The organism is Roseivivax jejudonensis, assembly GCF_900172265.1.
GTDB lineage: Bacteria > Pseudomonadota > Alphaproteobacteria > Rhodobacterales > Rhodobacteraceae > Roseivivax > Roseivivax jejudonensis.
In genome coordinates, this window is the sequence record NZ_FWFK01000003.1 from 450,703 (window position 1) to 505,992 (window position 55,290).

The 55,290-nt window shown below is 68.1% G+C and carries 57 protein-coding genes (1 of these 57 only partly in view); 21 read left to right on the forward strand and 36 right to left on the reverse strand.

The window, feature by feature from the left end; translation table 11 throughout:
• Positions 1-41: 41 nt before the first annotated feature.
• The 3 genes from pgi to zwf form a co-directional block, all read right to left on the reverse strand.
• Positions 42-1,625 carry a glucose-6-phosphate isomerase gene (gene pgi, locus ROJ8625_RS10010; protein ID WP_085791736.1) on the reverse strand — a complete coding sequence of 528 codons (1,584 nt, stop codon included), beginning with the start codon at positions 1,623-1,625 and terminating at the stop codon, positions 42-44.
• A gap of 80 nt (positions 1,626-1,705) precedes the next feature.
• Positions 1,706-2,383, reverse strand: coding sequence for a 6-phosphogluconolactonase (pgl, locus tag ROJ8625_RS10015; RefSeq protein WP_085791737.1), 678 nt, complete (start codon positions 2,381-2,383; stop codon positions 1,706-1,708).
• A gap of 10 nt (positions 2,384-2,393) precedes the next feature.
• On the reverse strand, positions 2,394-3,848 hold the full coding sequence (gene zwf, locus ROJ8625_RS10020; RefSeq protein ID WP_085791738.1) for a glucose-6-phosphate dehydrogenase: 1,455 nt from the start codon (positions 3,846-3,848) through the stop codon (positions 2,394-2,396).
• A gap of 275 nt (positions 3,849-4,123) precedes the next feature.
• Here zwf and ROJ8625_RS10025 point away from each other — a divergent pair, with 275 nt between their 5' ends.
• Together ROJ8625_RS10025 and ROJ8625_RS10030 are read left to right on the forward strand one after the other, a co-directional pair.
• Positions 4,124-5,086, forward strand: a complete 963-nt coding sequence (locus ROJ8625_RS10025) for a nucleoside hydrolase (RefSeq protein WP_085791739.1) — start codon at positions 4,124-4,126, stop codon at positions 5,084-5,086.
• Positions 5,083-5,532, forward strand: coding sequence for a GNAT family N-acetyltransferase (locus ROJ8625_RS10030; RefSeq protein ID WP_085791740.1), 450 nt, complete (start codon positions 5,083-5,085; stop codon positions 5,530-5,532). The genes ROJ8625_RS10025 and ROJ8625_RS10030 overlap by 4 nt, the downstream gene beginning before the upstream one ends.
• Positions 5,533-5,566: 34 nt before the next feature.
• Here ROJ8625_RS10030 and ROJ8625_RS10035 read toward each other — a convergent pair whose 3' ends face one another.
• Entirely contained in the window at positions 5,567-6,106 is a 540-nt protein-coding gene (locus ROJ8625_RS10035) for a CBS domain-containing protein (protein ID WP_085791741.1), read from the reverse strand.
• Between the two features lie 111 nt (positions 6,107-6,217).
• Between ROJ8625_RS10035 and ROJ8625_RS10040 the strand changes: the two genes are divergently transcribed.
• From ROJ8625_RS10040 to ccmE, 7 genes are all read left to right on the forward strand, one after another.
• Positions 6,218-7,636 (forward strand): protein adenylyltransferase SelO, encoded by a 1,419-nt coding sequence (locus ROJ8625_RS10040; protein ID WP_085791914.1) that lies wholly within the window; start codon positions 6,218-6,220, stop codon positions 7,634-7,636.
• 175 nt (positions 7,637-7,811) lie between these two features.
• Complete coding sequence (locus ROJ8625_RS10045; protein ID WP_159456748.1) at positions 7,812-8,762, forward strand: CorA family divalent cation transporter; 951 nt, start codon at positions 7,812-7,814, stop codon at positions 8,760-8,762.
• A 96-nt stretch (positions 8,763-8,858) separates the two neighbouring features.
• Positions 8,859-9,656, forward strand: coding sequence for a DUF533 domain-containing protein (locus ROJ8625_RS10050; RefSeq protein ID WP_085791743.1), 798 nt, complete (start codon positions 8,859-8,861; stop codon positions 9,654-9,656).
• A 105-nt stretch (positions 9,657-9,761) separates the two neighbouring features.
• Positions 9,762-10,178, forward strand: a complete 417-nt coding sequence (locus tag ROJ8625_RS10055; RefSeq protein WP_085791915.1) for a Fur family transcriptional regulator — start codon at positions 9,762-9,764, stop codon at positions 10,176-10,178.
• A 68-nt stretch (positions 10,179-10,246) separates the two neighbouring features.
• Complete coding sequence (locus ROJ8625_RS10060; RefSeq protein ID WP_085791744.1) at positions 10,247-11,134, forward strand: DMT family transporter; 888 nt, start codon at positions 10,247-10,249, stop codon at positions 11,132-11,134.
• A 68-nt stretch (positions 11,135-11,202) separates the two neighbouring features.
• Positions 11,203-12,480 carry a phosphopyruvate hydratase gene (gene eno / locus ROJ8625_RS10065; protein ID WP_085791745.1) on the forward strand — a complete coding sequence of 426 codons (1,278 nt, stop codon included), beginning with the start codon at positions 11,203-11,205 and terminating at the stop codon, positions 12,478-12,480.
• Positions 12,481-12,592: 112 nt separating this feature from the next.
• Positions 12,593-13,048: a cytochrome c maturation protein CcmE gene (ccmE, locus tag ROJ8625_RS10070; RefSeq protein ID WP_085791746.1), complete on the forward strand. Its 456-nt coding sequence runs from the start codon at positions 12,593-12,595 to the stop codon at positions 13,046-13,048.
• Between the two features lie 19 nt (positions 13,049-13,067).
• On the opposite strand, the gene ROJ8625_RS10075 is transcribed toward ccmE, so the two are convergent.
• The 5 genes from ROJ8625_RS10075 to ROJ8625_RS10095 form a co-directional block, all read right to left on the reverse strand.
• Positions 13,068-13,694 (reverse strand): DUF7002 family protein, encoded by a 627-nt coding sequence (locus ROJ8625_RS10075; RefSeq protein WP_085791747.1) that lies wholly within the window; start codon positions 13,692-13,694, stop codon positions 13,068-13,070.
• Positions 13,695-13,698: 4 nt separating this feature from the next.
• On the reverse strand, positions 13,699-14,727 hold the full coding sequence (gene argC, locus ROJ8625_RS10080; protein ID WP_085791748.1) for an N-acetyl-gamma-glutamyl-phosphate reductase: 1,029 nt from the start codon (positions 14,725-14,727) through the stop codon (positions 13,699-13,701).
• 144 nt (positions 14,728-14,871) lie between these two features.
• Positions 14,872-15,681, reverse strand: a complete 810-nt coding sequence (locus ROJ8625_RS10085; RefSeq protein WP_085791749.1) for a glutamate racemase — start codon at positions 15,679-15,681, stop codon at positions 14,872-14,874.
• 36 nt (positions 15,682-15,717) lie between these two features.
• Positions 15,718-16,611, reverse strand: a complete 894-nt coding sequence (locus tag ROJ8625_RS10090) for a lysophospholipid acyltransferase family protein (protein ID WP_085791750.1) — start codon at positions 16,609-16,611, stop codon at positions 15,718-15,720.
• 208 nt (positions 16,612-16,819) lie between these two features.
• Entirely contained in the window at positions 16,820-20,242 is a 3,423-nt protein-coding gene (locus ROJ8625_RS10095; protein ID WP_085791751.1) for an indolepyruvate ferredoxin oxidoreductase family protein, read from the reverse strand.
• 165 nt (positions 20,243-20,407) lie between these two features.
• On the opposite strand from ROJ8625_RS10095, the gene ROJ8625_RS10100 reads away from it, so the two are divergent.
• On the forward strand, positions 20,408-21,313 hold the full coding sequence (locus tag ROJ8625_RS10100; protein ID WP_085791752.1) for a LysR family transcriptional regulator: 906 nt from the start codon (positions 20,408-20,410) through the stop codon (positions 21,311-21,313).
• Positions 21,314-21,523: 210 nt separating this feature from the next.
• Positions 21,524-22,438 carry an endonuclease/exonuclease/phosphatase family protein gene (locus ROJ8625_RS10105; RefSeq protein ID WP_085791753.1) on the forward strand — a complete coding sequence of 305 codons (915 nt, stop codon included), beginning with the start codon at positions 21,524-21,526 and terminating at the stop codon, positions 22,436-22,438.
• A gap of 207 nt (positions 22,439-22,645) precedes the next feature.
• Here ROJ8625_RS10105 and ROJ8625_RS10110 read toward each other — a convergent pair whose 3' ends face one another.
• Positions 22,646-23,068, reverse strand: a complete 423-nt coding sequence (locus ROJ8625_RS10110) for a PaaI family thioesterase (RefSeq protein WP_085791754.1) — start codon at positions 23,066-23,068, stop codon at positions 22,646-22,648.
• Between ROJ8625_RS10110 and ROJ8625_RS10115 the strand changes: the two genes are divergently transcribed.
• The 4 genes from ROJ8625_RS10115 to gluQRS are packed head-to-tail and all read left to right on the forward strand — an operon-like array spanning position 23,067 to position 26,417.
• Entirely contained in the window at positions 23,067-23,912 is an 846-nt protein-coding gene (locus ROJ8625_RS10115; RefSeq protein WP_268794689.1) for an enoyl-CoA hydratase, read from the forward strand. The two genes, ROJ8625_RS10110 and ROJ8625_RS10115, sit on opposite strands and share 2 nt — an antisense overlap.
• Before the next feature lie 51 nt (positions 23,913-23,963).
• Positions 23,964-25,328 carry a methylenetetrahydrofolate--tRNA-(uracil(54)-C(5))-methyltransferase (FADH(2)-oxidizing) TrmFO gene (gene trmFO, locus ROJ8625_RS10120; RefSeq protein WP_085791756.1) on the forward strand — a complete coding sequence of 455 codons (1,365 nt, stop codon included), beginning with the start codon at positions 23,964-23,966 and terminating at the stop codon, positions 25,326-25,328.
• Positions 25,329-25,332: 4 nt separating this feature from the next.
• Complete coding sequence (locus tag ROJ8625_RS10125; protein ID WP_085791757.1) at positions 25,333-25,539, forward strand: hypothetical protein; 207 nt, start codon at positions 25,333-25,335, stop codon at positions 25,537-25,539.
• 8 nt (positions 25,540-25,547) lie between these two features.
• Complete coding sequence (gene gluQRS, locus ROJ8625_RS10130) at positions 25,548-26,417, forward strand: tRNA glutamyl-Q(34) synthetase GluQRS (protein WP_085791758.1); 870 nt, start codon at positions 25,548-25,550, stop codon at positions 26,415-26,417.
• Positions 26,418-26,420: 3 nt separating this feature from the next.
• On the opposite strand, the gene hisI is transcribed toward gluQRS, so the two are convergent.
• Complete coding sequence (hisI, locus tag ROJ8625_RS10135; RefSeq protein WP_085791759.1) at positions 26,421-26,783, reverse strand: phosphoribosyl-AMP cyclohydrolase; 363 nt, start codon at positions 26,781-26,783, stop codon at positions 26,421-26,423.
• Positions 26,784-26,850: 67 nt separating this feature from the next.
• On the opposite strand from hisI, the gene ROJ8625_RS10140 reads away from it, so the two are divergent.
• Positions 26,851-27,303 carry an iron-sulfur cluster assembly scaffold protein gene (locus ROJ8625_RS10140; protein WP_085791760.1) on the forward strand — a complete coding sequence of 151 codons (453 nt, stop codon included), beginning with the start codon at positions 26,851-26,853 and terminating at the stop codon, positions 27,301-27,303.
• Between the two features lie 184 nt (positions 27,304-27,487).
• Here the strand turns inward: ROJ8625_RS10140 and ROJ8625_RS21455 are convergent, their stop codons facing one another.
• The 5 genes from ROJ8625_RS21455 to sciP form a co-directional block, all read right to left on the reverse strand.
• Entirely contained in the window at positions 27,488-27,613 is a 126-nt protein-coding gene (locus tag ROJ8625_RS21455) for a hypothetical protein (protein ID WP_268794690.1), read from the reverse strand.
• 95 nt (positions 27,614-27,708) lie between these two features.
• A complete protein-coding gene (recG, locus tag ROJ8625_RS10145) occupies positions 27,709-29,799 on the reverse strand; it encodes an ATP-dependent DNA helicase RecG (protein ID WP_085791761.1) in 2,091 nt (696 codons plus the stop codon).
• The gene (gene ligA, locus ROJ8625_RS10150; protein ID WP_085791762.1) at positions 29,796-31,922 is read right to left on the reverse strand and encodes an NAD-dependent DNA ligase LigA; all 2,127 of its coding nucleotides are present in this window, start codon (positions 31,920-31,922) and stop codon (positions 29,796-29,798) included. Before ligA ends, recG begins: the two co-directional genes overlap by 4 nt.
• 198 nt (positions 31,923-32,120) lie before the next feature.
• Positions 32,121-32,840 carry a response regulator transcription factor CtrA gene (gene ctrA / locus ROJ8625_RS10155; RefSeq protein ID WP_085791763.1) on the reverse strand — a complete coding sequence of 240 codons (720 nt, stop codon included), beginning with the start codon at positions 32,838-32,840 and terminating at the stop codon, positions 32,121-32,123.
• Between the two features lie 112 nt (positions 32,841-32,952).
• On the reverse strand, positions 32,953-33,231 hold the full coding sequence (gene sciP / locus ROJ8625_RS10160; protein WP_085791764.1) for a CtrA inhibitor SciP: 279 nt from the start codon (positions 33,229-33,231) through the stop codon (positions 32,953-32,955).
• A 119-nt stretch (positions 33,232-33,350) separates the two neighbouring features.
• On the opposite strand from sciP, the gene mnmA reads away from it, so the two are divergent.
• From mnmA to ROJ8625_RS10185, 5 genes are all read left to right on the forward strand, one after another.
• Positions 33,351-34,493: a tRNA 2-thiouridine(34) synthase MnmA gene (mnmA, locus tag ROJ8625_RS10165; RefSeq protein WP_085791765.1), complete on the forward strand. Its 1,143-nt coding sequence runs from the start codon at positions 33,351-33,353 to the stop codon at positions 34,491-34,493.
• A 66-nt stretch (positions 34,494-34,559) separates the two neighbouring features.
• Entirely contained in the window at positions 34,560-36,266 is a 1,707-nt protein-coding gene (locus tag ROJ8625_RS10170; RefSeq protein WP_085791916.1) for a hypothetical protein, read from the forward strand.
• Positions 36,263-37,216 carry a glycosyltransferase family protein gene (locus tag ROJ8625_RS10175; RefSeq protein WP_085791766.1) on the forward strand — a complete coding sequence of 318 codons (954 nt, stop codon included), beginning with the start codon at positions 36,263-36,265 and terminating at the stop codon, positions 37,214-37,216. The genes ROJ8625_RS10170 and ROJ8625_RS10175 overlap by 4 nt, the downstream gene beginning before the upstream one ends.
• 274 nt (positions 37,217-37,490) lie before the next feature.
• Complete coding sequence (locus ROJ8625_RS10180; protein WP_085791767.1) at positions 37,491-38,939, forward strand: DEAD/DEAH box helicase; 1,449 nt, start codon at positions 37,491-37,493, stop codon at positions 38,937-38,939.
• A gap of 118 nt (positions 38,940-39,057) precedes the next feature.
• The gene (locus ROJ8625_RS10185; protein WP_085791768.1) at positions 39,058-39,288 is read left to right on the forward strand and encodes a tautomerase family protein; all 231 of its coding nucleotides are present in this window, start codon (positions 39,058-39,060) and stop codon (positions 39,286-39,288) included.
• Between the two features lie 118 nt (positions 39,289-39,406).
• Here the strand turns inward: ROJ8625_RS10185 and ROJ8625_RS10190 are convergent, their stop codons facing one another.
• From ROJ8625_RS10190 to ROJ8625_RS10275, 20 genes are all read right to left on the reverse strand, one after another.
• Complete coding sequence (locus ROJ8625_RS10190; protein ID WP_085791769.1) at positions 39,407-41,074, reverse strand: ribonuclease J; 1,668 nt, start codon at positions 41,072-41,074, stop codon at positions 39,407-39,409.
• Positions 41,075-41,086: 12 nt separating this feature from the next.
• Entirely contained in the window at positions 41,087-41,854 is a 768-nt protein-coding gene (locus tag ROJ8625_RS10195; RefSeq protein ID WP_085791770.1) for a type III pantothenate kinase, read from the reverse strand.
• A 12-nt stretch (positions 41,855-41,866) separates the two neighbouring features.
• Positions 41,867-42,601: a biotin--[acetyl-CoA-carboxylase] ligase gene (locus tag ROJ8625_RS10200; RefSeq protein WP_085791771.1), complete on the reverse strand. Its 735-nt coding sequence runs from the start codon at positions 42,599-42,601 to the stop codon at positions 41,867-41,869.
• A 97-nt stretch (positions 42,602-42,698) separates the two neighbouring features.
• Entirely contained in the window at positions 42,699-44,141 is a 1,443-nt protein-coding gene (gene nuoN / locus ROJ8625_RS10205) for an NADH-quinone oxidoreductase subunit NuoN (protein ID WP_085791772.1), read from the reverse strand.
• A gap of 13 nt (positions 44,142-44,154) precedes the next feature.
• The gene (locus tag ROJ8625_RS10210) at positions 44,155-45,711 is read right to left on the reverse strand and encodes an NADH-quinone oxidoreductase subunit M (RefSeq protein WP_085791773.1); all 1,557 of its coding nucleotides are present in this window, start codon (positions 45,709-45,711) and stop codon (positions 44,155-44,157) included.
• Positions 45,711-47,786 (reverse strand): NADH-quinone oxidoreductase subunit L, encoded by a 2,076-nt coding sequence (gene nuoL / locus ROJ8625_RS10215; RefSeq protein ID WP_085791774.1) that lies wholly within the window; start codon positions 47,784-47,786, stop codon positions 45,711-45,713. Before nuoL ends, ROJ8625_RS10210 begins: the two co-directional genes overlap by 1 nt.
• Positions 47,787-47,905: 119 nt before the next feature.
• On the reverse strand, positions 47,906-48,211 hold the full coding sequence (gene nuoK / locus ROJ8625_RS10220) for an NADH-quinone oxidoreductase subunit NuoK (protein ID WP_085791775.1): 306 nt from the start codon (positions 48,209-48,211) through the stop codon (positions 47,906-47,908).
• 128 nt (positions 48,212-48,339) lie between these two features.
• Entirely contained in the window at positions 48,340-48,474 is a 135-nt protein-coding gene (locus ROJ8625_RS21460; RefSeq protein WP_268794691.1) for a hypothetical protein, read from the reverse strand.
• A 44-nt stretch (positions 48,475-48,518) separates the two neighbouring features.
• A complete protein-coding gene (locus tag ROJ8625_RS21000; RefSeq protein WP_159456749.1) occupies positions 48,519-48,665 on the reverse strand; it encodes a hypothetical protein in 147 nt (48 codons plus the stop codon).
• Positions 48,665-49,267, reverse strand: a complete 603-nt coding sequence (locus tag ROJ8625_RS10225; protein ID WP_085791776.1) for an NADH-quinone oxidoreductase subunit J — start codon at positions 49,265-49,267, stop codon at positions 48,665-48,667. Before ROJ8625_RS10225 ends, ROJ8625_RS21000 begins: the two co-directional genes overlap by 1 nt.
• Positions 49,264-49,671, reverse strand: a complete 408-nt coding sequence (locus ROJ8625_RS10230; RefSeq protein WP_085791777.1) for a carboxymuconolactone decarboxylase family protein — start codon at positions 49,669-49,671, stop codon at positions 49,264-49,266. The genes ROJ8625_RS10225 and ROJ8625_RS10230 overlap by 4 nt, the downstream gene beginning before the upstream one ends.
• Positions 49,668-49,877, reverse strand: coding sequence for a hypothetical protein (locus tag ROJ8625_RS10235; RefSeq protein ID WP_085791778.1), 210 nt, complete (start codon positions 49,875-49,877; stop codon positions 49,668-49,670). The genes ROJ8625_RS10230 and ROJ8625_RS10235 overlap by 4 nt, the downstream gene beginning before the upstream one ends.
• Positions 49,874-50,368, reverse strand: a complete 495-nt coding sequence (nuoI, locus tag ROJ8625_RS10240; RefSeq protein ID WP_085791779.1) for an NADH-quinone oxidoreductase subunit NuoI — start codon at positions 50,366-50,368, stop codon at positions 49,874-49,876. Before nuoI ends, ROJ8625_RS10235 begins: the two co-directional genes overlap by 4 nt.
• Entirely contained in the window at positions 50,368-50,676 is a 309-nt protein-coding gene (locus ROJ8625_RS10245) for a hypothetical protein (RefSeq protein ID WP_085791780.1), read from the reverse strand. The genes nuoI and ROJ8625_RS10245 overlap by 1 nt, the downstream gene beginning before the upstream one ends.
• Position 50,677: 1 nt before the next feature.
• Positions 50,678-51,715 (reverse strand): NADH-quinone oxidoreductase subunit NuoH, encoded by a 1,038-nt coding sequence (gene nuoH / locus ROJ8625_RS10250; protein WP_085791781.1) that lies wholly within the window; start codon positions 51,713-51,715, stop codon positions 50,678-50,680.
• 9 nt (positions 51,716-51,724) lie between these two features.
• Entirely contained in the window at positions 51,725-52,120 is a 396-nt protein-coding gene (locus ROJ8625_RS10255) for a YNQ4 family lipoprotein (protein WP_085791782.1), read from the reverse strand.
• Positions 52,121-52,129: 9 nt separating this feature from the next.
• Positions 52,130-54,151 carry an NADH-quinone oxidoreductase subunit NuoG gene (gene nuoG, locus ROJ8625_RS10260; protein WP_085791783.1) on the reverse strand — a complete coding sequence of 674 codons (2,022 nt, stop codon included), beginning with the start codon at positions 54,149-54,151 and terminating at the stop codon, positions 52,130-52,132.
• A gap of 8 nt (positions 54,152-54,159) precedes the next feature.
• Positions 54,160-54,567 carry a DUF5333 domain-containing protein gene (locus ROJ8625_RS10265; RefSeq protein ID WP_085791784.1) on the reverse strand — a complete coding sequence of 136 codons (408 nt, stop codon included), beginning with the start codon at positions 54,565-54,567 and terminating at the stop codon, positions 54,160-54,162.
• 118 nt (positions 54,568-54,685) lie between these two features.
• Positions 54,686-55,048 carry a hypothetical protein gene (locus ROJ8625_RS10270; RefSeq protein WP_085791785.1) on the reverse strand — a complete coding sequence of 121 codons (363 nt, stop codon included), beginning with the start codon at positions 55,046-55,048 and terminating at the stop codon, positions 54,686-54,688.
• Between the two features lie 101 nt (positions 55,049-55,149).
• On the reverse strand, positions 55,150-55,290 hold the 3' portion of the coding sequence (locus ROJ8625_RS10275; RefSeq protein ID WP_085791786.1) for a putative antibiotic biosynthesis monooxygenase. 120 nt of this gene lie beyond the right edge of the window; only the last 141 of its 261 coding nucleotides appear in the window; its start codon lies beyond the right edge, outside the window — the gene reads right to left on this strand; it ends in the stop codon at positions 55,150-55,152.

Here is a 55,290-nt window from a genome sequence, read left to right on the forward strand (position 1 = left end):
GAAGCCCTACCCCGGAGAGGTTCACAATCCGTTGCCGTGACTCAGTCGCGGAAGCGGCGCACGAACTCGACCAATTGCCGGGTCGATCCGTCCTTCTCGTCGGTGCCGGCCTCGCCCGTCACCATCGGCTCGAGCGCCTTGGCCAACTCCTTGCCGAGCTCGACGCCCCATTGATCGAAGGAATTGATATCGAGGATCGCGCCCTCCACGAACACGCGGTGTTCGTAGAGCGCGACGATCTTGCCCAGCACTTCGGGCGTGAGCTGCGGGTAGACCAGGGTCGTCGAAGGTCGGTCGCCCGGAAACACCCGGTGCCGCGCCTGCCGTTCGAGTTCGTCTCTTTCGAACCCCTGCCGCGCGCAGATCTCGCGCGCCTCCTCCAATGTCCGCCCCCGCATCAGCGCTTCGGACTGTGCGAGGCAATTGGCGATCAGAAGATCGTGGTGATGCGCCAGATCCGGCTCGTGCCCCTCGGCCGCCACCATGAACTCGCACGGCACGACGCGCGTGCCCTGGTGAATGAGCTGGTAGAACGCGTGCTGACCGTTGGTGCCGGGCTCGCCCCATACGATCGGCCCCGAATCCACCTGGAGCGGGCTGCCGTCCATCGCAACGCTCTTGCCGTTCGATTCCATCTCCAGCTGCTGCAGATAGGCCGGCAGCCGCGCGAGGCGGTTGTCGTAGGGCAGCACCGCACGCGTGGCGTGTCCGAGCACCTGATTGTTCCAGATCCCGACGAGCGCGAGCAGCACCGGCATGTTCTGATGCAACGGCGCGGCGGTGAAGTGGCGGTCCATCTCCTGGCCGCCGCGCAGGAAGGCGCGGAACGCCTCGGGTCCGATGGCGACCATCAGCGACAGCCCGATCGGACCCCACATCGAATAGCGCCCGCCGACCCAGTCGGCAAAGCCGAAGACGCGGTTCTCCGGGATACCCCACTCGGCCGCCTTCTCCTTGTTCGACGACAGCGCGACGAACCGGCCCTCGTGGCTCACGCGGCGATCGTCGAGCCATGCGCGCGCGGTGCGGGCATTGGTCATCGTCTCGATCGTCGTGAAGGTCTTCGAGGCAACGATGAACAGCGTCGTCTTCGGATCGAGCCCGCGCAGCGTGTCGGCGATATCCGCCCCGTCGACGTTCGACACGAAATGACAGCGCGGCCCGTCGGCGTAGGGCTTCAGTGCGAGATAAGCCATCGCCGGGCCGAGGTCCGAGCCGCCGATGCCGATGTTCACGACGTCCGTCACCTCGCCACGGCGAATCTCGCGGGCGAGATCCTCCATCCGCTCGAGGGTCTCGTGGACCTCGGGCATGACGTCCGCGTCGCCGACGACGACCGGCCCGCCATCGAGATTGCGCAGCGCCGTATGCAGCACGGCGCGCTCCTCGGTCGCGTTGATCGGCTTGCCGGTGAACATGGCGTCGCGATGGGTCTCGACGCCCGCGTCCTTGGCCAGCTGGACCAGAGCCGCGCGGCTCTGCTCGTCGAGCGCGGTCTTGGAATAGTCGAAGAGCATGCCCGCAGCGTTCAGGCTGAATTCCGCGGCGCGGTTGTCGTTGTCGAAGCGCTCGGCGATTGTCGTTCCGGCGCCGCTCGCAGCCAGCCGCTTCAACTCATCCCACATGGTCTTTCCTCCGATCCCCGTCTGCGCCGCCCCGGCGGCGATCCGCGCGCGCCCGGTGCTCGTTCCATCCGTTCCGCGGCTCAGGCCGCCCAGTGCACCTGCGCGCCGTCCAGTATCGCGTTGATCGGCGCGTCCTCGGCGGACTTGCCCCGCGCGCCCTCGAGCGCCGCCCGTTTCTCCTCGCCGAAGATAAGGACATGCTTCGACAGCGCGCCGCCAAGGACCGGCGCTGTCAGCGTCACCCGCGGCTCGTCGGCCCCGGGCGCCCGCACCGGCATGAGGATCGGCGCGTTTCGCGACAGCGCATCGCGCAGCGTATCGGCGCCGGGAAAGAGCGAGGCCGTATGCATGTCCGTGCCCATGCCCAGCAGAACGATCGACAGCGGGAGATTGGGCCGGATCGTCTCGGCAAGCTCTTCGAGCCGTTCCTCGGGTTCGCGGCAGGGCAGATACATCGGCAGCAGGCGCGCCGCCGCGGCCTTGCCGACAAGCAGGCGGTCCCGCAGCAGGCGCGTGTTCGATCGGTCGTGATCCTCCGGCACCCAGCGTTCGTCCGTCAGCATCACGTCCACGCGGTGCCAGTCGAGTTCCACGTCGCAGAGATCGTCGAAGACCGGGCCCGGCGACGTGCCCCCAGGCACCGCCATAGTCACCCGCTCGGCGCGCGCAAGCGCGCCGCGCAATTCGCCGGCGATGCGGTCGGCCAGCGCAATCACGAGCATCTCGCGGTCCGGGTAGCTGTTGAACTCGTAGGACATCGCGATCTCCTCAGGCCTTGATGTCGCGCCAGCGGCGCCCGTCGCGATGCATCAGCATCAGCGCGTCCTCCGGCCCGGACGATCCCGGGTCGTAGGGCTTCGGCACATCGCCGCGCGCCTCCCAGCTGTCGATCAACGGATCGGTCCACGCCCATGCGGCCTCGACCTCGTCGCCGCGCATGAACAATGTCTGGTTGCCGCGGATTACGTCCATCACCAAACGTTCGTAGGCGTCCGGCACCTCGCCGCCGTCCGGACCGAGCGCGTCCGCGAAACTCATGTCCAGCGGGACATCGAGAAGCCGCATCCCGCCCGGTCCCGGCTCCTTGATCGTGACGTCGAGCGTCATGCCTTCGTTCGGCTGCAGCCGGATCGCCAGCACGTTGCGATGGCGCCCCGCCTCGGCGCCGAAAATCGAGTGTGGCGCGTCCTTGAACACAACCGCGATCTCCGAGGCGCGCGCCCGCAACATCTTGCCCGTGCGCAGGTAGAACGGCGTCCCGGCCCACCGCCAGTTCGAGATATGCGCCTTGAGCGCGACGAAGCTTTCGGTGCGCGACCGCTCGTTTTCCACGTGCGCCCGGTAGCCCGGCTGCTTCTCGTCCGCACCATACTGGCCCCGCACGATGTGGTGCGGCTCAACCGGATCGAGCGCGCGGATCACCTTGAGCTTCTCGTCGCGCACCGCGTCCGGTTCGAACTGCGCCGGTGGCTCCATCGCGATCAGGCACAGAAGCTGCATCAGGTGGTTCTGCACCATGTCCCGCATCGCGCCGGAATGGTCGTAGTAACCGCCGCGCCCGCCGACGCCAACCGTTTCGGCCACGGTGATCTGGATGTGATCGACGAACTGAGCGTTCCAGAGCGGCTCGAACAGGACGTTGCCGAAGCGCACGGCCATCAGGTTCTGGACCGTCTCCTTCCCGAGATAGTGGTCGATCCGGTAGATCTGCGTCTCGTCGAAGTACTGGGCGAGCTCGCGATTGAGCGCGCGGGCGCTCTCGAGATCGTTGCCGAAGGGTTTTTCCACCACGATCCGGCTCGTCTCCGTGGCGAGCCCGAACGTGCGCAGCCGCTCTGCGAGATCGCCGAAAAGCGACGGCCCGACAGAGAAGTAGAACGCGCGCACGCAATCGTCGCGCAGCTTGTCCTCCAGCTCCGACCAGCCGGCTTCGCCCTTGGCGTCGACGGACTGGTAGGCGACGCGCTCTAGAAACGCATCGAGATCGCCGGGATCGGGCGTGCCGTTGCCCCCGAACTCGACGATCGCCTCGCGCACCATCTCGCGGAACGCGGCGTCGTCCATGTCGGACCGGGCCGCCCCGATGACCTGAGCGTCGGCAGGCATCTGGCCCGCCCGGAACCGGCGGAAAAGGCCCGGCAGGATCTTGCGCCGCGCCAGATCGCCGGTGCCGCCGAAGATCACGAGGTCGAAGCTGTCGACCGGGATGACACGCGATACCATGAGAGCCTCCGGATCCTGTTCCGCACTGTGCTTTCGCGAGGGTCCAAAACCACCGGATCTGACCGGCGCTGTTATCGCTAACGGCACCCTCGCCGCGGCGAATACCGCGGCTCCGCGCGAAAGTCTAACATTCGTCGCCGTGCCGGCAATGGCGCGACCCGATTGCAACGCCGTCCGCGCCTGTCGCCTCGGCAGCGGCCCGCATGCACCGCAAACGGCGCTTGCCGTCGCGCCTGCCCCGTGCGAGGCCACTTGTCGACCCATCGGAGCCTTCCATGCCCCCGCGCAAGATCATCATCGACACCGATCCCGGTCAGGACGACGCGGTCGCTATCCTGCTCGCTCTCGCCTCCCCGGCCGAGATCGAGGTGCTCGGCATCACGGCGGTGGCCGGCAACGTCCCGCTCGAACTGACTGCGCGCAACGCCCGCATCGTCTGCGAACTCGCCGGGCGCCCGGACATCCCGGTCCATGCCGGCTGCGACCGGCCGCTCGCCCGGCCCCTCGTCACGGCCGAGCATGTTCACGGACGATCCGGGCTCGACGGTCCGGACCTGCCCGATCCGACGATGCCGCTGCAGGACACGCACGCCGTCGATTTCATCATCGACACGCTCCGCGCCGAACCCGAGGGCAGCGTCACCCTCTGCCCGCTCGGCCCGCTCACCAACGTGGCCACCGCGCTCGCCCGCGCGCCGGACATCGCCCCCCGCATCGCCGAAATCGTGCTGATGGGCGGCGCGTATTTCGAGGTGGGCAACATCACCCCCACGGCGGAGTTCAACATCTACGTCGATCCCGAGGCGGCAGCGCAGGTCTTCGCCGCCGGCGTGCCGATCACGGTCATGCCGCTCGACGTCACCCACAAGGCATTGGTCACCCGTCCGCGGAACGACGCCTTCCGGACGCTCGGCACGGCGGTCGGTCACGCCGTCGCCGAGATGACCGATTTCTTCGAGCGCTTCGACCGCGAGAAATACGGATCGCTGGGCGCCCCGCTCCACGATCCCTGCGTCACCGCCTACCTGGTCGCGCCCGACATCTTCACCGGGCGCCACATCAACGTCGAGATCGAGACGATGTCCGACCTGACGCTCGGCATGACCGTCGCGGACTGGTGGCGCGTGACCGAGCGCGCGCCGAACGCGACCTTCATGGGCGATCTCGACGCGGACCGGTTCTTCGCGCTTCTGACCGAACGGCTCGGCCGCCTGCCGCTGACGGAGAGCGTCGCATGAAATCCCTTCACCTCGCCGGCCCCGACGACGCGCCGAAGCTCCTGCCTCTTGTGGCCGCCTTCCACGACGAGCAGGGCTACGGCACCGACGCCGCGCACCAGGAGGCGGCGGTCGCCCCGCTGCTCGAGGGATCGCCGCACGGCGCGGTCTGGCTCGTCGGCCCCCGCAAGGCGCCGGTCGGCTACATCGTCATCACCTTCGGCTGGTCGGTCGAATTCGGCGGTCTCGATGCGATCGTCGACGAGATCTACATCCGGGCGGCCGTGCGCGGCCGCGGCATGGGCTCGGACGCGCTCGAGGGGATCGCAAAGGCGCTGCGCGACGCGGGCGTGCGCGCCCTGCACCTGGAGGCGAGCCGGGAGGATTCGCGGCTCGCCGCGTTCTACGAGCGGGCGCGCTTCCGCCCGCGCGCCGGCTACATGTTCATGTCGCGCGTGCTCGGCTGACGGGACCAAGTGCGGCGCTCCCGATCCGCGCGCCTCACGACATCGAGGCGACGACGATCACCATGATCACCGAATAGAGCATGATGCCGCCGCCGATCATCCAGATCGGATAGCTGCGCCCGATGCTCGCCTTGGCGAGTTCCCGCGCCTGGTAGATCAGGTCCGGCCACGTGTAGCTGACGAAGTCGCCCTGCGTGAACACGACCTGGATCCTGCCCTCGGCATCCACCACCGGCAGGCGGCGGAAGCGCTCGTTCGACATGATCCGCAGCCAGTCGACCACGTCGTCGGTCTCGCGCGCGACGCGCGGCTCGCGCGTCATCACCTCGCCGAGCGTCACCTCGCCTGCGCTGCGCCCGGGGCCGACAATCTTGCGCATCACGTCGCGCTCGGTGACCACGCCGATCACCTTCTCGCTCTCGTCGACCACGATGACCGAGCCGTAATTCTTCTCGTTCATCGCGGTGACGGCCTCGTGCACCGTCGCGCTTTCGCGAAAGGTCAGCGGGCGCGGCTTCGACTTGTACTCGGGGCGGTCCTTCAGCGCCATGCCGATGCGGTCCGTGGCTGTCATGCGGGGATCTCCTGCGTCGTGGGGCCTTCCCGTCATGTTAGCGCGATCCCGGCGGAGGCAATGGCGCCCCTGCGGGTGGCGGGGCGGCGCGGCGATGCCTATCTTCCGGCCATGACGCTCTCGATCCCGTTCGACAACAGCTACGCCGCCCTGCCCGACGCGCTCTATTCCCGGCTCGACCCGACGCCGGTCGCGCGCCCCGAACTCATGGCCTGGAACGCGCCCCTCGGCGACGCGCTCGGCATCGCGCGCGCCGACGACGCGACCCTGGCGCGCGTCTTCTCGGGCAGCGAGGTGCCGCGCGGCGCGGCGCCCCTGGCCCAGATCTACGCCGGCCACCAGTTCGGCCAGTTCAATCCGCAACTCGGCGACGGCCGCGCGCTTCTATTGGGCGAGGTGATCGACCGGACCGGCCGGCGCCGCGACATCCAGCTCAAGGGCTCCGGCCCGACGCCCTACTCGCGCATGGGTGACGGCCGCGCGTGGCTCGGGCCCGTCCTGCGCGAATACCTGGTGTCCGAAGCAATGCACGCCATGGGCGTGCCCACGACGCGCGCTCTGGCCGCGGTCCGCACCGGCGAGACCGTGCTGCGCGAGGCGCCGCTGCCCGGCGCGGTCCTGACACGCGTCGCATCGAGCCATATCCGCGTCGGGACCTTCCAGATCTTCGCCGCCCGCCGTGACGCCACCGCCCTCGAGGCGCTCTACGCCCACACCGTGGAGCGCCACTATCCCGACGCCACGGATCCCGGCGACCTGCTCGACCGCGTCATCGCACGGCAGGCCGCACTCGTCGCGCAATGGATGAGCGTCGGCTTCATCCACGGCGTGATGAACACCGACAACACCACGCTCTCGGGCGAGACGATCGATTACGGGCCCTGTGCCTTCCTCGACGCCTACCACCCCGACACGGTGTTCTCCTCGATCGACCGCTTCGGACGCTACGGCTACGCCAACCAGGCCGACGTGATCGTGTGGAACATGGCGCAACTCGCCACGGCCCTGCTGCCGCTGATGCCCGATCCCGAGGCCGCGGTGGAGCCCTTCACCCGCCAGGTCCACGCGATGCCCGACCGCATCCGCGCCGAATGGGAGCGGCGCTTCGCCGCCAAGATCGGCATCGCCGAGCCGCTAGCGGGCGACGCCGCGCTGGTGACCGACCTGCTGACGCGCATGCAGGCGAACCAGGCCGACTTCACCACCACCTTCCGCGGCCTGCTGACCGGAACCGCGCGCGACGCCTTCACCGACCGGTCGGCCTTCGACGACTGGGCGACAGGGTGGCGCGCCCGCCTCGCCGACGAGGACGCGCCCGAGGACCTGATGGCGCGGTCTAACCCCGCGTTCATCCCGCGCAACCATCGCATCGAGGAGGCGATCACGGCCGCCGTCGCCGGCGACGACGCGCCGTTCCACCGCCTGCGCGAAGTGCTCGCGCGCCCGTATGAGGATCAGCCCGAGGCCGCCGATCTCGCCCGCACGCCGCTCCCGGAGGAGCGCGTGGCCGCCACCTTCTGCGGCACGTGAGCGTCCTGCCCCACCCGGGGCCGCGCGTCGTGCCACCGGTGCGCGCCCGCCCCGCCCTTCATCTTGCCGCAAACCCCGGGGAGCGCGAGGGGCTGGCCCCTCGCTCCGGCCGCGCCGCGACCGCGCCGCCGGGACAATCGACCGCACCGACCCGCACCAGCCCGAGCGCGCGCCCATGACCCCGATCTTCGCCTACGACATCGACGCCGACGGCGGTCCCACGCGTGTCGACGACCTCTCGGCGCCGGTCTCCGGCGCCTATCGCTGGATCCACGCCGATTTCACCCATGCCGGCACCGGGGAGTGGCTCTTCGCCCACCTGCCGGAGCGCGCGGCCGAGATCCTGTCGCAACCCGAGACGCGGCCCCGGGCGCTGGCGCATGCCGGCGGGCTGATCGTGATCCTGCGCGGGCTCAATCTCGATCCCGCCGCCGACGATCCCGAGGACATGGTCGCGCTGCGGCTCTGGGTGGCGCCGGGACTGGTGGTCAGCGTGCGCCGGCGCCTGGTGCGCGCGGCGCAGGATCTCGGCGATGCGGCGGCGGCGGGCCGCGCGCCGGCGAGCCCGCAGATGCTGCTGGTCGCGCTCGCCACGCATTTCACCGACCGCATCGAGCGCCACGGCGTCGCGCTTGAAGACCGCGTGGACGATCTCGAGGACACGCTCTTCGCGGACGACCGGCACCCCGACCGCAAGGCGCTGCCGGAATCCCGCACCGCGTCGATTCGCCTGCACCGCTTCCTCTCGCCGCAGGCGGCGGCGCTCGGCGCGTTGACCGATCCCCGCCTTCCGGTGATCGACGACGAGGCGCGCGAGGATCTGTCCGAACTGGCCGATCGCGCCCAGCGCGCCGTCGAGGAGGTGAGCGCGGTCCGCGACCGGCTCGGCGCGCTGACCGAGCACGTGGACATGCGCCAGACCGCGCGGCTGTCGCGCAACTCCTACGCGCTTTCGATCGTCGCCGCGATCTTTCTGCCGATGAGCTTCCTGACCGGGCTTTTCGGGGTGAACGTGGCCGGCATGCCGGGCACCGGTACGCCCGCGGCGTTCGCGCTCCTGACGCTGGCGAGCCTCGGGCTCGGGGCGCTGGTCTACCTCGTCTTGCGCGCGATGCGGCTGTTCTGAGGCTCGCGCGTCCGCGCACGATGTGCAAGTCTGGCGCCGGGCCAGACCTCAACCGCGGTCCGGGACCGGACCCGATCACCCAGGAGGACGACACCAATGGGCATGATGAAGACCCTCGCCAAGGTCGCGATCGGATACGCCGCGGCGCGCGGCGTCGACCGGATGAGCCGCGGTCAGGGGCTCGCCGGGCTGTTCGGCGGCGGCGCGCAGGTCAAGGGTGACCACCCGATGACCAAGGCCGGCAGCCAGATGAGCGCGGCGATGCAGGGCGGCGCCACCCAGGCGACGCAACCGATGCAGGCGATGCTCGACAAGATGCGCGCCTCGGGCTTCGATCTCTCGGCGATGATGGGGGGCGGCGCGGCGGCGGCCGGCGCGGGCCAGCCCAGGCCCGGCAGCGGGCTGCTCTCCTCGATGCCCGCGGGCGGAACCGGCGTTTCGGGCATGCTCGCGGCCGCCGGCGGCGCCGCGGCGATGGGCGGCCAGGGCGTCGGCGCGCTTCTCGACCAATTCAACACCGAGACGACCGCGCCCGAGCTTGAAAAGAGCGCCGGTCTCATGCTCCGCGCGATGATTCAGGCGGCCAAGGCCGACGGCGAGATCGACGCAGACGAGAAAGCCAAGATTCTCGAACTGGTCGGCGACGATGCGACACCCGAGGACATCGCGTTCGTGAAGGCCGAACTGGCCGCGCCGATCGACGTGGAGGGCCTCGCCGCCGAGGTGCCGCCGGCACAGCGCATGCCGATCTATTCCGCCTCGCTGATGACGATCCGCGTCGATACCGATGCCGAAGCCCAGTATCTCGACCGGCTCGCGAAGGCGCTCGACCTCGACGAGCCGACGGTCAACGCGCTCCACGTCCAGCAGGGCCTGCAGCCGCTCTATGCCTGACGCGACCCGGCGGCGGTCCGGCGCCCTTGTGGCCCGGCCCGCCGCCCCCGGCGCCGCGCGGTCGCCGACCGCCTCCCGGAGACCGCCCAGCCAATGTCCGACGCCATGACCGACACGATCGCCAAACGCTGCGCCGAACGCGGGCTGCGCATGACCGGGCAGCGCCGGGTCGTCGCCCGCGTGCTCGACGAGGCGGTCGACCATCCCGATGTCGAGGAGCTTCACGCTCGTGCCGCGCGTCATGATCCCGGCATCTCGCTCGCCACGGTCTATCGCACGGTCAAGCTGTTCGAGGAGGCCGGCATCCTCGAACGGGTCGATTTCGGCGATGGCCGTGCGCGCTACGAGGATGCGGAACGCGACCATCACGACCACCTGATCGACGTGACCACCGGCCGCGTGATCGAGTTCTGCGACCCCGAGATCGAGGCGCTGCAGGAACGTATCGCCGAGCGGCTGGGCTACCGGCTCGAGGGTCATCGGATGGAGCTCTACGGCACGCCGCTCAAGAAGCGCGGCTGACCGGCGGGCCCACGTCCAAGGCGTCGAGGACACTGGCCTTTCCCCGTGGCGAAGCGTAATCGGCGCGCATGGACAACGTGCGCGGCATCACTCTCATGGTCCTCGCGATGGCCGGCTTCGCCATCGAGGACGCCTTCATCAAGGCCGCGGCGGACACCCTGCCGATCGGGCAGATCCTGCTGACCATCGGGATCGTCGGCGGCGGCGCCTTCGCCCTCTTCGTCCGCGCGCGCGGCACGCGGCTTCTCACCCGAACGCTCCTGCATCCGGCCGTGATCGCCCGCAACGTGGCCGAGATCATCGGCACCATCGGCTTTGTCACCGCCATCACCAAGATCCCGCTCGCCACCGCGTCGGCGATCGCGCAGTCGATGCCACTCGTGATCACCGCCGGCGCCGCGCTGCTGTTCGCCGAGCCGGTGGGCTGGCGGCGCTGGTGCGCGATTCTCGTCGGTCTTGCCGGGGTGCTCGTCATCATCCGCCCCGGCACGGCCGGCTTCGATCCCGATGCGCTCTGGGCGGTGCTGGCCGTATTCGGGCTCGCCGCACGCGATCTCGCCGCGCGCGCCGTGCCGGCCACGGTCGGGCACATGCCGCTTGCCGCCTACGGGGCGCTGATGCTGATCCCGACGGGCCTGATCCTGATCGCCGCGGGCGACTCGCCGGTTCCGTTCGGCCTGCGCGAGGCCGGACTGCTCCTCGGTGCGTCGGTGGTCGGTGTCGGCGCCTATTACGCGATCACGTCCGCGTCGCGGACCGGCGCCGTCGCGGTTGTCACGCCGTTCCGCTACAGCCGGATCCTGTTCGCGCTGTTTCTCGGCGCGGCGCTCTTCGGCGAGTGGCCGGACACCGTGACGCTGATCGGCGCGGCCATCATCGTCGCATCGGGGCTCTACACCCTCCTGCGCGAGCGTCGGCTGGCCCGGGCCGCGCGGGCGGCCGCGGCCGTCGGCTAGCCGCGCGTTGTCCTGACGCTGCCCCTGCGCTAAGCGGGAGGGAACGCGACAAGCTCCCGAGGGACCCCATGAGCATGATCATCGACATCTTCGCCCGCGAGATCCTCGATTCCCGCGGCAATCCGACCGTCGAGGTCGACGTGACGCTGGAAGACGGCTCGATGGGCCGCGCCGCGGTCCCGTCGGGCGCCTCCACCGGCGCCTACGAGGCGGTGGAACGCCGGGACGGCGACACGGACCGCTACAAGGGCAAGGGCGTGCAGGAGGCCGTGGCGGCCGTGAACGGCGAGATTGCCGAGGAGATCGTCGGCCTCGACGCGACCGACCAGGTCGCCATCGACACCGCGATGATCGAGCTCGACGGCACCGACAACAAGGGTCGGCTCGGCGCCAACGCCATTCTCGGCGTGTCGCTGGCCACCGCCAAGGCGGCGGCGGAGTTCTGCACCCAGCCGCTCTTCCGCTATGTCGGCGGCACCTCGGCGCGCGTCCTGCCGGTGCCGATGATGAACATCATCAACGGCGGCGAACACGCCGACAACCCGATCGACATCCAGGAATTCATGATCATGCCGGTGGCCGCGACCTCGATCCGAGAGGCTGTGCGCATGGGCTCCGAGGTGTTCCACACCCTCAAGAAGGAGCTGTCGGCGGCCGGCATGTCCACCGGCCTCGGCGACGAAGGCGGTTTCGCGCCCGAGCTCAAGGGCACGCGCGATGCGCTCGACTTCATCCTGAAGTCCATCGAGAAGGCCGGATATGCGCCGGGCAAGGACATCTACCTCGCGCTCGACGCCGCCTCGACCGAGTATTTCGAGAACGGCAAGTACGAGATGAAGGGCGAGGGCCTGTCGCTCACCCCCGAGGAAAACGTCGACTACCTCGCCAAGCTTTGCGACGACTACCCCATCATCTCGATCGAGGACGGCTGCGGCGAGGACGACTGGGAGGGCTGGAAGCTCCTGACCGACCGGCTCGGGGACCGGGTGCAGCTCGTGGGCGACGATCTCTTCGTGACCAACCCGACGCGCCTTGCCATGGGCATCGAAAAGGGCTGCGCGAACTCGATGCTGGTGAAGGTCAACCAGATCGGCACGCTGACCGAGACGCTGAAGGCTGTGGACATGGCCCACCGCGCGCGCATGACCAACGTCATGTCCCACCGCTCGGGCGAGACCGAGGACGCCACCATCGCCGACCTCGCCGTGGCCACCAATTGCGGACAGATCAAGACCGGCTCGCTCGCCCGCTCCGACCGGCTGGCGAAATACAACCAGCTCATCCGCATCGAGGAAGTGCTGGGCGAAAGCGCCGAATACGCCGGACGCGCGATCCTGCGCGGCTGACCGCGCGGCGCGATCGAGCAACGGCAGGGGCGGCGCGCGGTGCGGCGCGGCGTCCCTTTCGCCGCGCGTCTGCCTCGACTATCTTTGGGTAACAGTCGAAGGAACGGGCCCGATGGCGCTCAGCACGCTCAAGAAGAAACGCCGAATTCAGGTGATCGCGCTCGCAGCCGTCGCGCTCGTAATCTCGACCGCACTCATCGGCTACGCGATGCGCGACGGCATCAACTTCTTCCGCTCACCGAGCCAGGTCGCGGAAGAACCACCCTCCCCCGACGAAGTCTTCCGCATCGGCGGGCTCGTGGAAGAAGGCTCGCTGATCCGGGGATCGGGCGAGACGATCGCCTTCCGCGTCACCGATGGCGGCGCCTCCGTCGACGTCGTCTACACTGGCGTGCTGCCCGATCTCTTCGAAGAGAACCAGGGCATGGTGGGCACCGGCCGCTTCATCGACGGCCGCTTCGAGGCGACCGAGATTCTTGCCAAGCATGACGAGACCTACATGCCGAAAGAGGTCGTCGACGCGCTCAAGGAGCAGGGCGTCTACCAGGAGTCGGCGCCGGGAAGCTGACCCTACGCGGGATTGCCCGTCACTCGATCCGGGCGGCAGCGACGGCCTCCGGCGCCAATGCACCGCACAGCGAGACCTCGCGCACCGCGTCGCGGCCCCGCCCCGCGCCGTGCCGCTGCCGGTTCACGCGAAACGCGTCCAGCCCCGAAACGACCGGCACGAACAGCCACGCGCCGCGCCGCGCGTGCGCGCCGCCCTGCCGGAAGTTGCCGGAGTTGATCGGGCTCAGCGCGAAGCGGTCCGGCGCCGCGGCCAGAAGCCGCGCCGTGTCGAACCAGAGAACCAAGGCATCGAGATCGCGCGCGAGGCTGCGCCCGAAGGCCCGCATCGCGCGTTCCGGCCAGAAGAACACGCGGGCGTCCAGCAGCTCGGCCCAGCTGGCGGCGTCGTGCCCGTCGACGATCCTGTCGGCCGCCGCGCGGCCATGCAGGATCGGCAGTTGATGGTTCAGGGTCGCCGCGTGCGCGGGGCCACGGAGCGCGCGACGCTCCGAACGCAGGATGATATCGCGCGGATCGACGCCGCAGGCCCGGGCCAGCGTCGCCGCGGGCAGCAGCCCGTGGCGCACGATGCCCGGCACGTTGGCCTGCGCGGTCACGTGCGCGAGCCGCGGCCCCAAATGACGCAGAAGCGCCGGCTCGATCACGCCGTCAGGGATAGCACGGCGCCAGCATCAGGCCGGCGGTCTCGTCCTCGCCCAGCATCAGGTTGGCGTTCTGCACCGCCTGCCCCGACGAGCCTTTCGTCAGGTTGTCGAGCGCGGCGGTGACGATGGCGCGATTGCCGACACGATCGCCACTCACGCCGATATGACAGAAGTTCGAACCGCGCACGTGATGCGTGGAGGGCGACTCGCCCATCGGCAGCACGGTCAGGAACGGCTCCTCGGCATAGGCCTCGGACAGCGTGTGGTGCACCGCCTCGGGATCGCCGGACACGTAGACGGTGGCGAGGATCCCGCGGTTCATCGGCATGAGATGCGGCGTGAACTGCACCCGCACGTCGCGGCCCGCGAGCTTCGAGAATTCCTGGTCGAACTCGCCCAGGTGCCGGTGCGTGCCGCCCAGCGCGTAGGCATGCGTGCCCTCCGAAAGCTCGGCGTGCAGCAGGTTCTCCTTGAGCGCGCGTCCGGCACCGGAGACGCCGCACTTGAGGTCGAGCACGATATCGTCGAGCCCGATCACGCCGCCGGCGATCAGCGGACGCAGCGCGAATTGCCCGGTGGCAGCGTTGCAGCCCGTCCCGGCGACGAGCCGCGCCGCGGCGATCTCGGCCCGGTAGAACTCCGTCAGTCCGTAGACGGCCTCGTCCTGCAGATCGGGCGCCGCGTGGTCGTTGCCATACCAGCGGGCATAGGCCGCGGGATCTTCCAGCCGGAAGTCGGCGGAGAGATCGACGATCCGCAGGTGCTGCGGCAGGCGCGCGATCACCTGCTGGCTGGTCTTGTGCGGCAGCGCGCAGAAGCACAGGTCGATGTCGTCGAAAGCGATGTCCTCCCACGTCACGAGATCGGGCAGATCGAGGTGACGCAGGTGCGGGAAGACCGACGCCATCGCCTGCCCCGCCTTCGAATTGGCCGCCAGCGCGGCGACCTCGAACCCCGGATGCGTGGCGATCAGGCGGATCAGTTCCGCGCCGGTGTAGCCCGACGCGCCGATGATGGCGATGCGGTGTGTCATGTCGCGGGTCTCCTTGACGCGTGCGTGGCGCAGATCGGCCCCCTGCGCAAGACCCCGGCCGCCGGAGCGAGGGGCCGGCCCCTCGCGCTCCCCGGAGTATTTCGGCCAAGAAGAAGGGGCGGGTGAAAGACGGGGGCGCGGCGGTCAGGCGGGCTCGAACCGGATCTCGCGGCGCAGGAACCGCGTGGCCTGGCTCGAGACCTTGCGCGGATCGCCCGTGGTGAGAAAGCGCGCCGCGCCTCCGCCGGCGCGGCCGGGGTGCCGCGAGAGGTAGTCGGCGAGACTTTCGGCGACGATCTGGGCCTGGCTGAAGACCGTGACATCGGGACCGAGCGCGTCCTGGAAGACCTCCTCGAGCAGCGGGTAATGGGTGCAGCCCAGCATCGCCGCCTGCGGATGCGGCATCTTGCGGGTGAGCGCGTCCACGTGGCTGCGCACCAGCGCCTCGGCGAGGATCATGTCGCCCTCCTCGATCGCGTCGACAAGGCCGCCGCAGGCCTGCGCCTCGACGTCGACGCCGACGGCGCGGAAGCTCAGTTCGCGCTGAAAGGCGCGCGAGCGTACCGTCGCGGGGGTCGCGAAAAGCGCGACGCAGTTGACCGCGACCTCGCGCGGCGGGGAATTGTCGCCCCAGCGACGCTCGGTCAGCGCCTCGATCAGCGGCACGAAGACACCGAGCACGCGCTTGTCGGCGGGGATCCACGTTTCCTGCATCCGGCGCAGGGCCGCGGCGCTGGCGGTGTTGCAGGCCAGGATCACGAGATTGCAGCCCTCCTGCCAGAGGCGCGACACGCCGGCCGTGGTCAGCGCGTAGATGTCATCGGCCTCGCGCACGCCATAGGGCGCGTGCGCGTTGTCGCCGAGATAGACGAAGGGGACGTCCGGCAGACGCCGAGTCACCGCGTCGAGGACCGTGAGTCCGCCCAGCCCCGAATCGAAGATGCCTACCGCCATTGTTCCCGTCTCCCGCGCGCCGGACCGACGCGGCGCCTAGTCCTTGATGGTCGCCGCGCGCTTCTTGACCTCGAACTCGAACCCGGTGTCGAGCGATGCGAGCGGCGTTGGCGACAAGCCGTAGGTCGAGACGCGGAGAAACTCCATCAATTCCCGCGCGTCGCGGGCGCGCGGGCCGATCTCCTCGGGCGGGATCGGCCGGCCGATGACGAGGCGCACCGGTTTGTCCACCCGGCGGCCGAACTCGCGGATGAGCAAGCCCATGCGGAGCGTGTAATGCAGATGGCTGGCGAGCTGGAACAGGCGCGAATTGTGGCCGTCGAAGTAGATCGGCACCACCGTCGCGCCGGATTTCGCGATCATGCGCGCGGTGAAGCTGCGCCAGCCGGGATCCATCGGGCGGCGGAAGGGCCGGGCCGCGGTCGAGACAGTGCCGCCGGGAAAGATGCCGATCGCGCCCCCCGCCCCGAGATAGCGCAGCGCCTCCTTGCGGGTCTCGAGATTCTGCTCGATCGCCTCGCGGGTCTCGTCGAAGTTGATCGGCAGGATGACCTTGTCGAGATCCTCGGCCTTGCGGAAGACGCGATGCGCGAGGATGCGGAAATCGCCGCGCGTCACCGACAGCAGGTGCCCCAGAATCAGCCCGTCGAGGATGCCGTAGGGATGGTTGGCGACGACGACGAGTGGCCCCTCTGCCGGGATGTCGGTCAGCGCACCGGCGACCACGTCGAGCCGCAGACCGTAGCGTTCGACCATGACCTCCCAGAAATCGCGGCCCTGCGCGACCTCGCGCTCGTAGCCGCGCGCGCGGCGGATGAGCCCCATGCGTCCGGTGGCGTTCTCCATCAGCCGAATGATGGCGCGGCCGCCCCGCGTCTGGGCGGAGTAGGAATACGAGATGTCCCGGGCGACCTGACGGGTGTCGGTCATCGGGGCGGGCCTCCCTCTGGCGCGTCGCGGTTCCGCCTGAATGCAACAGGGGTGTGACGGTTGAGTAAACACGGCCGCGCGCTGCGCGCAGCTGGAGATCCGTCCATACAGAGGATCGGCCGGAGCGGTCCAGTCGCCCCCGCGGGCCTCGTGACGATGTGATCGATGCGCCACGGCCGCGGCGCACAGGGTGCGCCGCGGTCCGGGATCACTCGGCCGCGCGGGCCAGCTCGCCGCCGCCGGTGCGCAGGCTGGCGAGGATCTCCTCGCGGCGCTTCTCGGCCGTCGCGGCGTTCGCGGCCTTTACCGGGCCGAAGCCGCGGATCGAAAGCGGCAGTTCGGCCAAGGCCACGAGCGCCTCGCGCGTGCCGGGTCCGTCCTGCGGCAGCCAAGCGTCCATGTCGGCCTCGTACTGCCTGATGAGCGCCCGCTCCATCCGGCGCTCCTCACTCCGCCCGAATGGATCGAGGGGCGTGCCCCGGAGCCATTTCAGCCGCGCGAGAAGACCGAAGCCGCGCAGGATCCCCTCGCCGAAGCGGCGTTTCTTCGGGCGTCCGTCGGGATCCGTGCCCGACAGGACCGGCGGCGCGAGGTGGAATGTCATCCGCGGGCTGCCGTCGAAGGTTTCCGCGACCTTGCGCCGGGTCTCCAGATGCAGCCGCGCGACCTCGTATTCGTCCTTGTAGGTCAGGAGCTTGTGGTAGCCCAGCGCCACCGCTTCGCGCAGCCGCTCGTCTTCGATGCGCTCGAGCCGGGCGCGGTAGCGCCGGGCCAGCCGGCGCCCCTGGTACTGGGTGAGATGAGCCGCGCGCGCCTCGATCCGCTCTGCGAGCGTCTTCGGCTTATCGACCACGTTCGGCGTCATGAGGCGCGCGGCCTCGTCGGGATGCAGCACCGCCCAGCGACCGATGGCGAAGGCCCGCGCGTTGCGCTCGACCGCCGCGCCGTTCAGCGCGATCGCCTGCATCAGCGCGTCGTGCGGCAGCGGCACGAGGCCGCGCTGCCATGCCGCGCCCAGCAGCATGATGTTGGAGAAGATCGAATCGCCCATCGTCACGCGCGCCAGTGCCGAGGCATCGAAGAGGTCGAGACGATCGCGCATCCGACGCTCCAGCGCCAGCCGCAGCCGGTCGCCCGGCAGGGCGAACTCGGGGTCGCGGGTGAAGGCGCCGGTCGGCGTTTCGTGGCTGTTGACCACCGCGCCGGTGCGCCCGGTGGCGCAGAGACCCAGCGTCTTCGCACCGGCGCTGACCACGAGGTCGCCGCCGATCAGCGCATCGGCCTCGCCGGTGGCGACACGCACCGCGCTGATGTCGTCCGGCGCCTGCGCCAGCCGCAGATGGATATGCACGGCGCCGCCCTTCTGCGCGAGGCCGGCCATCTCCATCATGCCAGCGCCCATGCCGGCGATCTGTGCCGCCTGCGCCATCACCGCACCCACGGTGACCACGCCGGTGCCACCAACGCCGGTGACGATCACGTTCCAGGTCTTGTCGATGGCCGGGATCTCGGGGGCCGGCAGGTCCGGCAGGTCCAAGTCCGTCGTCGCGCCCGACTTGGGCTGCGCCCCCTCGAGGGTCACGAACGAGGGGCAGAACCCGTTGAGGCAGGAAAAATCCTTGTTGCAGGCGGACTGGTCGATCTCGCGCTTGCGGCCGAACTCGGTCTCCTTCGGCGCGATCGCGACGCAGTTCGACTGCACGCCGCAATCCCCGCAGCCCTCGCAGACATCGCTGTTGATGAAGACCCGCGTATCCGGATCGGGAAACGCACCGCGCTTGCGCCGCCGGCGCTTCTCGGCCGCGCAGGTCTGGACGTAGATGATCGCGGTCACGCCCGAGACCTCGCGCAGCGTCTTCTGGACGGCGTCCATCTCGGCGCGGGGGTGCCAGCCGACGGATTTCGGGAAGTCCGCGCGCTCGGGCTCCTCCTTCTCGTCGTACACGACCTCGATGCGGGCCACGCCCATCGCCTCGAGCTCGCGCGCGATCTGGTCGGGTGTCAGCCCGCCCTCGTTCTTTTGCCCGCCGGTCATGGCGACGGCGTCGTTGTAGAGGATCTTGTACGTGATGTTCGTGCCGGCCGCGAGAGCCGCGCGGATCGCCTGCACGCCCGAATGGTTGTATGTTCCGTCGCCGAGGTTCTGGAACACGTGCGGCGTGGTGGAGAACGGCGCCTCGCCGATCCAGTTCGCGCCCTCGCCGCCCATGTGCGTGAAGCCGGTGGTGTTCCGGTCCATCCACTGCACCATGTAGTGGCAGCCGATCCCGGCATAGGCGCGCGAGCCTTCTGGCACCTTGGTGGAGGTGTTGTGCGGGCAGCCCGCGCAGTAATAGGGCAGCCGCGCGGCGATCTCTTCCGCGTTGTCGGAGCGGCGCGCCTCGGCCAGAGTGGTGAGGCCGGCCTTGATCGCGTCGGTGCCGCGACCCTCCTCGATCAGGATGTCGCCGAGCTTCTCGGCGATCCAGACCGGATCGAGCGCGCCGCGCGTCGGAAACAGTTCCTCGCGGTGCATGCCGCCCGCGCCGCCCTTGTACCAGCCGTAGACGCGGCGGCCGCGGCGGTCGTCGAACAGCGCCTCCTTGACCTGGACCTCGATCAACTTGCGTTTTTCCTCGACGATGACGATCAGGTCGAGCCCTTCGGCCCAGTCGTGAAACCCCTGCATGTCGAGCGGGAAGGTCTGTCCAACCTTGTAGGTGGTCAGGCCGAGCCGAACCGCCTCATCCTCGTCGATCCCGAGAAGCGACAGCGCGTGCGTCAGGTCGAGCCAGTTCTTGCCCGCGGCAACGAAGCCGATCTGCGCGCCCGGCCGGCCCCACACCCGACGATCCATGCCGTTGGCGTGGCTGAATGCCTCGGCCGCGTAGCGCTTGTAGTCGATCATGCGCGCTTCCTGCGCGTGCGGCGTGTCTCCGAGCCGGATGTTGAGCCCGCCGTCGGGCATGTCGAAGTGCGACGGATCCCCGAGGTGCATGCGGTCGGGGCGGCCATCGACCACGGCGGTCGCCTCGACGGTGTCCTTCATCGTCTTCAGCCCGACCCAGAGCCCCGAGTAGCGCGACAGCGCATAGCCGTAGATACCGTAGTCGAGAATCTCCTGCACACCGGCCGGGCTGACGATCGGCATGTACGCATCGACCAGCGCCCATTCGGACTGGTGCAGCACGGTCGACGACTCGCCGGTATGATCGTCGCCCATCGCCATCAGCACGCCGCCGTGGCGCGAGGTTCCCGCCATGTTGGCGTGCCGGATGACGTCGCCCGAGCGATCGACGCCCGGCCCCTTGCCGTACCAGAGCCCGAACACGCCATCGTGGCGCCCCTCGCCGCGCAATTCGGCCTGCTGCGAGCCCCAGAGCTGTGTCGCCGCCAGATCCTCGTTCAATCCGCCGTGGAACAGGACGTTCGCGGCCTCGAGCCATTTTGCCGCACGCGCCATCTGAAGGTCGACCGCCCCGAGCGGAGAGCCGCGGTAGCCGGTCACGTATCCGGCTGTGTCGAGCCCGGCCGCGGCGTCTCGCGCGCGCTGCATGAGCATCAGCCGCACCAGCGCCTGCGTGCCGTTCAGCAGGACATGGTCCTTGCCGATATCGAACCGATCGTTCAGGGAAATCGTCTGCGTGGTCATCTCGCGCCTCCCGTCGCTCAATGATCGTGCTATGCCCCGAATCTAGGTCAAAATAGCTGACCCTGACAGGAATTTTTGCTGGTCTCGCTGCGCTGCGGCATAGATCTTTTCCAAAGTGTTCATAATTTCGGGTAGTGCTGCTCGGAATGATCGAAAGTTGATCCGATGGATTGGGACAAGCTCAGAATCTTTCATGCTGTGGCCGATGCCGGCTCGCTCACCCATGCCGGCGATGCACTCCACCTGTCGCAATCGGCGGTCTCCCGCCAGATCCGCGCCCTCGAGGAGAGCCTGAACACCACCCTGTTCCACCGCCATGCCCGCGGACTGATTCTCACCGAACAGGGTGAGCTGCTGTTCGATGCGACCTCGGCGATGGTGAAACGCATCGACGCGGCCACCGCGCGCATCCACGACAGCGAGGAGGAGGTCTTCGGCGAGTTGCGCGTGACGACCACGACCGGGTTCGGTTCGCTCTGGCTGGCCCCCCGCCTGCAGAAGCTCTACGACAAGCATCCCGAGCTCAACATCGACCTGATGCTGGAGGAGCGCGTCCTCGATCTGCCAATGCGCGAAGCCGACGTGGCGATCCGTATGAAGGAGCCGAGCCAGGCCGATCTCATCCGCAAGCGCCTGATGTCGGTGCGCATGCGCCTCTACGCGGCGCCGGGCTACCTCGACCGGTTCGGAACGCCGCACACCCTCGATGAACTGGCCACGCACCGGCTGATCTGCCAGAACCCGCGCTCGGCACAGGTCACCGCGGGCCTGCAGCTGGTGCAGACGCTGCTCACCCACGACATCCACGGCACGCTGACGGTCAACAACTACTTCGGCGTGTTGCAGGCGGTGATCTCGAATCTCGGGATCGGCGTACTACCCGACTACATCATCGAGGATTTCCCGTCGGTCGTGCGGGTCCTGCCCGAGATCGAGAGCAACGAGGTCCCGGTCTTCCTCGCCTACCCGGAAGAGTTGCGCCAGTCCAAGCGCATCGCCGCGTTCCGCGACTTCGTCCAGGAAGAGATCGTGGCCCACCGCACCAGCCGAAAGCTCATGGGCGCGGAGTGATCCGGGTGTGACTTGCACGATACGCATATCGGCAATGTCACCACGCCGCGGCGCTTTGACTTGCTCGACTCGGAAGCGATGCCTAATTGTGCTCTTGAACGATGGGGCGCTCATCGGCGCGTCATCTTCATACCTCCCTGTTGGACTACGGCCGAGCTTTGTGCTCGGCCTTTTTTTTGGCGCCGCTGGCGCCGCGTCCCGGGCCACGCCATGAGGCGGGTGCGCCGGCTCCTCGCACTCTGTCTCGCGGTGCCGGCGCTTGTCGCCTGTGCGTTGCATATAGCCCATTCCGGCGATCCCGGTCTGCCGCCCGCGCAAGATGGCGCGATCCGCGTCGCCACCCACAACGTCCACTACATCTGGGGGCGCCGGGCCACCGGACGGTGGTCGGTCGGCGACTGGGAGGCGCGCGCGCCCGCACTCGACGCCGCGCTGAAGGCGACCGGCGCGGATCTCGTCGCCTTTCAGGAGATGGAAACCTTCGAGGGCGGCAACAGCGATGCGCGCAACCTCGCGCGCAGCCACCTGCTGGACGCCAATCCCGGCTACGCCGCCGCTGCCATCGGCCCGTGGCGGCGCTTTCCCTCGACCCAGCCGATCTTCTACCGCCCCGACCGTCTCGAGCTGCGCGACCAGGGCTGGTTCTTCTTCTCCGACATGCCCGACACGATCTACTCGCGCACCTTCGACGGCTCCTACCCGGCCTTCGCCTCGTGGGCCGAGTTCGTCGATCCCGCCGGCCGCGCCTTTCGCGTCGTCAACGTGCATTTCGACGCCGGCAGCGGAGAGAACCGCCTGAAATCCGCGAGACTGGTGGCCCGACGCATCGCTCCCTGGATCGACGACGGACAGCCCGTGCTGCTGATGGGCGACCTGAACGCGCGCGCCGGGGCGCCGACGCTCGACATCCTTGCCGAGGCCGGGCTCGACTTCGCCCCGATCGACGGCGCCACCTTTCACTTCGATCTCGGGATCAATCTCTTCGGCGCGATCGACCATATCGCCGCCAGCGACCGCTTCGAAAGGGTCACCGATCCCGTCGTCCTGCGCCGCCGCTTCGCCGGCGACTGGCCCTCCGACCACTATCCCGTGGTCGCCGACTACCGCCTGCGCGCCACCCCCTGACGCACCAGGCCCGCCCGGTGTCCGGCCGCATCGCGCAGCGGGACCGACCGGCGCGACGCCCAGAGCCCCGTCGCCGCCCTCGGCGCGCCACGCCTCCAGGCCCCGCGCATCCCGACCCCACAGCTTCTTCTTGGCCGAAATACTCCGGGGAGCGCGAGGGGCTGGCCCCTCGCTCCGGGCCATCCCGCCGCGCGCCGTCGCGCCGTATCAGCGCGCCGGCGGCAACGAATAGGTCAGCGAGGCGCGCGCGACGGGCGCGTCCATGCCTTCGGAAAACAACAGCGCGTCGCAGACCGACAGCGCCCGCCCGAGCTTCAGCACGCGGCACTCGCAGAGCACGTCGGCCCCGGCGATCGGCTTGCGCATGAAGTCGATCGAACAATTCGTCGTCACCGCGAGCGCCTCGCGCCCGATCCGCGCCATCGTCGCCACGTAGGCCGACACGTCGGCGAGCCCGAACATCGCAGGGCCTGACACCGTGCCACCCGGGCGCAGGTGGCGCTCGTCCGCGAACAGCCGCATGACAAGCAGGTCGGCGTCGAGCCGGTCGAGCCCGAACATGCCCTTCACCTGCGGAAAGACCTCCTCCAGAAACGGCATCATCTCCGCCGCGCCGATCTTGATCTCCATGCCGCTTGCCTCCCTTTGCGCGCCCGCTACGCTGCCGCGAGAGACGAGGGAGGACAAGATGAGCCTGGTGTTACGCCACGATACGGGCGCGGTACGGAGCCTGACGCTGAATGACCCCGACCGCCTGAACGCGCTCTCCGACGACATGCTGGCCGCGCTTCTGGCCGAATGCGACGCGCTGGAGACCGCCAGGGAGATCCGCGTCGTCACGCTCGGCGGCGCGGGGCGGGCGTTCTGTGCCGGGCACGATCTGCGCGAGATGCAGGCGGCGCGACAGGCGCCCGATGACGGCCGCGCCGCCTTTGCCGACCTTTTCGACCGCTGCGCCACCGTGATGCAGCGGCTGCGCGCCCTGCCCCAGCCGGTGATCGCGCGGGTTCACGGCGTCGCCGCGGCGGCGGGTTGCCAACTCGTCGCGACCTGCGACCTCGCCGTCGCCGCCGAGGAGGCGCGGTTCGGCGTGAACGGCGTGAATATCGGACTTTTCTGCTCGACGCCGATGGTGGCGCTCTCGCGGAACGTGCCGGCCAAGCACGCCTTCGAGATGCTGGTGACCGGCGGCTTCGCCGACGCGACGCGCGCGAGAGAGATTGGCCTCGTCAATCGCGTCGTGCCCGCCGCCGAGCTCGAGTCCGCGTCCGCGGAACTGGCCGACACCGTCGCCGGCAAGCTCGGCAGCGCGGTACGGATCGGCAAGAGCGCGTTCTACCGCCAGGGCGAGATGTCGCTGGCCGACGCCTACGATTACACGCGCGAGGTCATGGTCGAGAACATGATGAACGACGGCACCAACGAGGGCATCGCGGCATTTCTCGAGAAGCGCGATCCGAAATGGTCGCAATGATCGGTCACGCCGGCGGATGACAAGCGCGCCCCGAACCCCTATCTCGGCGCCATGACAGAAGAGCTTCACATCGTCGGCGGCGGCATGGCCGGGTCCGAGGCCGCGTGGCAGGCCGCACGCCATGGCGTGTCCGTCGTGCTGCACGAGATGCGTCCGCAGCGCGGGACCTTTGCGCACAAGACCGGCAATCTCGGCGAGATGGTCTGTTCCAACTCGTTCCGCTCGGACGATGACGAGCAGAACGCCGTCGGGCTCCTACACTGGGAGATGCGCGCGGCGGACGGTCTCGTCATGACGACTGCCGATCGGCACCGCCTGCCCGCCGGCGGTGCGCTTGCCGTCGATCGCGAGCCCTTCGCCGAGGACATCACGGGGGCCCTGCGCGCGCATCCCAATGTGCGGGTGAGCCATGAGGAAGTCACCGAGTTACCTGACGAGGGCCAGTGGATCTTCGCCACCGGCCCGCTGACCTCAGAGGCCCTGGGCGCGGCCATCGCGCGCGAGACGGGCAGCGAGGCGCTCGCATTCTTCGACGCGATCGCCCCCATCGTCTACGCCGAATCGATCGACATGTCGCAGGCCTGGATGCAGTCGCGCTACGACAAGGGAGAGACCGAGGACGAGCGTCGCGCCTACCTCAACTGCCCGATGGACCGCGCGACCTACGAGGCCTTCGTCGATGCGCTTCTCGCCGCCGACAAGACCGAGTTCCACGAGGGCGAGACCGCAGGCTATTTCGACGGCTGCCTGCCGGTCGAGGTGATGGCCGAGCGCGGGCGCGAAACGCTCCGCCACGGCCCGATGAAGCCGGTCGGCCTGACCAATCCGCACAAGCCGGAGGAAAAGCCGTACGCCGTCGTGCAGCTCCGCCGCGACAATGCGCTCGGCACATTGTTCAACATCGTGGGCTTCCAGACCAAGATGAAATACGGCGCCCAGACCGAGGTCCTGCGCATGATCCCCGGGCTCGAGAACGCGCGGTTCGCGCGCCTCGGCGGCATCCATCGCAACACGTTCCTCAATGCGCCGACGCTGCTCGACGACCGGATGCGGTTGCGGTCGAGGCCCAACATTCGCTTCGCCGGCCAGATCACGGGCGTGGAAGGCTACGTCGAGTCCGCCGCCATGGGCCTGCTCGCCGGGCGCCTCGCGGCGGCCGAGATGGGCGGCGGCTCGCTCGCTCCGGTGCCGCAGGACAGCGCGCACGGGGCGCTCGTCCACCACATCACCGGCGGCGCGGAGGCCAAGACCTTCCAGCCGATGAATGTCAATTTCGGGCTGTTCCGGCCGCTCGAGGGCCTGCGCGGCGGCCGCAAGGGCCGGCGCGAGCGCTACAAGGCCTATACCGACCGCGCCAAGGCCGCGTGGACGGATTGGCTGGCGACACAGGCGCCGGCCGCAGCCGCCGCGGAGTGATCCAATGAACTATGTCCTCGCCCTTTTCTTGCCGCCGCTGTCCATCCTGCTGGCCGGTCGCATCCTGACCTCGATCGTCACGTTCGTGATCTGGGTCCCGGCGATCATCTTTTCCGGCGGTCTGACGCACCCGATGTTCATCATTCTCGCCTGGATCCTGATCTACCAGTCCGGCGAGGAACGCCGGGTGCGACGTCTGCGCGACGACTGACCGGCGCCGTGCGGACGCGCTTCGCGCCCTCGCCCACGGGGCCGCTCCACCTCGGCCACGCCTATTCGGCCATTCTCGCGTACGATCTCGCCCGCGCGGCGGAGGGCACCTTCGTCCTGCGGATCGAGGATATCGATCAGGGCCGCGCGCGGGCGGAGTGGGAGACCGCGATCCACGATGATCTGGCGTGGCTCGGACTGTCGTGGGACCGTCCGGTCTGGCGACAGTCCGAACGGCTCCCGCAGTATCGCGCGGCCCTTCGGAAGCTCTGGTCGCTGGGTCTTCTCTACCCGTGCACATGCCGACGGCGCGACATTCTCCACGCGCTGGATGCGCCTCAGGAAGGTACGCCGCCTGTCGGCCCCGACGGCCTGATCTATCCGGGCACCTGCCGCGACAGCGCGTCGCGGGACGGCCCGCTGCCAAGCACGACCGCGCTGCGCCTCGACATGAGGCGGGCGCTCGATTGCATTGAGACCGATGAACTTTTCTTCGCGGACCATTATCGCGGCCGGTGCGTGGTCGGACCGGACCACATGATGAATGCGGTCGGCGACGTGGTGTTGTCGCGGCGCGAGATGGGCACGTCGTATCATCTCTCGGTCGTGGTCGATGACGCGGCGCAGGACATCACAGATGTCGTGCGCGGCGAGGATCTCTTGGAGGCCACGCCGATCCACGTCGTGCTGCAGCGGCTGCTCGACCTGCCCACCCCGCGGTATCACCATCACCGGCTGATCCGCGACGCGGACGGAAAGCGGCTGGCCAAGCGCGACGACGCGCGTGCGATTGCGCGCTATCGCAACGACGGCGCGACGCCGGACGACATCAGGCGGATGGTCGATCTTCCCATTGCAAATCAGGGGCCTGCGGCTTGAGGCTTAGGTGCCTTCGGGCGTGATGATCTCGACCGCGACGCCGTCGCGCACCGCGGTGTAGAAACAACTGCGCCGGTTGGTGTGGCAGGCCGGGCCGGTCTGCCGGACGAGCACCAGCAGGCAGTCGCTGTCGCAATCGACGCGCATCTCGACCAGCTCCTGCACATGTCCCGACGTCTCGCCCTTGACCCAGAACGCCTGCCGCGAGCGCGACCAGTAGGTCACACGACCGGTGTCGAGCGTGCGGCGCACGGCCTCCGCGGTCATCCAGGCCAGCATCAGGACGGTGCCGTCCTCGGCATCCTGCGCGATGACCGGCACCAGTCCCCGGTCGTCGTAGCAAAGCGCGTCGGGATCGAAACTCACGGCAGTTTTCCTTTTGCTTGGCGAACGGCCGTGCCTATCTAGAGGCAACACTGCGAAAGAGGAAGCCATGGCCGGCGACAGCGAACTCATCAAGCTCTACTCGCAGCGCATCCTCGCGCTGGCGGCCGACATTCCCCATACCGCGCGGCTCGACGCGCCTGACGCGACGGTCAAGAAGCGCTCGCCACTCTGCGGATCGACCGTAACGGTCGACCTGCGGCTTGCCGACGGGCGGGTCAGCGCGTACGGGCAAGATGTGAAGGCCTGCGCACTCGGCCAGGCGGCCGCCGCCGTTGTCGGCCATAACATTGTCGGACGCACGCCCGACGAGATCGCCGCGGCCCGCGATGCGCTGCGCGGGATGCTGAAATCCGACGGCCCCACCCCTCCGGCCCCCTTCGACGACCTGGAGGTTCTTCGTCCGGCGCAGGAGTACAAGAACCGCCATGCCTCGATCCTGCTCGCGCTCGACGCCGCGACCGAGGCGGCGTCCGAGGCCGAGGCACGGCAGAGCGCCTGACGCGCGGGTACCCCGCAAAAAAACCGCCGCGCTTCGCGGGACACGAAGGCGGCGGTCAGGAGCGTCTCGAGGCAGTTCCGGCAGCAGGGTCCAGCGGGGGACAATCCGAAGAGACCGAGCCGGGCGCGATAGGGCACGCGCGGCAATTACCGGGCACAAGCGACGCAGGCAGAAACGAAGAACGTCAGACGTGAAGCGCGGCGACAAGCATGACGCCAAGCGCCGCAGCGCCGAGCGCATCCTGCGCGACCATGGCGTCGGGGTGGCGCAGTGCGATCTTGATCCGGTCGAACATGGGAACCTCCACCATCTGGGTTGCCACTTTGTTCTCACATCGAGGCGAGTCGGTAAAGAACTTTTTAAGAACATTCGCGAACACTGCGGAACAGCGCGCGCCGAGCGGCTCTAGCCGACCTCGATCAGGCGGATCGCCTCGTCCTGCCGCATGAGCCACAGGAGCGTGCGCGCCGCCTGTCCGCGCGGGCCCTCCAGCGCCGGATCGTCGGCGAGGAGCTTGCGCGCATCGCTTTGGGCCAGCGCCATCAGCCCCGACTGACGGTCGAGGTCCGCGATGCGGAATTTCGGCAGGCCCGATTGGGCCGTGCCGATCAGGTCACCCGAGCCGCGCATCTCGAGGTCGACCTCGGCGATGCGAAAGCCGTCCTCGGTCTCGCGCAGGGTCGTCAAGCGCCGCTCCGCGGTCTCGGACAGCGGCGGCTGATACATCAGCAGGCAGGTCGAGTCCGCCTCGCCCCGTCCCACCCGACCGCGCAGTTGGTGCAGCTGCGCGAGCCCGAACCATTCGGCGCGCTCGATCACCATGATCGACGCGTTGGGCACGTTCACCCCGACCTCGATCACCGTTGTCGCGACGAGCACCGATGTCTCTCCAGCGACGAAGCGCGCCATCGCCGCGTCCTTCTCGGCGGGCGGCATCTGACCGTGGACAAGCCCGACGCGCCCCTCGCCCAGAGCCGCGCGCAGCCGCTCGAACCGCTGCGCCGCCGCCGTCAGATCCACGGCCTCGCTCTCTTCGACGAGCGGACAGACCCAGTAGGCCTGCCGCCCTTCGTCGATTGCGCGCGCCAGGTGGGCGACCACCTCGTCCATCCGTTCCGACGACAGCAGTGCCGTCGTGACCGGCTTGCGGCCGGGCGGCTTTTCGTCGAGCACGGAGACATCCATGTCGCCGTATTGCGCAAGCGCGAGGCTGCGCGGGATCGGCGTCGCCGTCATCACGAGAACGTCCGCACCCGCGCCCTTGCGGCCCAGTTCGAGCCGCTGGCGCACGCCGAAGCGGTGCTGCTCGTCGACGATGGCCAGCCTGAGGTCATGAAACGCCACATCCTTTTGGAAGACCGCGTGCGTGCCGACCAGCACCTGGATATCGCCCCGCTCCAGCGCCGCCAGCTTGGCGCGGCGCTCCGCCCCCTTGTCGCGGCCGGTGAGGATCTCGAGCACCACGCCAGCGCTTTCGGCGAGCGGTTGCAGCCCCTCGAGATGCTGCCGCGCCAGGATCTCGGTCGGGGCCATCATCACGCCCTGCCCGCCCGCCTCGACCGCGGTGAGGAGCGCCGCGAACGCGACGAGTGTCTTTCCCGCACCCACGTCGCCCTGCAGCAGGCGGTTCATGCGCTCCGGCGCGGCCATGTCGGCGGCGATCTCCTCGATCGCACGGGTCTGCGCACCTGTGGGCGTGTAGGGCAACGCGTCCAGAACCTGGGCGCGCAGCCGGCCATCTCCGGTCGTGACGATGCCCCGGCGCCGGCGCCGCGCCGCCCGAGCCAGCGCGAGCGTCAGCTGATGCGCCAGCACCTCGTCGTAGGCGAGACGCCGCCGCGCGGGCGCATCGGGCGACAGATCCGCCACACCAGACGGACGATGCGCGGCCTCGAGCGCCGCGTGCCAGCCCGGCCAGCCCTCGCGCGCGATCAGCGATGCGTCGGCCCATTCGGGCAAGTCGGGCGCCCGCGACAGCGCATCCTCGACCGCGCGCGCCATCGTGCGCTTGGTCAGACCCCCGGGCAACGGATGGACCGGCTCGAAGCGCGGCAGGCTCTCGGCCTCCTCCGGCCGCAGCACGTGGTCGGGGTGAACCATCTGCGCGATGCCGTCGAACAGCTCCACCCGACCGGACACGACCCGGCGCTGCCCGGTCGGCAGCAATTTGGACAGGTAGTCGCCGCGCGCGTGGAAATAGACGAGCTGAAACGACGTCTCGGCATCGGCCACCTCGATCCGGTAGGCGCCACCGCGCGACCGCGGCGCCCGGTGTGCGCCGATCGACACCTCGACCGTCACGACCCCGGGCAGGTCCGCGTCGCGCACGCTGGTGCGCGGCGTCCGGTCGATCCCACTGGCGGGCAGCGTGAACAGCAGGTCACGGGGCGCGACGATGCCGGCCTGCTCGAGCGTCTGCGCGCTCTTGGGGCCGATCCCGGCGAGACCGTCCAGCGCCGCGAACAGCGGAAAGAGCGCTTCGGGACGGCCGCTCATGCCTCCCCGACGAGATCCAGCCAGCCATCTTCGTCGAGAATCTCGACCCCCAGGTCGCGCGCCTTCTTCTCCTTGGAGCCTGCGCCCGGGCCGGCGACGACGATGTCGGTCTTCGCCGACACGGATCCCGACACCTTTGCGCCCAGCGCCTCGGCCCGCGCCTTGGCCTCGGCGCGGGTCATTCGCTCCAGCGTGCCCGTGAAGACCACCGTCTTGCCGGCGACGGGGCTGCCCTCTGTCTGCGGCCGGGAGGCGGGCTCCACGTCCAGGTGCGCGACCAGCCGCTCGATCGAGGCGCGCTCGGCCTCCTGGTTCACCGTCGTGACGAGCGATTCCGCCATCACCCGCCCGACACCGTCGATTCCGACCAACTCCTCCCAGGCCGGCCCCTCGAGTGATGCGGCCTCGCGCATGGCGCTGTCGAACGCCTCCCATGTCCCGTAGTGCCGGGCGAGCAGGTTCGACGCGACCTCGCCGACATGCCGGATGCCGAGCGCGAAAATGAGCCGGCCGAGCGGAATGCGCCGTCGCTCGTCGATCGCGGCAAAGAGATTGGCTGCCGACTTCTCGCCCCAGCCCTCTCGGTTCTTGAGCTGCTGCATGCCCTGGCCGAAGCGCGCACCGAGCTCGAAGATGTCCGCGGGCTCCGCGATCCATTCGTCCCGGTAGAACTGCTCCACCTGCTTGGCGCCCAGGCCCTCGATATCGAACGCCGCGCGCGACACGAAGTGCTTGAGCTTCTCCACCGCCTGCGCGGGGCAGATGAGACCGCCGGAACAGCGCCGAACGGCATCGCCTTCCTCGCGGATCGCGTCGGAGCCGCATTCCGGACAGGTCTGCGGAAACGCGTAGGGCTCCGCACCGGCCGGACGCTGCGACAGGTCCACATCCGCGATCTTCGGGATCACGTCGCCGGCCCGATAGACCTGAACCAGGTCCCCTTCGCGGATGTCGCGCCCATTGCGGATCGGATCGCCGTTCGCGTCGCGGCCGGCGATGTAGTCCTCGTTGTGAAGCGTCGCGTTCGATACGACGACGCCGCCCACCGTGACCGGCGTCAGCCGCGCGACCGGGGACAGGGCGCCGGTCCGGCCGACCTGGATCTCGATCCGTTCCAGCCGGGTCCATGCCAATTCGGCTGGGAACTTGTGCGCGATTGCCCAGCGCGGGGTCGTGGACCGGTAGCCGAGGCGTTTCTGCAGACCGAGATCGTCGACCTTGTAGACCACGCCGTCGATATCGTAGCCAAGATCGGCGCGCTCGGCCTCGATCCGGGCGTAGTGCGCCAGCATCTCTTCGGGGCCGTCGCATCGCGTGGTGAGGGGATTGGTGGCAAACCCGAATTCGGCGAGCCGGTCGATCGCGTCCTTCTGTGTCTCGGCCAACGGGCCCGAAAGCGTGCCCCATCCGTAGGCGAAGTACCGCAGCGGCCGGTCGCGGGTGATCGCGACATCGAGCTGGCGCAGACTACCGGCCGCGGCGTTGCGCGGGTTCGCGAATGTCTTGCCCCCCTTCTCCTCCTGCCGCTCGTTCAGCGCGGCGAAGTCGGCATGGCTCATGTAGACCTCGCCACGCACTTCGAGGATCTCCGGCGCGCCTTCGATCCGTTCGGGGATGTCGTCGATCGTGCGGGCGTTCGCGGTCACGTTCTCGCCCACCGTGCCATCGCCGCGCGTCGCGGCCTGGACCAGGCGGCCGCCCTCATAGCGAAGGCTGAGCGACAGACCGTCGATCTTGGGCTCGGCGGTGTAGATCAGCCGGTCCTCGGCCCCGAAGCCGAGATAGCGACGGATGCGGGCGTCGAACTCCGTCACCTCGTCGGCGTCGAAGGCATTGCCGAGCGACAGCATGCGCTGGCTGTGCGTGACCTTGTCGAAGCCATCGGCCGGCGCGGCCCCCACGCTTTCACTGGGAGAGTCCGCGCGTTTGAGGTGCGGGTACCGCGCTTCGATCTCGGCGTTCCGGCGCTTCAGCCGGTCATACTCCGCATCCGTCAGGTCCGGATCGTCGCGAACGTGGTAGGCGACATCGGCTTCGGCCAGGAGATCGGCAAGCCGCGCGAGTTCCTCGCGTGCCGCGTCCTCGTCAAGCGCGTCGACCGCGATGTCGTCGCCTTTCGCCATGAACCGCCTCACCGCCTGACGCCAGAGTTGCGAGGCAAGTGATAGGCCGCGCGACCGGCGCGGTCCAGAGCACGGATCAGCCGAACACGTGCCACCATGCCCGCCCCCCCGGTGTGCGCACGGGGCGTGCCGGCCCCACGGCCCTCGCGCGCATTTAAGATCGAAAACCTGCGCACGTCTTGCGCGCAGGTCCTCGCATCAGGCGCGGATCGCCACCGGATCGTCACCGGAAGAGGCATCCCCCTCGGGATCGCGCAGAACGTAGCCGCGCCCCCAGACGGTCTCGATATAGCTGGGTTCGCCGGTCGCCTCGGACAGCTTCTTGCGAAGCTTGCAGATGAAGACGTCGATTATCTTCAGCTCCGGTTCGTCCATGCCGCCGTAGAGATGGTTCAGGAACATCTCCTTGGTCAGGGTCGTGCCCTTCCGAAGGCTCAGAAGCTCCAGCATCTGGTATTCCTTGCCGGTCAGGTGCACCGGCTTGCCGCCGACATCAACGGTTTTGGCGTCGAGATTGACGTTGATCTTGCCGGTGCGGATGACCGATTGGGCATGCCCCTTGGAGCGGCGGATGATGGCATGGATGCGCGCCACGAGTTCGTCGGCGTGAAACGGCTTCGTCAGGTAGTCGTCGGCGCCGAAGCCGAAGCTCTTGAGCTTGCTTTCGGTGTCGTCGTTGCCAGACAGGATCAGGATCGGCGTCGAGATGCGCGACGTGCGCAGTTGCCGCAGCACCTCGTGCCCCGTGATGTCCGGCAGCGTGATGTCCAGGAGGATCAGATCGTAATCGTAGAGCTTGGCGAGATCGACCCCTTCCTCTCCCATGTCCGTGGCGTAGACGTTGAGGTTCGAACGGGTCAGCATCAATTCGATGCTGCGGGAGGTCGTCGGGTCATCTTCAATCAAGAGGACGCGCATTGTCCAACTCCACTTACAACCATGATCGTTACTCACATACAGATAGAAAGGTTAACTTCGGATTACCCGGCGCAGGGGAACCTACCGAACCCGGCATTCTCATGTAAACACTTCATGGTTGTTCATTGCGTCGCAGCGCGGTCGCCTTGAGCCCGTGTTCGCCGTGTTTCGCCATCGCCCGGATCCAGCACTGGAGTTCCTCGTCGCTGAGCTGGTAGCGGTCTACCGCCTGCGCCTGCGTCAGCAGGCCATGAACCACAGCGCGCACCACGGCGGCCTTGCGCGAGGCGACCCATCTCTTGGTCGCCGGCGGCGGCAGGTCCGCGCGCGTCATCACCGTCCCGTCCGGGAGCGTCACCGCGCGTGGCCCATCGATTTTCTTGAGGTACATCGCTTCATACCCTTGGCTGCCCGCCGAAGCTGGCGCCGAGCGCTTAATTCGCGATGAAGCGCGCTCTTGAGAGTGCCTCGCATTTTCTTATATTGCGCGCGCATTCCAAGGAGAGCGCGATGCCCCTCGATCAAGGTCAGCTCAACTCGCTGGGCCTGCCGAAAGCCCCGTCCGACACGCGCGTCGTGGTCGCCATGTCCGGCGGCGTCGACAGCTCGGTCGTGGCCGCGAGCCTCGCCGAAGAGGGCTACGACGTCGTCGGCGTCACGCTGCAGCTCTACGACCATGGCGCCGCGCTGGCCAAGAAGGGCGCCTGCTGCGCCGGGCTCGACATCCACGATGCGCGCCGCGTGGCCGAGACGATGGGCTTTCCGCATTACGTGCTCGACTACGAGAACGTGTTCCGCGACGCGGTGATCGACGAGTTCGCCGACAGCTATCTCGCAGGCGCGACGCCGGTGCCTTGTATCCGGTGCAACGAGCGCGTGAAATTCAAGGATCTGTTGGAGACCGCAAAGGATCTCGACGCCGATTGCATGGCGACCGGCCACTACATCCAGCGCAAGATGGGCCCGACGGGCGCCGAGCTGCATTGCGCGGCCGATGGTGCGCGCGATCAGTCCTATTTCCTGTTCTCGACCACGCAAGCGCAGCTCGACTACCTGCGGTTTCCGCTCGGTCACCTGACTTCGAAGGCAGAGACCCGCGCGCTCGCCGCGCGCTACAACCTGCCCGTCGCGGACAAGCCCGACAGCCAGGACATCTGTTTCGTGCCGAACGGCGACTACGCCAGCGTGATCGAGAAGCTGCGCCCGGGCGCGGCCGATTCCGGCGACATCGTGCATGCCGACGGCCGCGCGCTCGGCCGCCATGACGGTGTCATTCACTACACGATCGGCCAGCGTCGGGGGCTGGGCATCGGCGGGCTGTCCGAGCCGCTCTACGTCGTAAAGCTCGACGTGGAGAACAGCCGGGTGATCGTCGGCCCCAAGGACATGCTGGCGACACGGCGCGTGCCGGTGCGCGAGATCAACTGGCTCGGCGACGCGCCACTGACCTCGCGTGACGAATGGCACGTCGCGGTCAAGGTGCGCTCCACCCGTCCGCCGCGCGACGCGGTGATCCGCCCGATCTCGGACACCGAGGCCGAAGTCGAACTGGTGACGCCCGAAGAAGGCGTGTCGCCCGGCCAGGCCTGCGTGTTCTACGACCCCGAGGGCACACGGATCTTCGGCGGCGGCTGGATCTGGCGCGGCTACTGAGGTGCGCCGCACGGCCGCCGCGCGGCGTCCTTGTTTCCGCCCCTGCGCTCGCGCACTCTGCCGTCCATGACGGACGATGCGCGCGAGCCGATTTATCCCGGCGGCATTCCCGGGATCCTGTCTCAGGTCGAGGGACGGCGGGCCGCGCTGTCGTTCGCCGAGGGCGAAGCGTTTCCGCCGCTCGATCTCGACCTCGCGCCGCTTGCCGCGCAACGTGTCGCACATCCCGACAGCGACCCGGCCGAGGCGCCGCCCTTCCGATCGAGCTATCACCGCAAACGCCATGACCTGCGGTGCGAATTCGAGGGCGAGAGCGAGCTGGCATTCCTCAACGCTCTGTTGATCGCGAACCTGCGCAAACGCGGGTACCCGGCGCACGTGCCCGCGCTGTTCCAGCGGCTCTGGTCGGAATGCGGTACCGAATTGACGGAGATGCTCAGCCCGCGCTGGCTTGTGTCGTCGCTCGTCACCTTCGGCGATCACGGCGCCACTGAAACGCAGCGCGCGCTCGGCCTCGGGCTCTTCACGCTGACAGGCGCGATGAAGCTCTACGAATTCGAGCGTCTGCACTCGGGCACGCGACCGGTGGAGGCGTTTCCGATCGACGGGAAGCTGCCCGATCCGCTGCCGCTCGACATGCAGGGATTTTCGCTGCGCAGCGGCGGGCTCGACCTCGCCCTGATCGGCCGGCTCTGGCAGGAATCCGAACGCGACGCAGTGATCGGACCGCCGGCGCAGCGGCTTCTGACGATGCTGGTACACGATCCCGGCACGGTTTTTCGCCGGCTGCAGGACATGCGCCAGAGCCGCGCGACCCAGACCGAGGTCCCGCTTGCGGCCGCGCCCGTTCCGGCGCGCGCGGGCGGGCCGCGCTGGGGCGTCGCGACCGTGGCGGAGGGGGATACGCAGAAGCTGTGCCACTTCATCGCGCATCACCTCGACCTCGGCGCGCAGGAGGTCCACGTAGGCCTGCCCGCTGCCCGCGGATCGGACCTGCCGGTTGCGTTTCGCGACGATCCGCGGGTTCGGCTGACCCCGATCGACGCCGATCCGAACGGCACCACCGAAACCCGGCGCGCCCGCTTCGCCACCGATATCCTGCAGTCCGCCGACGTCGAACTGGACTGGCTCGCGACTCTGGCCCAACACGAACGGCTTCTGGCCGAGCGTCCGGTTGCCGACGCTCTCGCCGGTCAGGCGGGCACCACCGCCTCCGTGCGCCTTCGCCCGGCCGAGGCGCTCTCCACCGAGGCGCCCGGACCGGTCCGCCACTTCAAGCTCAGCCATGCCGGGGCCGGCCAGCCGCGCGGCGTGATCGAGGACATCTATCCTACCTTCGGACTGCATCTGGACGGCGGGCTGCTGGGCGGTCCGCACGGCCGGATCTTTGCCCGCACGGGCCTGCCGCGCGATGTCGCCTTCGGCCCGCACGCGCTGCGTCGAGGGGGCGACCGCATCGCCCCGTCCGCGCGGCTCGATGGCGTCACGGTCGGGCGCCTGATCGCGACGGACTGGGACAGCCTGTGCGCGCTCGCCGCGGACGGGTCGGAAAAGGCCGAGGGCGGCGCCGACCAGATGGCGCTCTCGCCGCGCGCCTTTCTCGGTCTCGTGCGCGACAGCGAAGGCGAGGCCGGTCTGCGCGCCTTCTTTGCAGAGGTGTGCCACGACAGTCCGGACCTGCGGGCCCGGCTCGCCGCGCGCGGGATGCTTCTGGCGCACGACCTCGACCCCGAGGCCGTGATCGCGCGGGTCTTCGGCCCGGTCGACGCATGACGCGCTGGGGCCTCGTCTGCACCACCAACGCGGCGCCCGAAGCGGTGCTCGACTTCGCCGCCTGGCACCTGGAGGCCGGCGCGACGCGCCTTCACCTTTATCGCGACCTGCCCGCGCCCGAACTGCCCGCCGCGCTGCGCGACCATACCCGCATCCGGGTCACGGACACCGACGGCGCGTTCTGGGACAGGCGCGGCGGCCGTCCGGTGGCGCACCAGGTGCGCCAGTGTCGCAACGCACGCCACGCCTACAACTGCTCCGGCGATCTCGACTGGCTGGGACATATCGACACCGACGAGTTCCTCCTGCCCGAAGGATGTGTCGCAGAACACCTGTCCGCCCTGCCCGACACGGCCTTTTGCGCCCGGCTGCGCCCGGTCGAGGCGCTGGCCCCGGGCGATGGCGACCGTCCGGGGCTCCGCGCGTTCAAGTCCTATCACATTGCCCAGGATGCCCGCGCCACGGCGGCGCGCCGTGTCTTCGGCGACTGGGCGGAGCATCTTTCCGGCGGGTTCCTCAGCCACGTCGCCGGCAAGCTCTTCGTCCGGACGGGTGCGTCCGGCGTGCATTTCCGCATCCACAACGTGATGCGCGCCGGCGCCCAGAACCCCGGTCAGACGGAACTGCCGCAGATCGCGCTCGCCCATCTCCACGCCGACAGCTGGCCGCGCTTTCGCGATGCGTACCGCTTCCGCCTCGATCACGGCTCCTATCGGGCGGAGCTGAAGCCGCAAGCGCGCGGGCCGCGCGCGCTCTCGCTTCACGATCTCTTCGCTCGGATTGAGGCGACGGGCGGAGAGGCCGCGCTGGCGGAGTTCTTCGACGATGTCGCCACCGCGACTCCGCGACTATGCGCCGCTCTCGACCACGAGGGGCTGCTCCTGCGCCGCGCATTCGACCCGGAATCGTTGCGCCTGAAGCACTTTCCCGGTGTATCCTGCACCGCGTGAGGGCGCGGAATGCCACGCCACGTTGACCCGGCGCCCCGGTTTCTGTAGGACACCGCGCGAGCGGCGTGACATGCCGCCACCGGGCGGCGTCCCGGTGATTCGGGCGGCCATCCGGGCCGGCCCTTCCCGGGATCCCGATGATCCCGCACCCACAGGGCGCCCGGCGCCCGCACCGGACCGCTCGGGTCCGGGATTCCGATCGGGCCGACCGGGCCCGACGGCGATGATGTCAGACGAGCGGGCCAGTGACTGTGTCCGCATAGAGCGGATACACATGACCCAGTTCAGCGATCTCAATCTCAGCCCCAAAGTGCTGCAGGCCGTCGAAGAGGCCGGCTACACCATCCCCACACCGATCCAGGCGGGCGCGATCCCGCCCGCGCTCGAAGGCCGCGACGTGCTCGGCATCGCGCAGACCGGCACCGGCAAGACCGCGTCGTTCACGCTGCCGATGATCACCAAGCTGGCGCGCGGCCGCGCCCGTGCCCGGATGCCACGCAGCCTCGTTCTCTGCCCGACCCGCGAACTCGCGGCGCAGGTGGCCGAGAACTTCGACACCTATTCCAAGAACGTGAAACTGACGAAGGCGCTGCTGATCGGCGGCGTGTCGTTCAAGGAACAGGACGCGCTCATCGACAAGGGCGTGGACGTCCTGATCGCGACGCCGGGCCGCCTGCTCGACCATTTCGAGCGCGGCAAGCTGCTGCTCACCGGCATCGAGGTCATGGTGGTCGACGAGGCCGACCGCATGCTCGACATGGGCTTCATCCCGGATATCGAGCGGATTTTCTCGCTCACGCCGTTCACGCGCCAGACGCTGTTCTTCTCCGCGACCATGGCGCCCGAGATCGAGCGCATCACCAACACTTTCCTGCAGGCCCCGGCCCGCATCGAGGTTGCACGCCAGGCCACGGCGTCCGAGACGATCGAACAGCACGTGGTGATGTTCAAGGGATCGCGCCGCGACCGTGCCGACAGCGAAAAGCGCCGCACGCTCCGCAAGATCATCGCGGGCGAAGGCGATAAGCTCACCAACGCCATCGTCTTCTGCAACCGCAAGGTCGATGTCGACGTGGTGGCAAAGTCGCTGAAGAAATACGGCGTGAACGCCGCGCCGATCCACGGCGACCTCGACCAGTCGGTGCGCACCCGCACGCTCGACAGCTTCCGCGCCGGCGACCTGACGATCCTCGTCGCCTCCGACGTGGCCGCACGCGGGCTCGACGTTCCGTCGGTCAGCCACGTCATCAACTACGACGTGCCCGGTCACGCCGAAGATTACGTGCACCGCATCGGCCGCACCGGCCGGGCCGGCCGCGAGGGCAAGGCGGTGACGATCTGCGCGCCGAAGGACGAAAAGAACCTCGAGGACGTGGAGCGCCTGATCCAGAAAGAGATCCCGCGCCTCGACGATCCGGGCCGGCCGCAGAAATCGGACGCGGCGCCCGAGGCCGACGCGGCGGACGAGGCGAAGCCCACCGAAGCGCCCACCGACGCAAAGACAGCTCAGGAAGACGGCGGCAAGACCGCGGCCCCCGAGCGCGACGACACCCGCGGCAAGTCCGGCGGCCGGAGCAGGTCGTCCCGCGGCGGCGGCAAGTCCGATAAATCCGCCAAGGGAGACAAGCCGGGCAAGCAGCAGGACGACGCCAAGGTCGTCGGCCTCGGCGATCACCTCCCGACCTTCATCGCGATGAGCTTCGACGAACGCCGCGCGAGCTGACTCGCGCGGCACTCCAACGACGTCAGGACGCCGCGCGGCCGCCGCGCGGCGTTTTTCTTTGCCCCCTCCCCCGTGGCGCGGCGATGCTGCGGCAGCAGCCACACGGGAGGGAAGGACCATGCCGGCAATCGACATCCAGGTCATGGACGGCGTCTTCACCGCCGAGGAAAAGGCCGAGATCATCGTCGCGGTGACCCGCGCCTTCGGCGGCGTCGCCGGAGATCGCCTCGCCGCCAACACCTCGGTGCGCATCCACGAGATCCCCAGCGGCGCATGGGGCTATGGCGGCACCGTCCTCACCACGGAGGACGCGAAGGCGATCCGCTTCGGGTCCGCGAGCGCCGATTGACGCCGACCGCGCGCGCTCTATCGGGCGGGTGGACCGTAGCCCACCCTCCGATTTGCCGCGGCCGACCTTCCGACGGCGGCAGCGCTCGGCCGCCGCTTCATCGGACGGTCCGACGGCCTCACGACAGGCGGCTGACCACCACGGTGACCTCGGGCTTGCGTCCGATCTCGTCCTGCGCGCCGTTTCGGATCGCCCGGCGCAGCTCTTCCTCGAGCCGGTCGTCGTCCTTCAGCACCTTGCGGCCGGCCCGCGCAACCACGGCCGCGAGTTCGGATTCGAGAACCTCCACCAGCGGCTGGCGCGATCGCCCGGTTTCCGGCAAGCCCGTCAGATCCACCCAGGGATCCCCCAGTGCCTCGTCGTCCTCATCGAGCACGAGCGTCACCGTGGCGTGGCCGTTCAGCGCCATCCGGATCCGGTCGCGAACCACGCCGTCGAGCGCGCCGACCTGCACGGTGCCATCCAGGTAGGTTCTCCCGGTCTCGACATAGTCGACCACCTTGGGTTCGTTGCCGGACAGCTCCACCATAGTGCCGTTGACCGCGACCACGCCCTGGCGGCCGCGCGTTTCGGCCACTTTGGCGTGCTCGCGCAGATGACGGTGCTCGCCGTGCATCGGCACCACGATCTGCGGATTGACGAGATCCTGCATCGCCTCGAGATCCGGACGGTTGGCATGGCCCGACACGTGGTAGCGGCCGGAGCTGTCGTCGACGACGTCGACTCCCTTCTCGGACAGCTGGTTGATGATCCGGATCACGCCCTTCTCGTTGCCGGGAATGGTCTTGGACGAGAACAGGAACAGGTCCCCTTCCTTCAGCTCCATGCCGTGATGCTTCCCGCGCGCCAGCTGCGCCGAGGCCGCACGCCGCTCGCCCTGGCTGCCGGTGACGATCAGCATCAGGTTCTCGCGCGGGATCGCGCCCGCCTCCTCGACCGGCACCGTGGTCGGGAAATCGCGCAGTACGCCGGTCTCGACCGCTGCCTCGATCATCCGGCGCATCGCCCGTCCCAACAGGACGATCGACCGTCCGGCATTGCGCCCGGCCTCGGCCAGAGTCTTCAGGCGCGCCACGTTCGACGCGAAGGTGGTCGCGACCACCATGCCCTTCGCCTCCGACAACAGCCGCTCGATCTCGGGGCCCACGGTCGCCTCGGAGCGTCCCTCATGGGTCGAGAACACGTTGGTCGAATCGCAGATCAGCGCCTTCACGCCGGATTTCGCGACCTCCTCCCACTGCGCGCGATCGAAGGGCTCGCCGACCACCGGCGTCAGGTCGATCTTGAAGTCGCCGGTATGGATCAGCCGGCCGCCCGGCGTGTCGATGACCAGCGCCGAGCTCTCCGGGATCGAATGCGAGATCGGAAGGAAGCCGACCTCGAACGCGCCGGCGCGTGTCGTCTCCGGCCACGGCGAGGCCGTCTGCACCGTCTCGGGCTTCAGCCCGTGTTCGTCGAACTTGCGACGCGCGATATTGGCCGTGAAGGCGCGCGCGTAGACCGGCGCGCCAAGCCGTTCCCACATGTGCGCGACGGCGCCCACGTGGTCCTCGTGCGCGTGGGTGACGAACACCGCGCGCAGGCGGTCGCGCCGCTCCGCGAGCCAGGCGATGTCCGGAAATATGAGATCGACGCCGGGCGTCGTTTCCATGTCGGGAAAGGTGACGCCGAGGTCGACGAGGATCAGGTCCTCCTCGCCCGGGCGGCCGTAGCCGTAGACATAGGCGTTCATGCCGATCTCGCCCGCCCCGCCGAGAGGCAGGTAGATGATGCGTTCTCCGCTCATGTGGTTGTGTCCTTACGTCGTGTTGTGTCGGTGGATGACGGTCAGCCCGTGCATCGTCAGATCGTCCTTGAACTCGTCGAAGAGCTCTTCGGATTGCTGGAACAGCGGCGCCAGCCCGCCGGTCGAGATGATTTTCATCGGCCGTTCCCGTTCGGCCCGTATGCGTGCGCAGATCTCGCGGACGAGACCCACATATCCCCAGAAGATGCCCGACTGCATGCAGGCCACGGTGTTCGTTCCCACGACCGCCTGCGGCCTCGAAATGTCCACGTGCGGCAGGGCCGCGGCGGCCTCGTGCAGCGCCTGGAGCGACAGGTTCACCCCGGGCGCGATCACGCCGCCGACATAGGCCCCGTCGCTGTCCACCACGTCGAAGGTGGTGGCGGTGCCGAAGTCGACGATGATCAGGTCGCCGCCGTACAAGTTGTAGCCCGCCACGGTGTTTACAAGCCGGTCCGGACCGACCTGCGTGCCGGCATCCACGCGGACGGCCACCGGAAGGGCGCAGTCCGGCTTGCCGACGACCAGGGGGCGCGTGCCGAAATAGCGATCGGCGAGGACGCGCAGGTTGAACACCACACGCGGCACCGTCGACGAGATGATCACATCGGTGATCTCCGCCTCGATCCGCTGCAGGTTCATCAGTGTCGACAGCCAGACATAGTACTGGTCCGCCGTGCGCTGGTGCTCGGTCGAGGTGCGCCACGTCGCGACGAAGCGGCTCCCGTCCCAGATCGAGAACACGGTGTTGGTGTTGCCGCAATCGATGGCGAGAAGCATGCGCGCCTCCGGTCAGAAATGGACGTCGGCCGCGGCGATCGCCACGCGGCCGGACGCGGTCTGCAGCACGAGGTTTCCCGCGGGATCGACGGTCTCGAACACGCCCTCGGTCTCGTGGGTTCCGGTGCGGGCCCGCACCCGCTCGCCGAGCCGCGCCGCGTTGGCGAGCCACGCCGCGCGCGTCGGGCCGAAGCCGTGCACGGCAAAGCTCTCTTCGCGCCGCGCATAGGCCGCCGCCAGCAGTTCGAGCAGTGCCTCGGCCGACACCGCCGCCCCGGTTTCCGACAGGAGCGATACCGGCCGCACCGCACCGGGCTCGACAGCCGTCGGCTCCGGCGCCGAAATCAGGTTCACGCCGATCCCGATCGCCAGCCGCGCAGGCCCCAGCGTCTCCAGGAGGATGCCCGCGACCTTACCGCCGTTCAGCAGCACGTCGTTCGGCCACTTGAGCGCAAAGGCCTCGGCCCGCCCGGTCGCCGCGATCAGCGCGTCCTGCAACGCGAGCGCCGCCACGAAGGACCGCAAGGCCACCTGACCCGGCGCGCCGGCCACCGGCAGGACCAGCGTCGCGCCGAAATTGCCGTCGGGCGTCACCCAGGCACGCCCGCGCCGGCCGCGCGCGGCGCGCTGGCGCCCCGCGCAGATCCATTCCGGTCCGGCCAGCTGCGGCGCCCGCCGCGCCGCCTCCGCCATCGTGCTGTCGACCTCGTCCAGCACGACCCGACCGTAGCCCGCCGGCCACGTCACCGGTGTGCTCCCGGGCGTCTTCTTGGCGAAAATACTCTCGCCGAAGGCACGCGCGCCGCGCGCGCGTCCCGCGGCCCCCGGATGCGCGGCGTCGGGCTCAGTCGACCAGCGCCGCCGCCGCCGCGGCTGCCGCGCCCTCGATGCCGAAGAGGTTGATCACGCCGGCGACCATCGCGAAGGCCGACAGCGCCATGATGCCCCAGAGCAGCCCCGATCGATTGCCGTCGATCCGGTCGTCGCGCTCGGCCCCGAAATACATCAGGTAGACGATGCGCAGGTAGTAGAACGCGCCGATCACCGACGCGATGCCCCCGAGGACCGCGAGCCAGAAGAGATCCGCATCGACCGCGGCACGGAAAACGCCGAACTTGCCGAAGAAGCCAAGCAGCGGCGGCACGCCGGCGAGCGAGAACAGCAGCACCAGCATCACCAGCGCCCGGCCGGGGTCGGTCTTCGACAGAAGGTTGAGCGACGCGATCTCCGTGACTGGCTGGCCGTCGCGTTCCATCGACAGGATGAAGGCGAAGCTGCCCACGTTCATCGTCACGTAGATCGCCATGTAGATCAGCATCGCCTCGACGCCGAGCGCGGTGCCCGCGGCGAGTCCCATGAGGGCGAAGCCCATATGCGCGATCGAGGAATAGGCCATCAGCCGCTTGATGTTGGTCTGGCCGATCGCCGCGATACCGCCAAGGAACATCGACAGCACCGACAGGAAGGCGATGATCTGCTGCCAGTCGCCGACGACGCCGCCGAACGCGTCGTGCAGAAGCCGCGCGAACAGACCCATCGCCGCCATCTTCGGCGCTGTCGCGAAGAAAGCCGTGATCGGCGTCGGTGCACCCTCGTAGACGTCCGGCGTCCACATGTGGAACGGCACCGCCGAGATCTTGAAGGCGAGGCCCGCGGCCAGGAACACCAGGCCGAACAACAGCCCGAGCGACACCGAGCCCTCGCCGGCGGCCTCGATGATGCCCGAGAACAGCGTCGTGCCGGCATAGCCGTAGGTGAGCGACGCGCCGTAAAGCAGCAGGCCCGAGGACAGCGCACCGAGCACGAAGTACTTCAGGCCCGCCTCGGTCGAGCGCACGCTTTCGCGGCGCAGCGACGCGACGACGTAGAGCGACAGCGACTGCAGTTCGAGCCCCATGTAGAGCGCGATCAGGTCTCCGGCCGAAACCATCATCATCATGCCGACCGCGGCCAGCGCGACGAGACAGGGATACTCGAACCGCAGCAATCCGCGCCGCGCCATGTAGTCTTGGCTCATCGCCAGCACGGCGGCAGCGGACACGAGGATCGTCACCTTGGCGAAGCGCGCGAAGGTGTCGGCGATGAACATGCCGTCGAACGCGGTGCGCGCGCCCGGCCCGCGTGTCGCGATCCAGACCGCCAGCGCGAGCATCACCGCAGAGGTGACCCAGACCAGCGGCCGCGCCAGCGCGTCCTTGCCGGAATAGACCGCGCCGATGAGCGCCACCATCGCGAAGAGCGACAGCAGGATCTCGGGCAGGATGAGAGCGAGGTCGGCGGAGAGCATGGGCGTCACGTCCTCAGTTCGTGTCTTCGGCGGCCGCCACGCGCTGGCCGTCAAGCTCGGCCGCGGCGACGCGGTCGTCATAGGTCTCGACCAGCGCCTCGACCGAGGGGCCGATGCGGTCGAGGATCGGCGCCGGGTAGACGCCCATCCAGATCGTCATGACCACGAGCGGGGCGAAGATCGCGCGCTCGCGCCGGCTCATGTCCGAGATCGATCGCAGCGCTTCCTTCACCAGGTCGCCCATCACCACCCGGCGATAGAGCCAGAGCGCGTAGGCCGCCGACAGGATCACGCCGGTGGTGGCGACAACGGCGATCCAGGTGTTCACCTGGAACACGCCCATCAGCGTCAGGAATTCGCCGATGAATCCGCTCGTCCCCGGCAGGCCCACGTTCGCCATCGTGAACAGCAGGAATATCGTCGCGTAGGCCGGCATCCGGTTCACCAGCCCGCCGTAGGCGTCGATCTCGCGGGTGTGCATCCGGTCATAGATCACACCGACGCAGAGGAAGAGCGCCCCGGAAATGAAACCGTGGCTCAGCATCTGGAAGATCGCTCCGTCGATGCCCTGCTGGTTCGCCGCGAAGATACCCATGGTGACGTAGCCCATGTGGGCGACCGACGAATAGGCGATGAGCTTCTTCATGTCCTCCTGCACCAGCGCAACGAGGCTCGTGTAGACGATCGCGATCGCCGACATCCACAGGATCACGGGCCCGACCACCTCAGAGCCGACCGGGAACATCGGCAGGTTGAACCGCAGGAAACCGTAGCCGCCGAGCTTGAGCAGGATCGAGGCCAGAACAACGGATCCGGCGGTCGGAGCCTGCACGTGCGCATCCGGAAGCCAGGTGTGCACCGGCCACATCGGCATCTTCACCGCGAAGGAGGCGAAGAACGCGAGGAACAGGAGCGTCTGCAGCCCGCCGACGACGTGGATGCCGAGCACCGTCACGTCCCCGTGGCCGAACTCGTGCGCCAGAAGCTGCGGGATGTCCGTGGTGCCGGCATCGGCGTACATCGCCACCATCGCCACCAGCATCAGGATCGAGCCGAGGAAGGTGTAGAGGAAGAACTTGAACGCCGCGTAGATGCGGTTCTTGCCGCCCCAGATGCCGATGATCAGGAACATCGGGATCAGGCCGCCTTCGAAGAACAGGTAGAACAGCACGAGGTCGAGCGCCATGAACACGCCGAGCATCAGCGTCTCGAGCACGAGGAACGCGATCATGTATTCCTTGACGCGCTCCTTCACCTCCCACGACGCTGCGATGACCAGCGGCATGATGAAGGTGGTCAGCAGCACGAACAGCACCGAGATGCCGTCGACGCCCATCTTGTAGCGGAGACCGAGCAGCCACTCGCCCTCTTCCACCATCTGGAAGCCGGTATTCGCCGGGTCGAACTGCGCGAGGATGAACAACGAGATCAGGAAGGTCGCCCCCGTCGCGATCAGCGCGAGCCACTTCGCGTTCCGATCCGCCGCCGCGTCACCGCCCTTGAGGAACACGCCGAGGATCAGCGCCGCCAGCGCGGGCAGGAAGGTCGTGATGGAAAGCAGGTTGTCCATTACTCCGCCCCTCCGAAGAGCGTCATCCAGGTGATCAGGACGGCGATGCCGATCACCATCGCGAAGGCATAGGTGAAGATGTATCCGGACTGCGCCCGCCCCGCGAGGCGGGTGAAGAACGGCACGATGCCCAAGGCGATTCCGTTGATCGTTCCGTCGATAACGTTGCCGTCACCGCGGCGCCAGAACACGCGGCCCACCGATTTCGCCGGCTGCACGAACAGGAAGTCGTAGATCTCGTCGAAATACCACTTGTTCAGCAGGAACAGGTAGAGTGGCCGCTGGCTCTGCGCGAGCTGTCGCGGCAGAGCCGGGTTCACGATGTAGAACAGGTACGCTGTGCCCAGACCGATCAGCATGGCGATGAAGGGCGACAGCTTGACCCAGACCGGCACGTAATGCGCCTCGTGCAGGATCGTGTTCTCGGGGCGGATGTAGATGGCCGCCTCGCCCGGCGCCGAGCCCATGACGTAATGCAGTTCGGACGCTTTCGGGCTGCGCTCGGCGACCGCCTCGACAAGTTCTTCGGACGGTTCGGTGTATTCGCCGCCGAAGAAGCGCACGACCTCGTTGGTGTGCCCGAAGAAGCTGCTGTACCAGATCGCCCCGGCGAACACCGCCCCGACCGCCAATGCGCCGAGCGGAATGAGCATCACGGTCGGGCTCTCATGCGCGTGGTCGTGCGTATGCTTGTCGCCCCGCGCCTCGCCGAAGAAGGTCATGAAGATCAGGCGCCAGGAATAGAAGCTGGTGAAGAGCGCCGCGATCACCAGCATCCAGAAGGCATAGCCCCCCGCGGAGGCTGCATACGCGCTCTCGATCACCGCATCCTTGGAGGCAAAGCCGGCAAAGCCGATCCATCCTGTAAGCGGGATGCCGACGCCCGTGATCGCCAGCGTGCCGATCATCATCGCCCAGAAGGTGTAAGGCATCTTGTGCCGCAGACCGCCGTAGTTCCGCATGTCCTGCTCGTGGTGCATCCCGTGGATGACCGAGCCGGCGCCGAGGAAAAGCATCGCCTTGAAGAAGGCGTGCGTGAACAGGTGGAACATCGCGACCGAGTAGACGCCCACGCCGGCGGCCACGAACATGTAGCCAAGCTGCGAGCAGGTCGAATACGCGATCACGCGCTTGATGTCGTTCTGCACGAGACCGACCGTGGCGGCGAAGAACGCCGTCGAGGCCCCGAGGACCGTCACGAAGGTCAGCGCACCCGGCGCGAACTCCATCAGCGGCGACATGCGGCAGACGAGGAACACACCCGCCGTCACCATCGTCGCGGCGTGGATCAGCGCCGACACCGGCGTCGGGCCCTCCATCGCGTCCGGCAGCCAGGTGTGCAGGAAAAGCTGGGCCGACTTGCCCATCGCGCCGATGAACAGCAGCACCGCGATGAGCTCGGCCGCGTTCACCTGTGCGAACAGGAACGACACCTGCGTCTCGGCCAGTTGCGGCGCGGCGGCAAATACGTCGTCAAAGCGAACCGAGTCGACCAGGAAGAAGATGGCGAAGATGCCGAGCGCGAGGCCGAAGTCGCCCACGCGGTTGACGATGAAAGCCTTCATCGCCGCGGCATTGGCCGACGGCTTGCGGTAGTAGAAGCCGATCAGGAGGTAGGAGGCGAGGCCCACGCCCTCCCAGCCGAAGAACAGCTGCACGAGGTTGTCGGCCGTCACCAGCATGAGCATCGCGAAGGTGAAGAACGACAAATAGGCGAAGAAGCGTGGCTTGTAGCTCTCCTCGCCCTCGCGGAAATTGTCGTCGTGCGCCATGTAGCCGAAGCTGTAGAGATGCACGAGCGCCGAGACGGTCGTGATGACCACCAGCATGATCGAGGTCAGACGATCGAGGCGGATCGACCAGTCGGTGGACAGCGTGCCGCTCTCGATCCAGCGCAGGACCTGGATGTGCTGCGTGTCCGGCCCGTGGCTGAAGAAGACGATCCACGAGAACGCGCAGGCGAGAAACAGAAGTCCCGTGGTGATCCATTGCGCGCCGCGGATGCCCGTCAGGCGCCACAGGAAGCCCGCGATGAGGGCACCCACGAGCGGCGAGAATAGGATGATCGACTCCATGGGCTCAGTCCTTGTTCTCGGTCGTCGTGTCGCGCGTCGGCAGATCGCCCAGCCCCATCGGGGCGCGGCGCGTGGCCGCGGTTCTCAGCATCGGGATCCGGTAGAGCGGCGCCATGCGATCAGCCTTTCATCACGTTGATGTCTTCCACCGCGATGGTGCCGCGGTTGCGGAAGAAACATACGAGGATGGCAAGCCCGATCGCCGCCTCGGCCGCCGCGACCGTCAGGACGAACAGCGTGAACACCTGCCCCACGAGATCGTCGAGATAGGACGAGAAGGCGACGAGATTGATGTTCACCGCAAGCAGCATCAACTCGATCGACATCAGCAGGATGATGACGTTCTTACGGTTGAGGAAGAGCCCGAAGATCCCGATGACGAACAGCGCGGCCGCCACCGTGAGATAGTGTTCAAGTCCGATCATCGTCGTCCCCGTGTCTGTTCCGCGTGCCGGACCGGGGCCCGGCTGGCCTCGATGTGCGGCTTAGCCCCCGCACGGGACGTTTGCAATGCGGCGGCAGCATTCGCCGCGCCGGGCACCGTCCATCCGTATCAGACGCTGACGAACCCGCCGATAATCAGGATCGCGACGACCACGGCGACGATGATGAGGGTGTTGCGCGACATGACGTGGCCTTTCCTTGCCCATCTCGCGACCCCGGCGCGGGCCGCCTGCAATTCCGGCACCGCCGAGGGCCGCGCCGTCGTTTCCGGGTCCGGCGTGCGCCGTCCTAGCGGACGCGGCGCAGGCCCCGAACCCACCGCCAGAGGCGCACGCCGATCAGCGCCTTGACGATCCAGAGCGACACGACCCCGCCAAGCATCATCCATCCCGGCAGATCGGCCGTGATGTGCCCGTGCAGGACCGTGGACAGCATCAGAGCCCCTGCCCCGGCTTCACGTCGCGCAGCTCCATCGCGGTCTTGGGATCGCGATAGATCTGCGCCAGCACGTCCTGGCGCTTGACATCCTCGCGATGGCGCAAGGTCAGCACGATCGCCCCGATCATCGCCACCAGCAGGATCAGACCCGCAAGCTGGAACAGCAGGAAATAGCGATCATAGAGGATGAGCCCGAGCGCTTCGGTGTTGTGACGATCCTCCGGAATCGGCTGCTGCGACAGGCTTTCGGCCACATCCGCGCTTTCCCACGCCCCGTACGCCACGGCGAACTGCATGAGGATGATCACCCCGATCAGCAGCGCAAGCGGCATGAACCGCGCCATCTCCGCCTTGAGCTCGGCGAAGTCGACGTCGAGCATCATCACGACGAACAGGAACAGCACCGCGACCGCGCCCACGTAGACGATGATCAGAAGCATCGCCACGAATTCGGCTCCAAGCAGCACGAAAAGTCCCGCCGCAGAGAGAAAGGAGAGGATCAGCCACAACACCGAGTGGACCGGGTGACGGCTGATGACGGTGAAGAGACCGCCCGCAAGGCAGCTCACCGCAAAGAGGTAGAAGGCAAACGCGCTCATGTCTCCTCGTCCTTCGTCTCGTCGTTCATCACTTCGCGCGCCAGTTCCATCGCCCTTGTCATGGCGGGGATGCCCGCGAACATCGACATCTGCGCGATCGTCTCTGCGATCTCGTCGCGCGTGGCCCCGGCCTCGAGAGCGTGGCGCACGGTCATGCGCACCTGGGTGTCGGCCTGTGCCCCTTGCATCGTGAGACCGGCGAGCGTCAAGAGCAGCCGCGTCTTCGCATCGAGACCGTCCTTCGAGATCCCCTTGCCGAACCACATCTCCATGGCGTCCTTCGGCATGGTCGGCCACATCTGCTCGAACCGCCGCGGATCGAAGCTCTCGAGCGCCGGATTGAAGGCCTTGGCCATCTCCTGCGCCTGCTGCATGAACAGCTCGAAAGGGGTCTTCTGGGTCATTGCGGGTTGTCTTCCCCGATGTCGTCCATCATCGCCTCCAGCCCGTCGCGCTCGACCTCCATGGTCGCGCCGGCCAGCATCGTCATCAGGACGGACAGCCCGTCGATCTTCTGATGCGCGAGTTCGGCGTCCTCGCGCATCTCGGAGATCTCCTCCCGAAGGAGACGGACCTCGGACAGCAGCTGCTTGAGGACCGCATCGCTCATCTGTAGGGCGCGTCGAGCTCGATGTTGCGCGCGATCTCGGCCTCCCAGCGCTCGCCGTTCTCCAGCAGCTTCTGCTTGTCGTAGTAGAGCTCTTCGCGCGTCTCGGCGGAAAACTCGAAGTTCGGGCCCTCGACGATCGCGTCGACCGGGCAGGCCTCGGCGCAGAAGCCGCAATAGATGCACTTCGTCATGTCGATGTCGTAGCGCGTCGTGCGGCGCGAGCCGTCCTCGCGCGGTTCGGCATCGATGGTGATCGCCTGCGCCGGGCAGATCGCCTCGCACAGCTTGCACGCAATGCAGCGCTCCTCGCCGTTGGGATAGCGACGCAGCGCGTGTTCACCGCGGAAGCGCGGGCTGAGATAGCCCTTTTCGTGCGGATAGTTGAGCGTGGCCTTCGGCGCGAAGAAGTATTTGAGCCCGAGTTTGAGCCCCTTCCACACGTCTTGCAGCAGGAAGTACTTGGCCGCGCGGGTATAATCCATGGTCGCCATTACTGAGCGTCCTCCGATGTGCTGTGACCGTGCGCCTTGTGGTGCGTCTCGGCCTCGGCGACGTCGATGATCGGGTCGCCGAATTCGTCGTATTCGTCCCTCGTGTCCGCCGATCGGGCCACGCGCCGCGACGCGAGTTCGGCCCCGGCAGCCCAGCGGAACACGGCCGCGGCGATCTCGTTCTGCTGAGGCAGCATCTCGCCGTTCTCGTCCATGTCGGGCAGACCGCAGTCGCGGACCACGAAGTCCGCGAGTTCGATCATGTCCACGTATTTCGCGTCGAGGATGGCGCCGCGCAGATCGCTCATCTCAGCCTCCCATGCTCCAGCGGGCAAAGATGCCCCAGAACCAGCCGAACTTGGCGGCGAAGGCGACAAAGACGACCCAGACGAGGCTGAAGGGCAGGAAGATCTTCCAGCCGATGCGCATCAGCTGATCGTACCGGAAGCGCGGCGTGATCGCCTTCACCATCGCGAACAGGAAGAAGAAGAACGCCATCTTCCCGACCATCCAGAGCGCGCCGTCCGGCAGCCCCGGGATGGGCGACAGCCAGCCACCGAAGAAGAGCAGCGAGGTCAGCGCGCACATCAGGAACATGGCGATGTACTCGCCCGCCATGAACAGCAGGAACGGGGTGGAGCTGTATTCCACCTGGTAGCCGGCCACGAGCTCGGATTCGGCTTCGGGAAGGTCGAAGGGCGGACGGTTCGTTTCCGCCAGCGCCGAGATGAAGAACAGGAACACCATCGGCAGGTGCGGCAACCAGTACCACCCGAGGAAGTGCCAGCCGGTATCCTGCGCGCCCACGATGTCACCGAAGTTCATCGACCCGGTCGAGATGATGACGCCGATGATGATGAGACCGAGCGACACCTCGTACGAGATCATTTGCGCGGCCGACCGCAGCGAACCGAGGAACGGATATTTCGAGTTCGACGCCCAGCCGCCCATGATGACGCCGTAGACCTCGAGCGAGGAGACCGCGAAGACGTAGAGGATTGCGACGTTGATGTCCGACAGCACCCAGGTGTCGCCGAACGGGATCACCGCCCACGCGATCATGGCGAGCACGAAGGAGGTCAGCGGCGCAAGGATGAACACCGCCCGGTCGGCGCCCGCAGGCACGACGACCTCCTTGAACACGTATTTCACCGCGTCCGCGACGGTCTGAAGCAGGCCGAAGGCCCCGACGACGTTCGGCCCGCGCCGCATCTGAACCGCCGCCCAGACCTTGCGGTCGCCGTAGACGAGGAACAGCAGCGACACCATCACGAACGTCACCATCGCGAGGCATTGCATCGCGACGATCAACGCCGTGCCGCCGGGAGTGGACAGAAAGTCAGACATGAAGGTCCCTCACACCGTCGGAATTCCGTTCTCGGCGCAGCCCGCCACCGCGCTCTCGGCCTCGATGGTCTTCAACCCGCGCGGCAGGGCCGGCGAGATGGTGTAAACCGCATCTGCGCGCCATAGACCACCCTCTTCGTCGACATTTGTGCGTAAATGCCGCGCGAAACCGTAGCCGCGGATCAGCGCATACTGCGCCGCGGCACATTCGGCATAAGCCGCGATGTCGGACCCGTCGCGCGCGCCGCGCATCGCGACGTTGAACTGCACGAGGTCCCCGTCGAGAAGCCGGGTCTCCACGCCTTCGTAGACCGGATCGAACGGCGCATCGGACACGTCCCGATCCGGGTCGTCGGCGGCACAGGCCGCCAGCGCCACCGCGAGAAGCCAGGGCCGGAGGCGCATCGCCGCGATCTACTCCGCGGCGACCTTGGGTTCCGATCGGGCACGCGCGTTGGCCGACAGCTCGGCCATCAGCTCGCTCGCTCGCGCGATCGGATTCGTCAGGAAGAAATCCTCGATCGCGAGATCGAAATCCCCTTTCCCGAGCTTGCCCGCCGGAACCGCCTGCCACGTGTTTTCCGGCACGCGGTCAAGCTCCGCGAGGTGCGGCGCGACCTCCACCATCTTCTGGCGCAGCTGACCGAGGCTGTCATAGGGCAGCTGCTGCCCGGCCTCGGCCGACAGCGCGCGCAGGATCGCCCAGTTTTCCTTGGCCTCGCCGGGTGCAAAGCCCGCGCGCAGTGCCAGTTGCGGACGGCCCTCGGTATTGACGAAGAGCCCCTGTTCTTCGGTGTAGGCCGCGCCCGGCAGGATCACGTCGGCGCGATGCGCGCCGCGATCGCCGTGGCTGCCCTGGTAGATCACGAACGGGCCCTTCTCGATCTCGATCTCGTCGGCGCCGAGGTTGTAAACGACGTCCGCTCCTTCCATCGCCGACGGCAGACCGCCCTCGGTGACCGCGCCGACATCCATCGCGCCCACGCGCGCAGCCGCCGTGTGCAGCACGAGGAAGCGACCGCCGGTCGCGTCGACCAGCTTCATCGCCTCGGAAAGCACCGCCGCGCCGTCCGCACCGGTCAGCGCGCCCTGCCCGATCACGACGATCGTGTCGCCGTCCTCGCCATGCTCGTAGGTCTTGCCGGCGACATCGGCCAGCGCCGCGCGATCCGTACCGAAATGGGTGTAGTCGTAGGTCAGGTCGACCGGCTGGCCGATCACGCCGACCTCGGCCCCGCGCAGCCACCCCTTGCGGATGCGCGAGTTCAGAACGGGCGCCTCCTGCCGGGGGTTGCTGCCGACGAGGATCACGCGCTTGGCGAACTCCAGATCCTCGATCGTCGCGGTCCCAACGTAGCCCGAACGGTTGCCCGCCGGAAGCTTCGCGCCATCGGTTCGGCACTCCGTCGTGCCGCCCAGGCTCTCGATCAGCTGCTTCATGGCAAAGATCGCCTCGGTCGGGGCGAGATCACCGGCGAGGCCCACGGGCTTCTTCGCGCCCTTGAGCGCCTCGGCCGCCACCGACAGCGCTTCGGGCCAGCTGGCCGGGCGCAGGCGTCCGTTCTCACGCACGTACGGCTTGTCGAGCCGCTGGCGCCGCAGGCCGTCCCAGACAAAGCGGGTCTTGTCCGAGATCCATTCCTCGTTGGTGCCGTCGTGGTTGCGCGGCAGGAACCGCATCACTTCGCGGCCCTTGCAATCCACCCGGATCGAGGAGCCGAGCGCGTCCATCACGTCGATCGACTCGGTCTTCGAGAGCTCCCACGGGCGGGCAGTGTAGGCATAGGGCTTCGAGGTCAGCGCGCCGACCGGGCACAGGTCGATGATGTTGCCCTGCATCTCGCTCTCGAGCGTCTGGCCGAGATACGCGGTGATCTCGGCATCCTCGCCGCGCCCGGTCTGGCCGAGCTCGGGCATGCCCGCCACCTCGGTGATGAACCGCACGCAGCGTGTGCAGGAAATGCAGCGCGTCATGTGCGTGCCGACAAGCGGGCCGAGATCCATGTTCGACACCGCGCGCTTGGGCTCGCGGTAGCGCGAAAAATCGACGCCGTAGGCCATGGCCTGGTCCTGAAGGTCGCATTCGCCGCCCTGGTCGCAGATCGGACAGTCGAGAGGGTGGTTGATGAGCAGGAACTCCATCACCCCTTCGCGCGCCTTCTTGACCATCTGGCTGTTTGTCCGGACCTGCGGCGCCTCGCCGTCCTTGCCCGGGCGCAGGTCGCGCACCTGCATGGCGCAAGACGCGGCAGGCTTCGGCGGTCCACCCACGACCTCCACCAGACACATCCGGCAGTTTCCGGCGATCGACAGACGCTCGTGATAGCAGAAGCGCGGGATCTCGATCCCTGCCTCCTCGCACGCCTGGAGGATGGTCATCGCCCCCTCCACCTCGTACTCGGTGCCGTCAATATTGATCTTGCGGAGGTCGGACATGGGGTCCCTCACCTAGCTCTGAGCAGGACGCCGATCTGGCTGCCTCTGGCTATTTCCTGTTTGCCGAAGGTGCAATAGGCGGTGGTGTCGCGGCGGCTGACGCCGCGCGACGCGAGAAACGCCTCGCCCCGCGCTTCCATGCGGTCCTTCTCTGCATCCGAGGTCACGTAGTCCTCGATCTCGTCTTCGGAATAGCCCATGTCGCTGGCCATTCCCTTCAACTGTCTAAGATAAGAATACGCACGGATCAGTCGAGGTTCGATATCGTCACAAGTTTTTCGCAGATCGTCCGCGATCGCGACCATGAGCAGTGCGTCATCGATCTGCGATACCTCGCGCAACGGCGGCTTGGCCTCGGCGGCCAAAGGCGACAAGGCGAGCGTGAGCGCGACGGCTAGGGCACCCAAGCGGCGCATCGGCAGTCTCCTTCCAGTCCGGATCGGGCTCCGCGTTCGTCGGGCCCGACATGCGAGATGGTAGAGCGACGCAAGGTTATGCAATGACCGCCGGCCGCCGCACGCGGGTGTCCGCGGATCACGATCCGCGTTCGGGCCACTCGATACAGCGTCCGCGCGTTGCGATCCTGTTGCCGTCCCGGGTCAGGAGCGACGGGTCGTCCTCGGTCGGATGCACCGCCCAGACGATCTCGGACGAACCGAAATGAGTGATGCAGTGTAGTGTGCCTTCATAGAAGGCCGCCTGCCGCGCCCCCTCGAAACCGCGCTGGATCGGACCGGCGCTGACCACGAAGTTGTGCCGGTCGCTACGCGGCGCCGTGGCCCGCGCGCGGTAGAACTCCCCGTCGAAGCGGATCCGTTTCGACGTCTCCGCGCACGCCGTGAGCGTCAATAGAGCAGCCAGCGCGGCCAGTCCCGCGATCCGGTAGCGTCCTGCCATGCCTGTCCCTCGCGTCGTCCCTGCGCCTCGTGCGCCCCGGTTCGGGCGTATCCCCGGGTATCGGGGAAATCGGGGGCCGCGTCCAGCCCGCGACCGCCGCATCAGGCGCGTTCGGCCGCAGCGGCCTCGGCCCGCTTCAGATCCGCAACGCTCTGCCCCTGCGCCGCGGCCACGAGCCGGGTCACGCGCGGCAGGACGACGAGCGAAATCGTCGGGACCGTCACCGCGGTGGACAGCAGGAT

Coding starts and splice junctions, on each gene's coding strand:
- pgi (WP_085791736.1), bottom strand. CDS start 1,625: ATGTGGGATGAGTTGAAGCGGCTGGCTGCGAGCGGCGCCGGAACGACA.
- pgl (WP_085791737.1), bottom strand. CDS start 2,383: ATGTCCTACGAGTTCAACAGCTACCCGGACCGCGAGATGCTCGTGATT.
- zwf (WP_085791738.1), bottom strand. CDS start 3,848: ATGGTATCGCGTGTCATCCCGGTCGACAGCTTCGACCTCGTGATCTTC.
- ROJ8625_RS10025 (WP_085791739.1), top strand. CDS start 4,124: ATGCCCCCGCGCAAGATCATCATCGACACCGATCCCGGTCAGGACGAC.
- ROJ8625_RS10030 (WP_085791740.1), top strand. CDS start 5,083: ATGAAATCCCTTCACCTCGCCGGCCCCGACGACGCGCCGAAGCTCCTG.
- ROJ8625_RS10035 (WP_085791741.1), bottom strand. CDS start 6,106: ATGACAGCCACGGACCGCATCGGCATGGCGCTGAAGGACCGCCCCGAG.
- ROJ8625_RS10040 (WP_085791914.1), top strand. CDS start 6,218: ATGACGCTCTCGATCCCGTTCGACAACAGCTACGCCGCCCTGCCCGAC.
- ROJ8625_RS10045 (WP_159456748.1), top strand. CDS start 7,812: ATGACCCCGATCTTCGCCTACGACATCGACGCCGACGGCGGTCCCACG.
- ROJ8625_RS10050 (WP_085791743.1), top strand. CDS start 8,859: ATGGGCATGATGAAGACCCTCGCCAAGGTCGCGATCGGATACGCCGCG.
- ROJ8625_RS10055 (WP_085791915.1), top strand. CDS start 9,762: ATGACCGACACGATCGCCAAACGCTGCGCCGAACGCGGGCTGCGCATG.
- ROJ8625_RS10060 (WP_085791744.1), top strand. CDS start 10,247: ATGGACAACGTGCGCGGCATCACTCTCATGGTCCTCGCGATGGCCGGC.
- eno (WP_085791745.1), top strand. CDS start 11,203: ATGAGCATGATCATCGACATCTTCGCCCGCGAGATCCTCGATTCCCGC.
- ccmE (WP_085791746.1), top strand. CDS start 12,593: ATGGCGCTCAGCACGCTCAAGAAGAAACGCCGAATTCAGGTGATCGCG.
- argC (WP_085791748.1), bottom strand. CDS start 14,727: ATGACACACCGCATCGCCATCATCGGCGCGTCGGGCTACACCGGCGCG.
- ROJ8625_RS10085 (WP_085791749.1), bottom strand. CDS start 15,681: ATGGCGGTAGGCATCTTCGATTCGGGGCTGGGCGGACTCACGGTCCTC.
- ROJ8625_RS10090 (WP_085791750.1), bottom strand. CDS start 16,611: ATGACCGACACCCGTCAGGTCGCCCGGGACATCTCGTATTCCTACTCC.
- ROJ8625_RS10095 (WP_085791751.1), bottom strand. CDS start 20,242: ATGACCACGCAGACGATTTCCCTGAACGATCGGTTCGATATCGGCAAG.
- ROJ8625_RS10100 (WP_085791752.1), top strand. CDS start 20,408: ATGGATTGGGACAAGCTCAGAATCTTTCATGCTGTGGCCGATGCCGGC.
- ROJ8625_RS10105 (WP_085791753.1), top strand. CDS start 21,524: ATGAGGCGGGTGCGCCGGCTCCTCGCACTCTGTCTCGCGGTGCCGGCG.
- ROJ8625_RS10115 (WP_268794689.1), top strand. CDS start 23,067: ATGCCGCTTGCCTCCCTTTGCGCGCCCGCTACGCTGCCGCGAGAGACG.
- ROJ8625_RS10110 (WP_085791754.1), bottom strand. CDS start 23,068: ATGGAGATCAAGATCGGCGCGGCGGAGATGATGCCGTTTCTGGAGGAG.
- trmFO (WP_085791756.1), top strand. CDS start 23,964: ATGACAGAAGAGCTTCACATCGTCGGCGGCGGCATGGCCGGGTCCGAG.
- ROJ8625_RS10125 (WP_085791757.1), top strand. CDS start 25,333: ATGAACTATGTCCTCGCCCTTTTCTTGCCGCCGCTGTCCATCCTGCTG.
- ROJ8625_RS10140 (WP_085791760.1), top strand. CDS start 26,851: ATGGCCGGCGACAGCGAACTCATCAAGCTCTACTCGCAGCGCATCCTC.
- ROJ8625_RS21455 (WP_268794690.1), bottom strand. CDS start 27,613: ATGGTGGAGGTTCCCATGTTCGACCGGATCAAGATCGCACTGCGCCAC.
- recG (WP_085791761.1), bottom strand. CDS start 29,799: ATGAGCGGCCGTCCCGAAGCGCTCTTTCCGCTGTTCGCGGCGCTGGAC.
- ligA (WP_085791762.1), bottom strand. CDS start 31,922: ATGGCGAAAGGCGACGACATCGCGGTCGACGCGCTTGACGAGGACGCG.
- ctrA (WP_085791763.1), bottom strand. CDS start 32,840: ATGCGCGTCCTCTTGATTGAAGATGACCCGACGACCTCCCGCAGCATC.
- sciP (WP_085791764.1), bottom strand. CDS start 33,231: ATGTACCTCAAGAAAATCGATGGGCCACGCGCGGTGACGCTCCCGGAC.
- mnmA (WP_085791765.1), top strand. CDS start 33,351: ATGCCCCTCGATCAAGGTCAGCTCAACTCGCTGGGCCTGCCGAAAGCC.
- ROJ8625_RS10170 (WP_085791916.1), top strand. CDS start 34,560: ATGACGGACGATGCGCGCGAGCCGATTTATCCCGGCGGCATTCCCGGG.
- ROJ8625_RS10175 (WP_085791766.1), top strand. CDS start 36,263: ATGACGCGCTGGGGCCTCGTCTGCACCACCAACGCGGCGCCCGAAGCG.
- ROJ8625_RS10180 (WP_085791767.1), top strand. CDS start 37,491: ATGACCCAGTTCAGCGATCTCAATCTCAGCCCCAAAGTGCTGCAGGCC.
- ROJ8625_RS10185 (WP_085791768.1), top strand. CDS start 39,058: ATGCCGGCAATCGACATCCAGGTCATGGACGGCGTCTTCACCGCCGAG.
- ROJ8625_RS10190 (WP_085791769.1), bottom strand. CDS start 41,074: ATGAGCGGAGAACGCATCATCTACCTGCCTCTCGGCGGGGCGGGCGAG.
- ROJ8625_RS10195 (WP_085791770.1), bottom strand. CDS start 41,854: ATGCTTCTCGCCATCGATTGCGGCAACACCAACACCGTGTTCTCGATC.
- nuoN (WP_085791772.1), bottom strand. CDS start 44,141: ATGCTCTCCGCCGACCTCGCTCTCATCCTGCCCGAGATCCTGCTGTCG.
- ROJ8625_RS10210 (WP_085791773.1), bottom strand. CDS start 45,711: ATGGACAACCTGCTTTCCATCACGACCTTCCTGCCCGCGCTGGCGGCG.
- nuoL (WP_085791774.1), bottom strand. CDS start 47,786: ATGGAGTCGATCATCCTATTCTCGCCGCTCGTGGGTGCCCTCATCGCG.
- nuoK (WP_085791775.1), bottom strand. CDS start 48,211: ATGATCGGACTTGAACACTATCTCACGGTGGCGGCCGCGCTGTTCGTC.
- ROJ8625_RS21000 (WP_159456749.1), bottom strand. CDS start 48,665: ATGCTGTCCACGGTCCTGCACGGGCACATCACGGCCGATCTGCCGGGA.
- ROJ8625_RS10225 (WP_085791776.1), bottom strand. CDS start 49,267: ATGAGCGCGTTTGCCTTCTACCTCTTTGCGGTGAGCTGCCTTGCGGGC.
- ROJ8625_RS10230 (WP_085791777.1), bottom strand. CDS start 49,671: ATGACCCAGAAGACCCCTTTCGAGCTGTTCATGCAGCAGGCGCAGGAG.
- ROJ8625_RS10235 (WP_085791778.1), bottom strand. CDS start 49,877: ATGAGCGATGCGGTCCTCAAGCAGCTGCTGTCCGAGGTCCGTCTCCTT.
- nuoI (WP_085791779.1), bottom strand. CDS start 50,368: ATGGCGACCATGGATTATACCCGCGCGGCCAAGTACTTCCTGCTGCAA.
- ROJ8625_RS10245 (WP_085791780.1), bottom strand. CDS start 50,676: ATGAGCGATCTGCGCGGCGCCATCCTCGACGCGAAATACGTGGACATG.
- nuoH (WP_085791781.1), bottom strand. CDS start 51,715: ATGTCTGACTTTCTGTCCACTCCCGGCGGCACGGCGTTGATCGTCGCG.
- ROJ8625_RS10255 (WP_085791782.1), bottom strand. CDS start 52,120: ATGCGCCTCCGGCCCTGGCTTCTCGCGGTGGCGCTGGCGGCCTGTGCC.
- nuoG (WP_085791783.1), bottom strand. CDS start 54,151: ATGTCCGACCTCCGCAAGATCAATATTGACGGCACCGAGTACGAGGTG.
- ROJ8625_RS10265 (WP_085791784.1), bottom strand. CDS start 54,567: ATGCGCCGCTTGGGTGCCCTAGCCGTCGCGCTCACGCTCGCCTTGTCG.
- ROJ8625_RS10270 (WP_085791785.1), bottom strand. CDS start 55,048: ATGGCAGGACGCTACCGGATCGCGGGACTGGCCGCGCTGGCTGCTCTA.